At 72.3% G+C, this 57,671-nt stretch carries 31 protein-coding genes (2 of these 31 cut by a window edge); 4 read left to right on the top strand and 27 right to left on the bottom strand.

All coding sequences use genetic code 11. The features are described from left to right. Window positions 1–244, top strand: partial view of an L-threonylcarbamoyladenylate synthase gene (locus tag ACFUPX_RS01125; protein ID WP_383313759.1) — the final stretch only. It extends 377 nt beyond the left edge of the window; only the last 244 of its 621 coding nucleotides appear in the window; its start codon lies beyond the left edge, outside the window; its stop codon occupies window positions 242–244. 9 nt (window positions 245–253) lie between these two features. Here the strand turns inward: ACFUPX_RS01125 and ACFUPX_RS01120 are convergent, their stop codons facing one another. The 7 genes from ACFUPX_RS01120 to ACFUPX_RS01090 form a co-directional block, all read right to left on the bottom strand. Continuing rightward, window positions 254–913 carry an alpha-ketoglutarate-dependent dioxygenase AlkB family protein gene (locus tag ACFUPX_RS01120; protein WP_383313757.1) on the bottom strand — a complete coding sequence of 220 codons (660 nt, stop codon included), beginning with the start codon at window positions 911–913 and terminating at the stop codon, window positions 254–256. Then, on the bottom strand, window positions 910–1,470 hold the full coding sequence (locus ACFUPX_RS01115) for a hypothetical protein (RefSeq protein WP_383313755.1): 561 nt from the start codon (window positions 1,468–1,470) through the stop codon (window positions 910–912). The genes ACFUPX_RS01120 and ACFUPX_RS01115 overlap by 4 nt, the downstream gene beginning before the upstream one ends. Further along, entirely contained in the window at window positions 1,467–1,787 is a 321-nt protein-coding gene (locus ACFUPX_RS01110; RefSeq protein WP_383313753.1) for an Ada metal-binding domain-containing protein, read from the bottom strand. Before ACFUPX_RS01110 ends, ACFUPX_RS01115 begins: the two co-directional genes overlap by 4 nt. Beyond that, on the bottom strand, window positions 1,784–2,521 hold the full coding sequence (locus ACFUPX_RS01105; protein ID WP_383313751.1) for a 2OG-Fe(II) oxygenase: 738 nt from the start codon (window positions 2,519–2,521) through the stop codon (window positions 1,784–1,786). Before ACFUPX_RS01105 ends, ACFUPX_RS01110 begins: the two co-directional genes overlap by 4 nt. A 43-nt stretch (window positions 2,522–2,564) precedes the next feature. Further along, window positions 2,565–3,068, bottom strand: coding sequence for a methylated-DNA--[protein]-cysteine S-methyltransferase (locus ACFUPX_RS01100; protein WP_383313749.1), 504 nt, complete (start codon window positions 3,066–3,068; stop codon window positions 2,565–2,567). A 45-nt stretch (window positions 3,069–3,113) separates the two neighbouring features. Beyond that, entirely contained in the window at window positions 3,114–4,061 is a 948-nt protein-coding gene (locus ACFUPX_RS01095) for a DMT family transporter (RefSeq protein ID WP_383313747.1), read from the bottom strand. A 165-nt stretch (window positions 4,062–4,226) separates the two neighbouring features. Next, a complete protein-coding gene (locus tag ACFUPX_RS01090; RefSeq protein WP_383313746.1) occupies window positions 4,227–5,129 on the bottom strand; it encodes a DMT family transporter in 903 nt (300 codons plus the stop codon). A gap of 86 nt (window positions 5,130–5,215) precedes the next feature. Here ACFUPX_RS01090 and ACFUPX_RS01085 point away from each other — a divergent pair, with 86 nt between their 5' ends. Then, a complete protein-coding gene (locus ACFUPX_RS01085; RefSeq protein ID WP_383313744.1) occupies window positions 5,216–6,070 on the top strand; it encodes a LysR family transcriptional regulator in 855 nt (284 codons plus the stop codon). Here ACFUPX_RS01085 and ACFUPX_RS01080 read toward each other — a convergent pair. The 7 genes from ACFUPX_RS01080 to ACFUPX_RS01050 all read right to left on the bottom strand — a co-directional run bounded on the left by ACFUPX_RS01080 (window position 6,058) and on the right by ACFUPX_RS01050 (window position 13,128). Continuing rightward, window positions 6,058–6,615 carry a PPOX class F420-dependent oxidoreductase gene (locus ACFUPX_RS01080; protein ID WP_383313742.1) on the bottom strand — a complete coding sequence of 186 codons (558 nt, stop codon included), beginning with the start codon at window positions 6,613–6,615 and terminating at the stop codon, window positions 6,058–6,060. The genes ACFUPX_RS01085 and ACFUPX_RS01080 overlap by 13 nt on opposite strands. Before the next feature lie 153 nt (window positions 6,616–6,768). Further along, window positions 6,769–7,941 (bottom strand): ABC transporter permease, encoded by a 1,173-nt coding sequence (locus tag ACFUPX_RS01075; protein WP_383313926.1) that lies wholly within the window; start codon window positions 7,939–7,941, stop codon window positions 6,769–6,771. 92 nt (window positions 7,942–8,033) lie between these two features. Next, window positions 8,034–8,759, bottom strand: coding sequence for an ABC transporter ATP-binding protein (locus ACFUPX_RS01070; protein WP_383313740.1), 726 nt, complete (start codon window positions 8,757–8,759; stop codon window positions 8,034–8,036). After that, window positions 8,756–10,120: a peptidoglycan-binding protein gene (locus ACFUPX_RS01065; RefSeq protein ID WP_383313738.1), complete on the bottom strand. Its 1,365-nt coding sequence runs from the start codon at window positions 10,118–10,120 to the stop codon at window positions 8,756–8,758. Before ACFUPX_RS01065 ends, ACFUPX_RS01070 begins: the two co-directional genes overlap by 4 nt. Further along, window positions 10,120–10,689, bottom strand: coding sequence for a hypothetical protein (locus ACFUPX_RS01060; RefSeq protein ID WP_383313736.1), 570 nt, complete (start codon window positions 10,687–10,689; stop codon window positions 10,120–10,122). Before ACFUPX_RS01060 ends, ACFUPX_RS01065 begins: the two co-directional genes overlap by 1 nt. 124 nt (window positions 10,690–10,813) lie before the next feature. Then, window positions 10,814–11,758: a prephenate dehydrogenase gene (locus ACFUPX_RS01055; protein WP_383313734.1), complete on the bottom strand. Its 945-nt coding sequence runs from the start codon at window positions 11,756–11,758 to the stop codon at window positions 10,814–10,816. Further along, window positions 11,755–13,128, bottom strand: a complete 1,374-nt coding sequence (locus ACFUPX_RS01050) for a PLP-dependent aminotransferase family protein (protein WP_383313732.1) — start codon at window positions 13,126–13,128, stop codon at window positions 11,755–11,757. The genes ACFUPX_RS01055 and ACFUPX_RS01050 overlap by 4 nt, the downstream gene beginning before the upstream one ends. Before the next feature lie 210 nt (window positions 13,129–13,338). On the opposite strand from ACFUPX_RS01050, the gene hppD reads away from it, so the two are divergent. Continuing rightward, window positions 13,339–14,469, top strand: coding sequence for a 4-hydroxyphenylpyruvate dioxygenase (gene hppD, locus ACFUPX_RS01045; RefSeq protein WP_383313730.1), 1,131 nt, complete (start codon window positions 13,339–13,341; stop codon window positions 14,467–14,469). After that, complete coding sequence (locus ACFUPX_RS01040; protein ID WP_383313728.1) at window positions 14,456–15,577, top strand: alpha-hydroxy acid oxidase; 1,122 nt, start codon at window positions 14,456–14,458, stop codon at window positions 15,575–15,577. Before hppD ends, ACFUPX_RS01040 begins: the two co-directional genes overlap by 14 nt. Window positions 15,578–15,605: 28 nt before the next feature. Here ACFUPX_RS01040 and ACFUPX_RS01035 read toward each other — a convergent pair whose 3' ends face one another. The 13 genes from ACFUPX_RS01035 to aroF all read right to left on the bottom strand — a co-directional run. Then, window positions 15,606–15,818 carry a ferredoxin gene (locus ACFUPX_RS01035; protein WP_383313726.1) on the bottom strand — a complete coding sequence of 71 codons (213 nt, stop codon included), beginning with the start codon at window positions 15,816–15,818 and terminating at the stop codon, window positions 15,606–15,608. 23 nt (window positions 15,819–15,841) lie between these two features. Next, entirely contained in the window at window positions 15,842–17,086 is a 1,245-nt protein-coding gene (locus ACFUPX_RS01030) for a cytochrome P450 (RefSeq protein WP_383313724.1), read from the bottom strand. Between the two features lie 18 nt (window positions 17,087–17,104). Next, entirely contained in the window at window positions 17,105–18,277 is a 1,173-nt protein-coding gene (locus tag ACFUPX_RS01025; protein ID WP_383313722.1) for a cytochrome P450, read from the bottom strand. Between the two features lie 15 nt (window positions 18,278–18,292). Next, window positions 18,293–19,804, bottom strand: coding sequence for a tryptophan 7-halogenase (locus ACFUPX_RS01020; RefSeq protein WP_383313720.1), 1,512 nt, complete (start codon window positions 19,802–19,804; stop codon window positions 18,293–18,295). Between the two features lie 124 nt (window positions 19,805–19,928). Continuing rightward, the gene (locus ACFUPX_RS01015; RefSeq protein WP_383313718.1) at window positions 19,929–21,215 is read right to left on the bottom strand and encodes a cation:proton antiporter; all 1,287 of its coding nucleotides are present in this window, start codon (window positions 21,213–21,215) and stop codon (window positions 19,929–19,931) included. Beyond that, window positions 21,216–21,443 carry an MbtH family protein gene (locus tag ACFUPX_RS01010; RefSeq protein WP_383313716.1) on the bottom strand — a complete coding sequence of 76 codons (228 nt, stop codon included), beginning with the start codon at window positions 21,441–21,443 and terminating at the stop codon, window positions 21,216–21,218. Between the two features lie 3 nt (window positions 21,444–21,446). Next, window positions 21,447–28,022, bottom strand: coding sequence for an amino acid adenylation domain-containing protein (locus ACFUPX_RS01005; protein ID WP_383313715.1), 6,576 nt, complete (start codon window positions 28,020–28,022; stop codon window positions 21,447–21,449). Between the two features lie 35 nt (window positions 28,023–28,057). After that, window positions 28,058–42,145: an amino acid adenylation domain-containing protein gene (locus tag ACFUPX_RS01000; RefSeq protein ID WP_383313713.1), complete on the bottom strand. Its 14,088-nt coding sequence runs from the start codon at window positions 42,143–42,145 to the stop codon at window positions 28,058–28,060. 32 nt (window positions 42,146–42,177) lie between these two features. Beyond that, window positions 42,178–46,800, bottom strand: a complete 4,623-nt coding sequence (locus ACFUPX_RS00995) for an amino acid adenylation domain-containing protein (RefSeq protein ID WP_383313711.1) — start codon at window positions 46,798–46,800, stop codon at window positions 42,178–42,180. Further along, on the bottom strand, window positions 46,797–53,780 hold the full coding sequence (locus tag ACFUPX_RS00990) for an amino acid adenylation domain-containing protein (RefSeq protein ID WP_383313709.1): 6,984 nt from the start codon (window positions 53,778–53,780) through the stop codon (window positions 46,797–46,799). Before ACFUPX_RS00990 ends, ACFUPX_RS00995 begins: the two co-directional genes overlap by 4 nt. Before the next feature lie 47 nt (window positions 53,781–53,827). Then, entirely contained in the window at window positions 53,828–55,774 is a 1,947-nt protein-coding gene (locus tag ACFUPX_RS00985) for an ABC transporter ATP-binding protein (RefSeq protein WP_383313707.1), read from the bottom strand. 430 nt (window positions 55,775–56,204) lie between these two features. Then, entirely contained in the window at window positions 56,205–57,092 is an 888-nt protein-coding gene (locus ACFUPX_RS00980) for a ParB N-terminal domain-containing protein (RefSeq protein WP_383313705.1), read from the bottom strand. A 483-nt stretch (window positions 57,093–57,575) separates the two neighbouring features. Further along, window positions 57,576–57,671, bottom strand: the 3' portion of a protein-coding gene (gene aroF / locus ACFUPX_RS00975) for a 3-deoxy-7-phosphoheptulonate synthase (protein ID WP_383313703.1). It continues 960 nt past the right edge of the window; 96 of the gene's 1,056 nt are visible here — the last part of the coding sequence; its start codon lies beyond the right edge, outside the window; the stop codon is at window positions 57,576–57,578.

Raw genomic sequence — 57,671 nt, 5'->3', positions numbered from 1 at the left:
TGTCGTGACGCAGGCCCTGCTCACCGAGCTCGGTGAGCCGCTGCTCTCCAGCACGCTGCTCCTGCCCGACGAGGAGGAGCCGCTGACGCAGGGCTGGGAGATCAAGGAACGGCTCGACCACGTGGTGGACGCCGTCGTCGACTCGGGTGACTGCGGCACCAGCCCCACCACCGTCATCGACTTCTCCAGCGGCGAGGCCGAGATCGTGCGCCGGGGGGCGGGCGACACCTCGCGGTTCGAGTAGTGGCGGGGGTCAGCCGGTCAGGCCGGTGACCCGCATCGTGATGTTCAGGCGGCCCGAGGCCAGGCCGGTGGCGGGATCGGCGGTGCCCTCGTGGACCTTGGGCACGCCGTGGAAGATGTGGCGCGACGCGCCGCCGAAGACGAACAGGTCGCCGGAGGCCAGTTCGATGTCGGTGTAGGGCTTGGTGCGGGTCTCGGTGTTGCCCACGCGAAAGACGCAGGTGTCGCCGATGGACAGCGAGACCACCGGGGCCGACGAGCGCTCGTCCTTGTCCTGGTGCATGCCCATCCTGGCCTGCCCGTCATAGAAGTTGATCAGCGCCGTGTCGGGCGTGTAGTCGGCCGCGTCCGCCGCGTCGCCGTACGCGGCCGTCAGCGCCCGGCGGCCCAGCGCGATCATCCACTCCGGGAACGCGGCGACCCGCCGGCCGTTCACGTCACCGGCGGTGCGCGTGTACCGGTACGGCTGCCAGTGCCACCCGACGCACACCGTCTGTACGGACATGACCCCGCCGCGCGGCAGCCGCGTGTGCCGGATCGGCACCGGCCCGGTGGCCCAGCCCCGGCACGCCGTGACGAGTTCGCGCTGCTGCTCCTGGGTGAGCCACTGCGGCACGTGCACCGCGCCGGGGGCGATCTCCGTGGTGGGGCGGGGGATCAGGGCGCTCACGACGTCACCTCGGCGGGCGGGTAGGTCGTGACCCAGCGGTGGCGCACGTCCCAGGTGCCGCCGTCGGCGGTGGCGCCGCGCAGGCCGTGGAGCACGTCGTCCCCGGCCAGTGCGGGGACGCGGGAGTCGCCCAGGGAGGCGAAGGAGTAGGTGCGGGCCGGGTCCCAGTCGGTGGAGTGGCGCAGGCGGCGGGCCAGCTGGGCGAGGCCGAGCGGCGCCGCCGCCATGATCCAGGCGTCCGGCAGCTCCGCTGTCAGGCGGCGCGCGGGGCGCAGCCAGGACGCGGCCGTCCCGGGCCAGCTCACGGTGGTGAGGACCGTGCCGCCGCGGGCCGTCCACGCGGTGGCGAAGGCTTCGGCGGCGGCCCGTGATGCCGTGTCGCGGCTGTGGCCGATGGTGACGCTCTCGATCCGCGCCTTGGGGAGCGTCAACAGGCCGATGAGGGCGGCGAGTTCGTCTTCGGTGTGCGGGGCGGGCGCGGGCAGGTCCGCGTGGGCGGCGGGATCGGCGCCGATCAGGGGCGAGCGGGAGGACTCCCGCTCCTTCAGGATGCTCATGGTGTGCCGGTGCTTTCTGGGTCTGCTTTCCATCGAGCGTACTCAGCGGGCAGGCAGACCGCACAGGGGCGGTATCCGGCCGCGATGGCGGTGGCCTCGTCGGGGAAGAACACCCGGTGGGTGACGTAGGGGCCGCGGGCGACGGCCCGTAGCGCGGAGGGGCAGTCGAGGCGGCCGTAGAGGCGTCCTCGGCGGTGGCCGCCCAGGGTGCCCGGCGTACTGCTGGGGTACGGCTTTCCGTCCGGGCCGCACAGCGTGTACGTACGCCGCTCCTGCCGTCCGGGCGGGGCGGGGCTCCCGGGCGGGGCGGGGTTCACGCCGCGTCGTGGAAGACCAGGCCCAGTGTGTGCCGACGCCCGGAGCGGACGGTGCTCACGCCGTGCCGCATCGGCGCGTTCGACCAGCCGCGCTTGGAGGCCACGGGCCGGTCGCGGGTCGTGAAGATCAGCCCGTGTCCTTGCGGCAGGGTCGTGGAGGAGCCGCGCGACTGGGCGCGGGGGCGCTGCTCGGTCATGATGAACTCGCCGCCGGTGAAGTCGGCTCCGGGGGCGTCGAGGCCGACGACGACCTGGAGCGGGAAGAGCATGTCCCCGAAGACGTCGCGGTGCAGGGCGTTCCAGTCCCCGGGCCCGTAACGGAGCAGGATCTGCGCGGACTTGGCCTGCCCGGCCGCGTGGCACATCTCCACCCACTCCCCCAGGCTGTCGGGCCAGGGGGCGGGCTTCCCCAGCTTCTGGGCCCAGTCGCGGGCGACAGGCAGCAGCCGGGGGTAGAGCGCCTCGCGCAACTCCCGTACGACATCGGGTAGTTCGTGGGTGAAGTAGCGGTACTGGCCGGAGCCGAAGCGGTAGCGGGCCATGTCGACGGTGGAGCGGAAGCGGTCGGTCTGGTCGTACAGGGCGGTGATGTCGCGGCAGGCTTCGGGGGTCAGGAGCTGACCGGTGAGGGCGTTGCCGTGCTCGTCCAGCTCGGCGGTCAGTGTCTTCCAGTCCCCGGCGGCCACGCGTTCTCCGGCACGGGTGACCGTCGGGCGGCGAGTGGTGTCGATCATGATGCGGGGCCCTTCGTGGTGGCACGAGTCGCGGTGGTGCGGGTCAGATCAGGGCGGGCTGCAGGGCGCCCTCGTGGGTGAGGAGCTGGACCTTGCGCCGGACGCCGCCCGCGTACCCGCGCATGGATCCGTCCGCGCCGATCACGCGGTGGCACGGGCGCACCAGGAGCAGCGGGTTCGCGCCGATCGCGGCGCCCAGGGCCTGCACCCGGCCACGTCCGATGCCGAGCCGTTCGGCGAGCTCGCCGTAGGTGGTCGACGTGCCGTACGGGATGTCCTCCAGGGCGTGCCAGACGCGCTGCTGGAAGTCGGTGCCGCTCGGGGTGAACTCGATGTCGAACGTGGTGAGTTCACCGGCGAAGTAGGCGGCCAGTTGCCGTGTGACGTCCGAGAAGCGCTCGGGGTCGTGGGCCCAACCGCTGTGCACGGTCGGGGCGTTGCGCTGGCCGGGCATGGACAGGGACGTGAGCGAGACGCCTTGCTGTGTCGGCTCGCCCACCAGCAGCAGTTCGCCGAGCGGGCCGGTGACGGTGGTGTGCACAGTCATGGCGGTGGCCTCCCTTTTTCCTTCGGCTTCGGTTTCCTTCCGCCTTCAAGACTGGGGTGTCGCCATCCCCCGCGCTGGCGGGATTCGGACGTCGCGCTGAGCCTTGGGCTTCCGCTTCTGCCGACGTGTCATGCCGACCCCGACGAGTACGACCGCCATGCCCGCGGCCACCCGGAAGCTGAAGGCCTCGTCGAGCACGAGGGCGCCCAGGGCCACGGAGACCACCGGCAGCAGATAGCCGACGGTCGCCGCGTTGGTCGCGCCCTCGTCCGCGATGATCCGGTAGGTGAGGTGGAAGGTGACGCCGGTGGCGAAGATCCCCAGGATGACGACGGCGATCAGGGCCGTGCCGTCCACGTGGATCGTCTCCAGGCCGCCGACCGGCAGGGCCAGCGCCGTCAGGCCCGTCGCGGCCATGAGCTGGGCCGCGGAGAGGGACAGGGTGGGCATGCCCTTACCGACGAGGTGGTGCCCCATGTACGCGAAGCCCACGGCATAACTCGCCGCCGCGCCCACGATCGCGAGGGCGCCCCAGCTCGTCAGCCCCGACTGCTGCCACGGGGCGAAGATCAGCGACGTACCCGCGAAGCCGAGAAGGAGTCCCGCGAGGCGGACGGGGCGCAGTCCCCGTTCGGTGCCGATGGCGAGGCCGATCAGGACCGACCAGAGCGGGGTCGTCGCGTTCAGCGCGCCCGCAACCCCGGAGTCGACGGTCTGCTGACCGACGCTGAAGAGACCGAAGGGCAGGGCGTTGCAGAAGAAGGCGGCGACGAAGATGTGCTTCCACGTCCCGAGGCCCCGGGGAAGCCGGCCCCGCCCGCCGAAGAGCAGGACCGTCAGGGTGGCCGCCCCGAGCGTGCAGCGCAGGAGTGTGACCTGCACCGGAGACAGGCCTTCCAGGGCCAGTTCGATCCAGAGGAAGGTCGATCCCCAGAGCAGGGCGAGTACGCCCACCCTCGCCGCTGCCCACGTTCCCCCGGGGATGCCGTTCACTGTTGTGCTCCTCGCCATGGTCGCTCCGGTGGCTCTGGTCGCTCCGACCGCCCTGAACCGTCGTCAGTGAACGATGCCGTCGCCGACCTGGAAGGACAAGCAAAGAGTTCTGAACCTTCATTAAGCTCAGCTACATTCGGAGACCCGGCAGGCGGACCAACAGGGCTACCTGAGGACGCTGACCCCGTTCGCGGACACGATCGCCGCGACGGCCAGCCACTCCACCCAGTCCAGGGACTGCCCCAGGACGACCATGCCCACGAGCGCCGCGAGGACCGGGTTGACGCTCATGAAGATGCCGAAGAAGCGGGCGTCGACCCGGCGCAGGGCGAGCAGATCGGCGAGGAACGGTATCGCCGACGAGAGGATGCCCGCGGTGGCCGCGCAGGCCAGGGCGGTGGCCGTCGGCGGGTGGTGGGCGAGTACCGCGATGCCGATGGGCAGGTAGAGGAGCCCGGAGACTCCCGCGGCGGCGGCCGACCCCTCGACGCCGGGGACGCGGGCGCCGACCGTGCGGTTGAGCAGGATGTACGAGGCCCAGCAGACCGCGGCGAGCAGGCCGAGCGCGATGCCGGTGTAGTCCGTACTGGGCTGCGGGCGGGCCAGGGCGACGACCGCCGCCCCCGCCACGACCGCGCAGCCGAGGTCCACCGCACGGCGGGACGCGGCCAGCGCGACCGACAGCGGGCCCAGGAACTCCAGGGTCACCGCGAGGCCGAGGCCGACACGGTCGATCGCGGTGTAGAGGGAGAGGTTCATGGTGGCGAAGACCGCCGCCAGACACAGCAGCGGCCACCACTGGCGCCAGGTGAAGGCGCGCACCTTGGGCCTGCCCACCGCGAGGAGCACGGCTCCCGCGACCCACTGCCGCACGGCGACGACACCGGCGGGACCGATGACGCCGAACGCCAAGGCCCCTGTGGCGGCGCCGACCTGGTTGGACAGGCCGCTGCCGAACATCATGGCCATGCCCGGCAGACGACCTCGCGCGCCCTGTGCCCGGTCGCCGGGGCCCCCGGCAGCGACCGGGACTTCGGTGGGCACGGCTTGGCTCGGAGACGTTCGCATGTACCGCAGGATGCGTCACCCGCGAGCATACGAAAAATGCATGCGTGTGCTCATCCATACGCTCTGGTTATCCATAGACTGCGGCCATGGATCTGGAACTGCGGCATCTGCGCTGCCTGGTCGCCATCGTCGACACCGGCGGCTTCACCGATGCCGCCGCCGAGTTGGGCGTCTCCCAAGCGGCCGTCTCGCGCACCCTCGGCGGCCTCGAGGAGGTGCTCGGAGTGCGTCTTCTGCACCGCACGAGCCGGAGCATCACGCCCACGACGGCGGGGGTGCAGGTGCTCGCGCGGGCCCGGCATCTGCTCGCGGAGGCCGACGACCTGATCCGCGAGGCGACCACCGGACACACCCGGCTGCGCATCGGCCACGCCTGGTCGGCGATGGGGCGCCACACGGCGGAGTTCCAGCGCCGCTGGGCCGCCGGTCACCCCGGTGTCGAGCTGTATCTGATCCGGACGAACTCCGCGACCGGCGGCCTGGCCGAGGGCCTGTGCGACCTCGCCGTCGTCCGCACCCACTTCGACGGGTCCCGCTTCGCCAGCGCCGTCGTCGGTCACGAGCGCCGCTTCTGCGCCCTGGCGAGCGACGACCCCTGGGCCAGGCGGCGCTCGATCCCCCTGGCCGACATAAGGGACCGGACGCTGCTCATCGACCGGCGCACCGGCACCACCACCGCCGAGCTGTGGCCCGAAGAGGCCCGCCCCCCGGTGGAGCACACCCAGGACATCGACGACTGGCTGGCCATCATCGCGTCGGGCCGCTGTGTCGGCCTCACCCCGGAGAGCACCGCCAACCAGTACCGCCGCGACGGCGTCGTGTTCCGCCCGCTGCGTGACGCGGAGCCCATCCCCGTCCATCTCATCTGGCGCCGCCACGACCCGCACCCGATGACGCATGCCGCCGTGGCGCTCCTGACGGACCTCTACTACCGGAACTGAGGCGGCGGCTCTCCCGTGCCCAGCTGCAGTCCGGGCCGCCCCGCCGTCGCACCCACCGGCGGGCCGCCGGGTCCCTTGGGTCCCCCGCCGGCCAGGATCCGCTTCCCGGCGGCTCCGTACAGGTGCTTGATGTGCAGCCGTATCACCAGGCGCCGCTCCTTCACCATCGCCGCGCGGAACCCCTCCCAGTCGGGGTGCTCGCCCTGGAATCCCTGGAAGACCAGGGCCAGTTCGTCGGCGACCGCGTCATGGGGGTCGGCCACGACGGGCGTGAGTTCGACGTCACCCTCGGCGATCATGTACGAGAACCCGGCGCCGTCGGTGACGAGGAAGCTCGCGCGCGGATCGCGCCGCAGATTGCGGGTCTTGGCGCGGCTGTCGGTGACCATGAGGCGGATGACGCGGTCCGCGGGATCGAAGGCGTAGCCGACGTTGGAGAGCTGCGGGCGGCCGTCGCGTTTGAGGGTGACGAGCGTGCCGATGCGCTGCTCCTGGAGCAGGTCGAGCAGCGCGCTTTCGTCGACTTTCCCTAAGTGCTCAGTCATGTGGTGAGAATACGAGAGGCGGTGGCCGTCCAGACAGCGGAGCCGAGGGGCGCCGCACAGAGCGATGCCCTCGTCGCCCGCGGGGGATTTGGGCTGACGAAGGCACCGCGTCCGCTGGGGGCGAGCTCCTCGCCGGTCGCCCCCTCTCATGGGTCACGTCGTGGCCAGCGCCTCCGTGGGAGGCAGCCGCGCCGCGCGGACCGCGGGATAGAAGCCGGCGAGGCCGCCGATGACCAGGGTCGCGCCGACACCGCCCGCCATCGCCCAGACCGGCACCACCGAGGGCCAGCCCTGGTAGGCGGAGTAGCCGGAGGTGACGGCGATGCCGAGCAGGACGCCGCCCAGGCCGCCGAGCGCGGAGAGCAGCAGTGCCTCGCAGAGGAACTGCGTACGGATCTGGCCCCGGGTGGCGCCCAGCGAGCGGCGCAGGCCGATCTCGGAGCGGCGTTCGAGGACCGAGATGACCATGGTGTTGGCGACGCCGACGCCGCCGACGAGCAGGGCGACCGCGCCAAGTCCCAGGAGCAGACCGCTGAGGGTGTCGTCGGTCGCCTCCTTGGCCTCCAGGACGTCGGAGGGGCGGGAGACGTTGGCCTCGCTGGGGTTCTCCGGGTTGGCGGTGGCGCCGAGCACGGACTGGACGTCGCTCACGGCCGACTCCTCGGCGCGGGTGTAGACCGTCGTCGGGTAGCCGTCGAAGTCCAGCTCCTTCTCGGCGACGGGCCAGCCGACCAGGGCTGCCGAGTCCAGGTCGGGGACCAGCTCGTTGGCCGCGAGGATCCCCACGACGGTGAACCACTGCCCGCCGAGCCACACCTTCGTGTCGGGCCCGGCCCGGAAGACGCCCAGCTGTTCGGCGGCCTTGGGGCCGAGGACGACGGCCGGGTAGCGCTGGTTCGCGGCGTTCAGCCAGCGTCCGTCGACGATCTGGGCACCCGCCGTCTTCGGGAGGTCCGTACGGGCCGCGTAGACGTTCAGGCCGCCGGTCTCCTCCTTCTTGATGTGGTCGTTGCGGTAGACCTTCGCGCTCGTCTTGCCGATGGCGGAGACCGACTCGACGTCCTTGATGTTGCCGATCATGTCGACGGAGGAGTCGGGCAGATGGGCCGCGTCACCGGCGAAGGACTGGCCCGGGGAGACGGTGAGGAGGTTGGTGCCGAGCGCGGACAGCCGCCGGTTGAGGTCCTCGCTGCTGGAGGTGGAGATACCCACCACGCCGACCATCGCCGCGATGCCGATGGCGATGCCGAGCGCCGAGAGGAAGACCCGCATGGGCCGCGAGCGCAGCCCCGATCCGCCGACCCGCAGCACGTCGGCAGGGCCCATCCGGGCCGGCTTGGGGCGCGGCGGCCGGGCGGGACGGGGCGGCTCGTGGGCCGTGCCCCGCTCCCCCGCCGTACTCAACTCCTTGGTCGGGCTCATCGCGTGACCCCCTCGGCGAGCAGGTCGACCGCGTCGGCCGCATCGCTCGCGTCCTCTTCGATGCGGCCGTCCTTGATGCGGACCTCGCGCGGCAGGGAGCCCGCGATGTCCCGGTCATGGGTGATGACCACGACCGTGGTCCCCGCCCGGTGCAGTTCGTGCAGGAGCTCGATCACCACCGCCCCGGAACGCGAGTCGAGGGCGCCGGTCGGCTCATCGGCGAGGAGCAGCGGCGGGTCGCCGAGGACCGCGCGGGCGATGGCGACGCGCTGCTTCTCGCCGCCGGAGAGCTGATGCGGCTCGTGGTAGAGCCGGTGGCCGAGTCCGACCCGGCGCAGGGCGCGCTCGGCGAGTCCGCGCCGCTCCCCCCGCGGTCTGCCGCTGTAGAGCAACCCGTTGGCGACGCTGTCGAGCGCCGGGACGCCGGGGGCGAGATGGAACTGCTGGAAGACGAAGCCGATCGTGCCGGCCCGCAGCGCCGACAGTTCCCGGTCGCTGAGCCGGTCGACGTCGTGCCCGGCTATGTGCACGGTGCCGGTGGTGGGGCGGTCGAGGGTGCCCATGATGTTGAGCATCGTGGACTTGCCCGAGCCGGAAGGGCCGACGACGGCGAGCAGCTCCCCGCGCCCGATGACGAGATCGGCGCCCTTGAGCGCCTCGACCTCTCCGTACGTCTTGGAGACCCCGGCCAGTTCGACCACCGGGTGGGCGGCAGTGGTCACTTGGGGACCCCCACGACCGTGCCGTCGGTGAGGCCGGCTCCGGACACCTCCACCAAGCTGTCGGAGAACATGCCGACCTTGACCGTCCGCGACGTCACCTCTCCGTCCGCGCCGACGACCTCCACGGCGTAGCCGCCTCCGCGCTGCGCCACCAGGGCGTTGACCGGGACGACGAGCACGTCCTTACGGGTCTCCGCCTTGAGGGAGATCTCCACGGCGGCCGCCTGGTAGCGCCCGAGGCCTTTCTGGTCCGCGACCTTCAGCTCCACGGGCAGGGTGGGCTTGTCGTCGCCGCCCGACTGGCCGCCCGAGCCCTCGGAGCCCGCGTCCTGAGAGGGCGTGGAGGGGGTGCCGACGTCGGTCACCTCTGCCTGCACCGTGGTGTCGTCGGGCAGGGTGACCGTTGCCTTGGTGCCCTTCTCCACCATGTCCTCGTACTGCACGTCGAGGTCGACGGTGACGGTGCGTTCGGTGCCGGTCCAGGTCAGGACGGGGCCGTTCGACGGGGCTCCGGCCGTGGCCTTCACGTCGGCCACGCGCCTGGCGCCGGGGGCGACCACGGCGTCCGAGGGCTCTACCGTCCCGGTCTCGGATCGGCCCAGGTCGTCCTGCCAGTTCCGCACGGCCTCGGCGGTGCCCGCGTCGTACGTGTCGTCGACGGTGAAGCCGGTGTAGCCGAGGGCGGCGAGGTTCTTCTCCAGGATCTCGACGTCCTTGCCCTCGGTGCCCGACTTCAGGGGGCGGTAGAAGGGGGTGGAGCCGTAGAGCAGCGGGACCTTCTGCTCCGCCACCTTGTAGGCGGTGCCGCCGCGCTTGATCGTGTCGCCGTCGCCGGGCACCCAGGTGATGATCCCCGCGCCCGCCTTGCCGGCGGCCGGGGCCTGGACGGCCGTCGCGTCGCCGTAGCCGAGGTTCCCGTCCACGGTCTCCGTGCGCGTCAGCGTGGTCCGCTCCACCTTGGCGGTCTTCGGGGGCGCCGATGGGGCGTCGCCCGCCGATCCGGAGCCGTCGTCCCCGAAGACGCCGGTGGTGGCGGCTCCGGCGGCGGCGACCACGGCGATCGCGGCGACGACGATCAGCGACATCCGCAGCGGGCGGCGCCTGCGGCGGCTCTCCGGAGCGGGTGGGGTCGCTTCGCCGCCGCCACCGTCGCCGTCACCCGCGGGGGCGGTCTCATCGAGGGCGCTCTCCTCGTTCTCGGGGGTGACGGCGCCGGGAGTCCGCTGGGACACCTCTGCGGGCGTGTGCAGCTCCAGGGCTCCGGAGACGTCACCGGAGCCACGGGCCGATTCCTCGGTCTCATCGAACTCCCCCTGCTCCGCGTCCCGTTCCCTCTCTCGTGTCTCGTCGGGCGCGGTCATCAGGCGCCGCCGCCCGAGCCGGTGAGACCGCCGCCGGGCCACTTGTCCTGGCAGGCGATCCTGGCCTTCTGGAACTCGTCACTGCCGGGGTCGATGCCGCTCGCCCCGAAGTCGAGCGCCATGTTGCCGCCGTTGATCTCCGGGTCGGGCAGCTTGGGCAGGCCGTTCTCGCGCATGCACTTGGCCCAGGCCGCGACCTTGGCGGAGTCCAGCGGTTCGCCGCCGCCTCCGCCCCCGCCGAGCTGGCCGCCCTGGGGCATCTTGTCGCGGCAGGCCTCCGTCGCCGCCTGGAACTCCTGGGAGTTGGGGTCGACGTCGCCGCCCGGGGTGAGCGCGATGCCGCCGCCCGCGTCCTTCTGCGGGTCGGGGAAGCCGGTCACGCCGTTCTCGCGCATGCACTTGGAGAAGGCGAGGGCCTGGTCGAAGGGGCTCGTCGGTGAGGCGTCCGCCTTCTTCGGGTCGTCCGACGCGGCCGACGAGTCACCGGAGCAGCCGGTGAGGAGTACGCCGGCGACGAGCGCCGACGCCGCGAGCAGTGTCTGTGCGGTTCGCTTGTGTGTGGTGGACATGGGGCCAAGTTCTACGCGGGCACCGGTCACACGGCGGATACAAGCGGCGCCGTCCCTACAGACTCGCCGGGCCGTCGGACGGCGACCTGGACGGCACCCCAACTCACCTGGGATTACGTGGACTTCACTGAGGACGGCAGGGCACGGCCTGTCCAGGAAGCCGTCCGGACAGGCGGGGTCCGTCCGGGCGGGGCACGTTCGGGCGGGGCTCGTCCAGCTCCCCCACACCCGCCACGCCCCGGTCGAGGAGGTCCACGAGGGTGTGCCTGCTCTTGCCGGACAGTTCCCTGCCCCGCTCGGGGTCGGCGAGGTCGTACAGGGCGGCCACGATGCTGGCCAGGTCCTCCTGGAGCCGGGTGAGGATGTCGGCGACCGCCGCCGCGTTCGACTCGACGATGTCGCTCCACAGCCGGGAGTCGCCGCGGGCGATCCGGGTGGTGTCGCGCAGCCCCTGCCCCGCCAGCTGAGCGGCCTCCGCGGGCCCCTCCCCCAGGCGGGCCGCCATCAGGCTGGCCACCAGGTGCGGGGCGTGGGAGGTCAGCGCCACCGCGTCGTCGTGGGCGCGGGCCCGCATCACGCGCGGCACCGCTCCGCACAGGTCGATCAGGTCCAGGGCGCGGCCGAAAGCGGCCCTGGAGGTGAGGCGGGTCGGGGTGAGGACCCAGGGCCGGCCCTGGAACAGCTCCGCGCGTGCGGCCAGCGGGCCCGAACGCTCGCGTCCTGCCAGCGGGTGGCCGCCGATGTAGCGGGACGGTTCGGGGGCGGTGTCCAGGATCTCCCGCTCGGCGTGCGCCTTCACGCTCGCCACGTCGGTGTAGCTCAACGCGAGGCCCCGTGACTGGAGTTCGGCGAGGACCGGGGCGATCTGGCTGGGCGGCACCGCGAGCACGGCCAGGTCCACGGGGGACGGCGCAGGCTCCGGCCGTCCGGCTCCGAGCACCGCGGCGGCGCGCACGGCGGACTCGTCACGGTCGGAGAGATAGACGGTCACGCCGCGCAGGCGGGCCGCCATGGCCACGGAGGTGCCGATGAGGCCGGTGCCGACGACGGCCAGGGTGCGCAGCGTCACGCGACCTCACCCGGGAGCGGCTCCACGGCACCCTCCTGCGCCCCGGGCACGTCGAGCTCCCCGAGCCGCTCATCGATCAGCGCGGCCAGGCGGTCCAGGCCCTGCTCGATCCGCTCGCACGTCAACGTGCTGATCGACAGGCGGAGTTGCCGGAAGCCGGCCGAGGCACCGTAGAAGTGGCGCATGGGCGTGAAGAGCACGCCGTGGTGGCGCGCCGCGTGCTCCAGGAGGGCGTCGTCGACGGTGAACGGCACGGTGAGCACGAGGAAGAACCCGCCGGTCGGCGCGTTCCAGGTGACTCCCGCGCGATCGCCGAGGCGCTGTTCCAGGCCGCCGATCACCTGGCGCAGATTGCGCCGGTAGACCTCCGTCTCCTGGCGGTTGGCGGCGACCAGGCTGCAGTCGTGGGCGAGGAGTTTGCCGCCGATCACCGCCTGGGCGATCGGCGAGGTGTTCACGGTGAGCATGCTCTTCAGCTTCGACAGCTCGTCGGCCAGCAGGACGTCACCGCCGCTGTGGCCGCTCACCCGCTGGTCGGCGACCACGTAGCCCACGCGGGCACCCGGCATCCCGGTCTTGGCGAACGAGCCCAGATAGACGACGCGTCGGTGGTGGTCGAGCGCCTTCAGCGTGGGCGGACGGTCCGCGGCGCTGCTCAGGAGGCCGTACGCGTTGTCCTCCAGGAGCAGCAGGTCCTCGGCTGCGGCGATGTCCAGGAGGCGGTGCCGGTCGGCGAGCGGCAGACTGACGCCCACCGGGTTGGCGAAGTCGGGTGTCACGTAACAGGCGCGGACCCGGCGTCCCTCCGCGCGCGCCGCCCGCAGCTGGACCAGCAGATCGTCGAGGTCGATGCCGTGCGCCGAGGTGCGCACCGGGAGTACGGGCATGTCGGCGAGCAACGCGGCTCCCGTCAGGCCGACGTAGGTCGGGCTGGGGGCGAGCACGGCATCGCGGTCGTCGGTGCGCAGGGCGCGCAGGAGCAGGAACATCGCCTCCTGGCAGCCGACCGTGACGACCACGGACGAGGGGTCGGCGTCGATGCCCTCGTCCACGGCGAGGCTGCGCGCGACGAGGTCGCCGATGATCCCTTTCGTCGCGCCGTACTGGAAGAGCGTGCGGGCCGTCTGCGCCTCGCTCAGGCCGAGTCGGGTGCGCAGGTGGTCGCAGAAGACCTGGAGGTATTCGTGGATCTGGGTCACGTCGTAGAAGCCCTCGTAGGGCCGGCCGGCCGCGAACGAGATCGCGTCCGGATAGGTGTCGGCGACCTGGTTGAGGAGGTTCATGGACTCCATCGACACATCGGCGAGCGACGCGTGCAGTGTGGCCGCGTCCAACTCGGCGACGGCGATTTCCGTTTGCAGGATTTCCATCGCTTCAGCGTCTACCCACAACAGATCCACAGCAATGGCTTGACAGGTGCGGGAAGCGCGAAGGCGGTCGTACCATCGGGGCCGCAAAGAGAATTCTGCCTCGCGGCCCGGTGGCAATGGCCCGGATTAACGCAGCACCTTTCGCGGTCCGGCATTCCGCGATCCGGGGCGAGGGCATGAATCCGCATTCTTCTTCCCACGAGGACTCCAATGACGGATTTACCCGCAACGGCCCGGAACAACGACAGCACGGACCTCGCGCATCTCCCGGAACTCCCGGATCTCGCGATCGACTACGTCGAGATGTACGTCGACGGCCTGGAGGCGGCGGTGTTCGCCTGGGTCGACGAGTACGCCTTCACGGTGGTCGGCACCGGCGGCTCCGCCGATCACCGCAGCATCGCCCTGCGCCAGGGGCGGATGACCCTGGTGCTCACCGAGGCGACCGCCGAGCGGCACCCCGCCACCACGTACGTCACCACCCACGGCAACGGCGTCGCCGACATCGCCCTGCGCACCGCCGACGTGTCGGCGGCCTTCACGGCGGCGGTGGCGGGCGGCGCGCGTGCCGTGCGCAAGCCGACGCGGCACGCGGAAGGCCCCGCGGTCACGGCGGCCGTCTCGGGATTCGGCGACGTGGTGCACACGCTGGTCGAGCGGGCCCCGGGGGAAGGGCCCGGACTGCCGCCCGGATTCGTTCCCGCGCTCGGCTCGCGCGAGGCGCGCACCAGTGAGGTGGGGCTCCTCGACATCGACCACATCGCGGTGTGCCTGAACGCCGGTGATCTCGAATCGACGGCACGCTTCTATCAACAGGCCCTCGGTTTCCGGGAGGTCTTCCAGGAGCACATCGTCGTCGGGGCCCAGGCGATGGACTCCAAGGTCGTGCAGAGCGCGGCGGGGGGAGCGGTGACGCTGACGCTCATAGAGCCCGATCCGCTGGCGCAGCCCGGTCAGATCGACGAATTCCTCAAGAGCCACCACGGCGCCGGTGTGCAGCATCTGGCTTTCTCCAGCAGGGACGCCGTCCGCTCGGTGCGCACGCTGTCCGCGCGCGGTGTCGCATTCCTCCAGACCCCGTCGACGTACTACGACCTGCTCTCCGAACGGATCGGGCTCAAGTCCCACACCCTGAACGAACTGCGCGCGACGAATCTCCTCGTCGACGAGGACCACGACGGCCAGCTGTTCCAGATCTTCACCGCGTCGACGCACCCGCGGGGCACGATCTTCTTCGAGGTCATCGAGCGCCAGGGCGCGCAGACCTTCGGCAGTTCCAACATCAAGGCGCTGTACGAAGCCGTGGAGCTGGAACGGACCGGGCAGCGTGCGGCGCGCTGACCCCGTGGCCGCGCGCGATCTGAGCGACGTCGAGGGAGCCGCGGCCGCGGCCCTGCCGCCCGAGGTGTGGGACTTCGTCTCGGGCGGCAGCGGCCGTGAGCGGTCCCTCGCCGCGAACCGGGAGGCGTTCGACCGCATCTTCGTCGCCTCCCGGGTGCTGCGGGACGTCTCGGGGTGCACCACGGACGCGACGCTCCTGAAGCGTCCGGTGCGGATGCCGGTGGCGCTCGCCCCGGTCGCGTACCACCGTCTGGTGCACCCTGAGGGCGAGTTGGCCACGGCGCGGGCGGCGAAGACGGCGGGCGTGCCGTTCACGGTGGCCACGCTGAGCAGTGTCCCCGTCGAGGAGATCACGGCGGTCGGCGGCGCGGTGTGGTTCCAGCTCTACTGGCTCCGCGAGCGCCGGCGCTCCCTGGACCTGGCGCGCCGGGCCGAGGACGCGGGCTGCGAGGCGTTGATGCTCACCGTCGACGTGCCCTGGATGGGCCGTCGGCTGCGGGACGTGCGCAACGGCTTCGTGCTGCCGGACCATGTGCGGGCCGTGCATCTGGACGGCGGTGCGGCCTCGGCGGCGCACCGCTCGTCCCACAACGGCTCGGCGGTGGCCGCCCACACGGCCGCGGCGTTCTCGCCCGCGGTGACCTGGTCGTGCTTGGAGGAGCTGCGGGCAGTCACCCGTATCCCGCTGGTGGTGAAGGGCGTCCTCGCTGCCGAGGACGCGGTGCGGGCGGCCGATCTGGGCGCGGACGCCGTGGTCGTGTCGAACCACGGCGGCCGTCAGCTGGACGGCGCACTGCCCGGCATCGACGCCCTCCCCGAGGTGGCCGCGGCGGTCGGCGACCGCTGCGAGGTCATGGTGGACGGCGGCGTGCGCAGCGGCACGGACGTACTCAAGGCGCTGGCGTCGGGGGCCGACGGGGTCCTGGTCGGCCGGCCACCGATGTGGGGCCTGGCCACCGCCGGAGAGGCCGGCGTCCGCAGGGTCCTGGACCTGCTGGCCGCCGAGCTCCACGACGCGCTGGGCCTCGCGGGCTGCGCGGACGTCGGGGCGGCCGGGGAGCTGCGGACGGTGCGCCTGCCCGGGGTGGCCGGGCGTGGGCAGGAGTAGGTGGCCTGTGGGGGCGCGCTCGCGGGCCTCAGTGGTCGGCGGTGTCGCGGTCGTGCAGCGTGATCGCGCCGGACGGGCATCGTGCCGCCGCCGCGCGGACGGCGGGGGTCAGTTCAGGGGGTGGGGTCGGTGCGTTCAGCAGGACCTTGCCGTCCTCGTCCGACTGGTCGAAGACCTCGGGGACCTGGGCCATGCAGAGCCCGGAGCCCGCGCATCGGTGGCGGTCGACCCGTACGTCCATCTGTTTCTCCTCGGCCTTCTCTTTCACCAGGTGACCGGCAGCCGGTCCACACCGTGGGCGAGCGCGTGCACGCGGAACGGCACCTCCTGCTCCGGCACGGCGAGGCGCAGTCCGGGGAAGCGCCGCAGCAGCGCCGGGTAGGCGATCCGCAGTTCCATCCGGGCCAGCGCCGCGCCCAGGCAGTGGTGGATGCCGTGGCCGAAGGCGACGTGGGCGCCCGGCTCGCGCGTGATGTCGAAGCGGTCGGGATCGGCGAGCAGCGCGGGGTCGCGGTTGGCCATCGGCAGGGAGCACAGCACGTGCTCGCCCGCCCGGATGAGCCGCTCGCCGACGGTGACGTCCTCCAGGGCGGTGCGGGGTGTCGGCGCGTGCGGCACCGACAGGTGACGCAGTAACTCCTCGACCGCGCCGTCCACCGCTCCGGGGTCGTCGCGCACGGCGGCGAGCTGGTCGGGGTGGGCGAGCAGCAACAGGGTTCCCAGGCCCAGCATGCCCGAGATGTTGTCGAGCCCCGCGAGCACCAACAGCAGGCAGACGCCCCGCAGTTCCTTGTCCGTGACGTCGTCGCCGTGGTCGCGGATCAACATGCCGAGGAAGCCCTCGTCGGGATCCGTGCGCTGCCGGGCCACCATCGCGGCGACGTACCGCGAGAGCAGCTCACCCGCCGCCGCCCGCCGCTGCCGTCCCCGGCCGGGCGCGAGGAAGGCGTGGCAGCGGCGCAGGAAGTCGGCGCGGTCGTCGCGCGGTACGCCGATCAGCTCGCAGAGCGCCGCGCCGGGAACGGGCGAGGCGAACGCGGTGACCAGGTCGGCGGGGGCTCCCGTGCGTTCCATCGCGTCGAGGTGCTCGGTGACGATGCCGGTGACGCCCGGCTCGATCCTGCGCATCCGGCGCAGGGTGAACTCGGGCGTGAGGATCTGCCGGAGCCGGGTGTGCTCGGGCGGGTCGTAGTCCATGAGCTGCCCGATCAGTTCGTCGGGCCGCGGGGCCTCGCCACGGCCTGCCGACGAGGGCGGTCCGAAGCGGCGCCGGGTGGAGAACCGCCGGTGGTCGCCGAGCACTTGGCGCACCTCGGCGTGGCCCGTGACGAGCCAGACCGGCACCCCGTCGGTCCCCGGCCCGACCTCGATCCGGGTGACGGGCCGCCCCGCCGCGAGCCGGCGCAGCTCCTCGGCCGGGCCGAAGCGGTCACGGCGGGTGTGGACGAGGCCCGGCCCGGTCGTCTTGGCCGTACCGCTCGCCTTGGTGGTATCCGTCGTTGGTGTCATCGCTTCCCTACCACGTCGCTACCAGGTGACCGGCAGTGTCTCCACGCCGTACGGCGCCTGCGTCCTGAAGCGGACCTCCTCGGGTGGCACGGCGGAGCGAAGCCCGGGAAAGCGGCGGAGCACCGCCAGGTAGGCGCTCCTGAGCTCCATCCGCACCAGCGACGCCCCGATGCAGTAGTGGATGCCGTGGCCGAGCCCCACATGGGCGGTGGCCTCACGCGTGATGTCGAGGACGTCCGGCGGCGCGCCGGACGGCCGGACGCGGTTGGCGGCGAAGAGCGAACAGGCCACCTGGTCACCGGCCTTGATCACCTTGCCCGCGAGGGGAACGTCCTCGCGGGCGGTCCGCGGTGACGCCGTCGGAATGATCGAGAGGTAGCGGATGAACTCCTCCACCGCCTGGTCGATCAGGTGCGGGCACTGCTTCAACAGGGCCATCTGATCGGGGTGTTCGAGCAGGGCGAGGATGCCGAGACCCAGCATGCTGGCCATGTTCTCGACGCCGGAACCCATGACGAACGCGGTGAGACCGACGAGTTCGTCGTCGTCGATGTCGTCGCCGTGCTCGCGCACCAGCCTGCCGAGCAGATCGTCGCCGGGCGCGCGCCGGTTACGGGCGACGAGCTGGTCGACGTACGCGAGATAGGCCGCGCCCGCGGTCATCTGCAACTGCCGGCCACGGAAAGCGGGCCTGCTGACCTTGAGCAGCCGCGCCAGCTCCGCCCGGTCGTCGCGCTCCACCCCGAACAGCTCGCACATGACGAGCCCCGGGACGGGCCAGGCGACGTGCCGCATGAAGTCGGCGGGCTGCCCGGCCTTCTCCAGGGAGTCCAGGCAGTCCGTCACGATGGATTCGACGGCGGGCTCGAGTCCGCGCATCCGGCGGACCGTGAACTCCGGGGTGAGCAGCAGCCGCAGCCGGGAGTGGTCGGGCGGGTCGTACTGGATGAGGTTGCCCGCCTGGACCGGCCTGCTGCCGCCCGCGGGCGGGGCTGTACTGAACCGCTCCGCGTCGCCGAGGACGGCGCGCACCTCGTCGTGGCCCGTCACGAGCCAGCCCGTCGACGAGCCGGGTCCCTCGCCGAGTTCGACCTCGGACAGCGGTGCCCGCTCGCTGAGTTCGCTGAGCTCGGGCAGCGGATCGAGACGGTCCCTGCGGTTGTGCATGGAGAGGTCTGACGGCCGCGCCATGCGCGGACCTCCTTTCTACTCGGCCGGGTGGGCGGCGGACACGGGCGGCTGCCAGAACATGCCGTCCTGCGAGGGCACCAGACCGCCGCCGAACAGCGGGGACTCGGCTTCGGCCGCCTCCCCGAGCAGGGCCCGCATCTGGACCTGACCGCCCTCCTGCATGACTTCGCGCACCACCGAGGACTTGAACAGCGGCACCATGCTTCCGTCCTCGCTGCCGGCCAGTTCGTCGACCGCGGCGGCGAACTCCGCGGAGCCCGAAGAGAAGCGCTTGGCGAGGATCTCTGCGTCCGTCAGGACGCGCTCGCCGGAGGAGACACCGCCGATGAGCTCGACGAACGACTGGAGTTCGGGCCGCTCGGTCCTGGTGACCTTCTTGGCCTGCCAGAAGTAGGAGTCCTCGTCGTGGTGCATCTCGTAGAAGGACAGGAGGAATTCGTAGAAGACGCCGTACTCGCGCCGGTAGCGGGCCTCGAACTCCTTCAACGCCGGTTCCTCGTCGACGCGTCCGGCAAGGACGCTGTTGATGGAGCGGGCCGCGAGCAGCGCGCTGTAGGTCGCCAGGTGGACGCCCGATGAGAACACCGGGTCGACGAAGCACGCCGCGTCGCCGATGAGGACGAGGCCGGGGCGGGAGAAGGTCGTCTGGTGGTACGAGTAGTCCTTGCGGACGCGCATCTCGCCGTACTGCCCGGTGGTGACCCGCTTGGCGTCCGCGAGGTACTCGCCGATCAGGGGGCACTCGTCGACGAGTGCCATGAGCGCCTTCTCCCGGTCGCCCTGGATCTTCTCGGCCATCTCGCGCCGCACCACGGCGCCGACGCTCGTCAGGGTGTCGCTCAGCGGGATGTACCAGAACCAGCCGCTCGGGAACGCGACCGAGAGGATGTTGCCGGAGTTGGGTTCCGGCAGCCGCTTGCCGCCCTCGAAGTAGCCGAACAGGGCGAGGCTGCGGAAGAACTCCGAGTACTCGCGCTTGCCCCCGACCCGCTGGTGCAGGCGGCTCTTGTTGCCCGACGCGTCCACGACGAACGTGGCGAGCGCCTCGCGTTCGTTGCCGTCGGCGTCGGTGTACGTGACGCCCCGGACGCGTTCGTCGTCGGCGACGACGTCGAGGACGGCGCACCCTTCGCGCACCTCGGCGCCCACCTTGCGCGCGTGCTTGAGCAGGATGTCGTCGAACTTGGACCGCTCCACCTGGTACGCGAACGACGTCGGCCCGCTCATGCGCGGGGAGACGGAGAAGGAGAAGGTCCAGGGGTCCGGGTTGGCCCCCCAGCGGAACGTCCCGCCGCGCTTGCGCGGGAAGCCCGCCTTGGCCAGTTCGTCCGCGACACCGGTCAGCCTGCACACGCCGTGCACGGTGGACGGCAGCAGCGACTCCCCGATCTGGTGACGCGGGAAGAACTCCTTCTCCAGGACCAGCACCCGCTGCCCCTGCATGGCCACCAGCGCGGCCAGTGTCGATCCGGCGGGCCCGCCGCCGACCACCACCACGTCGAATTCCTCGGAATCCGGCAAGGTCATCCCTCCTCCCTTTTCTCCCGGACGGGAAACCGAATAGCGCTGTATCCGTCCAGGGAGCCCCGTTGCTGAGCCCCATTACTGGGTCCCATTGCTGAATTGAGTCTGAAATCGCCCCGCTCGGGCGTCAAGGTTGTCCATCCGTCAGCGCGGGAACGGCCTTCGCTTTCGAAGTGCGCGGAGTTTCCCGCTTGCGCCTGCGCCCTGTCAGGGACAACAAGGGCCCCGTCATGAAGGTGGTGACCAATGCCATGAGTACGAGAACGGTGAAGAGCGCGGGGCCGATGATCCCGGCGTCCAACGCCACGTTGAGGACGATGAGTTCCGTGAGACCGCGGGTGTTCACCAGCACGGCGACGGTCGCCGACCGGTGCGTGTCCATGCCGCTGATCCGCGACGCCGCGTACGCCGGTCCCAGCTTGCCCAAAATCGCGATGGCGAGGATCAACAGGAGCAGGAGGCCGCCGTCGCCGTCCAGCGAGCCGATGTTGAAGGAGAGTCCCGTCGTCACGAAGAACAGCGGGAGCAGCAGATCCGATGTCTGCTCCATGGGCCGCAGCACGTCCGCGTCCGGCACGCCGTCCCTGCGGGGCATCGTGAGGCCCGCGAGCAGCCCGCCGAACACGGGGTGCAGGCCGAGCTCGGCGGTGACCCAGGCGCTGCCGAGGGCGAGGCCGAGCGCGATGGTGAGCTGGTTGGCCAGCACCACCCTGGAGCGCCGGAGCCACCGTGCGAGCAGCGGACGCACCAGCAGGAACATGGCGGCCACGAACAGGGAGATCAGGAGCAGCGTCAGCGGCCACGACCGCCCGGTGGCGTGCCCGGTGCCGGCGAGGGCGGCGGCGAGGACGAGCCACGCCACCACGTCCATGAGCCCGGCGGCCGTGGTGGCCACGGTGCCCTCGGGGCTGCCCGCGAGCCCCCGCTCACGGACGATGGCCGCTAGGACGGGCAGCGCGGTCACGGAGACGGCCACGGCCATGAACAGCCAGAACGTCCTGCCGTCCGCGTGCCCCGGCTGGACCGCGTCGAACGCCCCGTGGAACACCCCCACCGCGCCCACACCCAGCCCCGCGGGGACCAGGAACGCGCACAGCGCCACGGTGGCCGCCGCTCTGCCTCCCTGGCGCAGCTGGCGCCAGTCCATCTCGTACCCGACGACGAACATGAAGATCACGATGGCGATCTGCGAGAGCACCGTCAGGAACGGCAGCACCTCCGGCGGGAAGAGCCGTGAGGTCGGGTCTCCGGGCAGTCGGCCCAGGAGCGTCGGGCCGAGGGCGATCCCGGCGACGATCTGGCCGATGACCACGGGCTGACCGCAGCGGCGGGCCAGGGCTCCGAGGAGGCGGGAGACGATGACGATGACGGCCACATCGCCGATCGCCACCGTCACCAGTGATTCCGTGTCCACCTAGGGCACCGCCGTCTCGTTCCTGCTCATGTCCGCGATGAGGCTCTTCGGACGCATGTCCGTCCAGTTCTCCTCGATGTACGCGAGGCATTCCTGCCGGGTGCCTTCGCCGTGCGCGGTGGTCCAGCCTTCGGGGATCTCCGCGAACGCGGGCCACAGGGAGTGCTGTCCCTCGTCGTTGACGAGGACCAGGAAGGTGCCGTCTTCGTTGTCGAACGGGTTGGTCATGGTTCAGTCCCTTTCAGTTGCTGTCCGCTGGTCAGGTTGATCCGGTTGAGCCGGTTTGGTGTGGCTGCCGAGTTTGCGTGCGAGGACGGGCGCGATGCGGGTCAGGGCTTCGGTCTGGAGCATGTCGTAATGGCCGACGGGCACTTCGTGCGCTTCGACCTCGCCCCCGACGTAGGGCTCCCAGCGCGCGGCGGCTTCCGCCACAGGCCGTTCCGCGGTGCGGTCGGCGGCGGCCACGAAGAGCAGCAGGTCGCCGCCGAAGGGGCGGGGCGTGTGGTCCGGTGCGAAGCCCGACATGTTGCGGACGACCGTCTCCAGGTTCGCCAGGGCCTGCTCGCTCATGCCGGATGAGCGGTAGAGGGCGGCCACGTCGGCGCCCGGCCCCTGCTGCCCCTGTGCCCCCTGCTGACCTTGCGTTCCTTGCGGTCCTTGCGGTCCTTGCTGTAGTACGCCGTAGCCGTCCGTCTCTTGTCCCTCTTCTCCCTTCTCGCCGCGGAACCGCGACTTGGGGGCGCCGCTGCCGGGATAGGCGTCGAGCAGCGCCAGGAGCGAGACCTCTTCGCCGAGTTCCTCCAGGCGGGCGGCGACGGCTTGGGCGATGGTTCCGCCGACGGACCAGCCAAGGAGGTGATAGGGGCCGACGGGCTGCACCGTCCGGATCTCGTCCGCGTAGTCGGCGGCCATCTCCTCCACGCTGCGCGGGAGTTGCTCGGCCCGCGCGATCCCGCGCGCCTGCACGCCGTACACCGGCTGATCCGGCGGGAGGTGCGGCAACAGGGCCGCGTAGGTCCAGCTCAGGCCCATGCCGGTGTGTACGCAGAAGAGCGGAGGGCGGCTGCCTTCCGGCCGCAGGGGCAGCAGGACGCCCAGGTCACCGCGGTTCCTGCCAAGCCGCCGTCCCGCGACGGTGTCCTGCTTCCGGCGCCGGCCCTCGGGCTGTACGGCGATGCGGCCCTCGTGTGTCCGCTTCGCCCGTTCGCCGGTACGGAACATGCGCTCGCCCGCAGGGCCGAAGGGGCAGGCGACGAACCGCTCGCCCGTGCGCCCCGGGCCGTCCGCGTAGCCGCGGGCCAGCGTGGGGCCGGCCACGTAGAGGTCGCCAGGGACGCCCGGCGGCACCGGGCGCAGGCGTTCGTCGAGCACGAAGGCGCGGGTGTTCAGGACCGGGCCGCCGGTTCGGGGTTCCCACGCGCCGATCGCGTCGGAGCCCGTCCGCTGTTCCAGCCAGGGTCCGCCCGTCTCCGGCGAGCCGTAGCCGCTCACCAGCACGGCGGAGAGGTGCCGGTCCCGCTGTCCGTGCACCGGTTCCATGGCCTGCGGCTCACCCGCGAGGTCCATGACCAGGGCCTGGGGGCCGGGCTCGTGCAGCTCCGGGGTGGTGACCACCAGCGTCGCGGGCTCTCCCGCCACGGGGTCCTGCCCTGGTGTGCCGAGCCACACGCTCCCTCCCGCACAGAGCGCCGCGAGCAGTGGCGTCAGGAGTGCGGCGAGCGGAGCCCTGGCATCAAGGAGCGGCGCCGCGCCCAGCGCCGGGGAGGCCTGCATGCGGTAGGTCGTGTGGGAGGTGAGCGTGCGGTGCTCGACGACGGCGCCCGCGATGACGAGCGCCGGGTGCCCCAGAAGGGCGGGGTGCGCATAACTGGCCGCCATCGGAGCCCTGTTGGGCTCGTCCGACATGAGGTCGTCGAGCACCACCACCGGGATTCCGGCGCCGTCGGGTACCTCCGCGACGGACGCCTCGGAGCCGACCAGGATGACGCGGGACGCGAGGTCGACGCCTTCCAGAGGGCGTGCGGGATCTTCGGCGAAGGAACAGGCCGCACCGGATTTCAGCGCTCCGAGCAGCGCGACGACCAAGGCGTTGCCGGTCGGCTGCGCCACGACGACGACGCTCTCCGGGCCCGCCCCTCGCTCGGTCAGCCGCCGGGCGAGCCGTTCCGCCGCCGCGTCCAACGCCTCGTACGTCATGGAGCCGTCGAGATCCGTGACGGCGAACGCTTCCGGCGTACGGGCCACTTGCTCGGCCAGCAGTTCCACCACGGTGCGCGTGGGGGCTTCCGCCTCCGTGTGGTTTGCGGTCTCCACCAGCCGGTGGGCCTCGTCGGCGTCGAGCAGCACGTCGACCGCGCTCAGGCGCCGCTCCGGATCGGCCGTCACCTGCTCCAGGACGCGGACGAACCGCCGCGCGAGGGTCTCCGCGCTCCGGTGGTCGAACAGCTCGCTCGCGTAACGGAGTTGGCCGTCGATGCCACCGAGGTCGCCGTCGGGTTCGTAGCGTTCGGTGAGGCTGAACGCCAGGTCCAGTTCGGTGGCTTCGGCGCCGGGGTCCAGGCGGGTGGTGCGCAGGCCGGGCAGCTCCCAGGGGTCCCACGGCTCGTCGACGCTGTCGTCGACCTCCAGGAGCACCTGGAAGACCGGGTGGCGTGCGAGCGACGGGGGCACCTCCAGTGCGTCCACGAGGCGTTCGAACGGAACGTCCCGGTGTTCGCGCGCCTCCTGGTTCACCGTGAGCACCCTGCCGAGCAGCTCGCGGAAGGTGGGGTCGCCGGACGCGTCCGTACGCAGCGCGAGCGCCCCGGCGAACGGGCCCACCAGTGTTTCGAGGCCGGACTCGTCCCGGCGCGGGATCCGCGTGCCGATGGTGACGTCGGTGCCCGCGCCGAGCCTGGCGAGCAGGATCACCAGGGCCGCCTGCACCACCATGAACGGCGTCGTCCCGTCGTCCTCGGCCAGATCGGCGAGGCGGCCGTGCGCCTCCGCGTCGAGACGCAGGGGGACCACCCCGGCCCGGTGCGAGGCGACGGAAGGCCGCTGCCGGTCCGTCGGCAGCTCGATCTCGGCGTCGATGCCCGCCAAGGTGTCCTGCCAGTAGGCGAGTTGATCGTTGACCAGGCTCTCGGGTTCCTGCTCGCCCCGGAGCAGGGCCTGCTCCCAGAGCGCGTAGTCGGCGAACTGGAGCGGCAGCGGCGCCCGTTCGGGGACGCGGCCCTCGCGGCGTGCGCCGTACGCGGTCGCCAGGTCACGGACCAGGACGTCCAGCGATGCCTCGTCGGCGGCGATCCGGTGCACCACCAGGAGCAGCACGTGCTCGGTGTCCGAGAGGCGGAAGAGTGCCTGCGTCCACGGTGTCTCACGGCCGAGCTCGAACGCGTGCCTCGTGCGGTCGGCCAGCAGGCCCGGCAGCTCCGCCTCGGTCGTCCGCACCACGGTGGGCTCGGGGCGGGACGCGCCGACGTCCAGGACGTGCTGGCGCATGTCGCCGCCGCGCGCTCCCTCGAAGGTGGTGCGCAGGATCTCGTGCCGTGCGGCGACATCGCCGAGTGCGGCCCGCAGCGCCTCCTGGTCGAGTTCGCCGCTGAGCCGCAGCGCCACCGGGATGCGGTCGGTGCCCGCCTCGTCGTCCAGCCGTGACAGCAGCCAGGTGCGGAACTGCCCTGCCGTTACAGGGACTTCGTCGCGGTGCTCGGCCGGTTGCAGTACGGGCCGCGCCTTCGTGGCGAGCAGCCGGGCCACTCCGACCGGCGTCGGCGACCCGAAGAACTGCCGGATGCCGAGCTCGGCGTCGAACTCCTCGCGGATCCGTCCCGCCAGGCGCATCGCGAGCCCGGAGTCGCCTCCGAGGTCGAAGAAACTGTCGTCGGGGCCCACCCGCTCCAGGTCGAGCACCTCGGCGAAGAGCCGGCACAGCGTCTCCTCGGCCGCGGTCTGGGGCTTGCGCCCGGAGACACGCTCGGCGAAATCGGGGGCGGGCAGGGCCTTGCGGTCGACCTTGCCGTTGCGGGTCACGGGCAGGGCGCCCAGGGCCAGTACGACGGCCGGGACCATGTAGTCGGGCAGCGTCCTGGCCACGTCCGCGCGGACGAGCTGGGGGTCGATGGCCTGCGCACCCTCGGGGACCACGTAGCCGACCAGGCGGCGCTCGCCGGGGCCGTCCTCGCGGGCGACGACCACGGCCTGGGCCACGGCGGGATGGGCGGCCAGGGCGGCCTCCACCTCACCGAGCTCGACGCGGAAGCCGCGCACCTTGACCTGGGCGTCCGCGCGGCCGACGAACAGGAGCTCACCGTCCTCGGTGCGGCGCACCAGATCGCCGGTGCGGTACATCCGCCCGCCCGGCACGTACGGGCACGCCACGAATCGGTCGGCGGTCGGACCGGAACTGTTCCAGTAGCCCTGCGCCAACCCCGCGCCCGCTACGTACAGTTCGCCGGTCACACCCGGCGGAACCGGCTGGAGGAACGCGTCCAGGACGAAGGCCTGGCGGTGGGGCAGCGGGCGCCCGATCGGGAGTACCGGCGACATCTCGGCGCCCGGCTCCAGTACGTGCCAGGTCGCGCAGAGCGTGGTCTCCGTCGGCCCGTACATGTGGCGGACGGCCACGTCGGGGCAGGCCTCGCGCACGCGGGCCACCGAGGCGGCCGGTACGACGTCCCCGCCGGTCAACACCTCACGTAACCCCGTGAAGCAGTCCGGCGACTCCTCGGCGACGACGCGGAACGAACCGGCGGTCAGGTGCACCGCCGTGACGCCGCCCTTCACCTGCTCACGCACCTGCTGGGCGTCCACCACACCGGGTTCGGCGATGACCACGCGGCCACCGGCGGCCAGCGGGACCCACAGCTCGAACAGCGACGCGTCGAAGGCGTGCGGGGCGTGCATCAGGACCGCGTCCGCCGGGCCCACGTCCCAACTCCGCTCCCCCACCAGGGCCGCGACGCTTTCGTGCGGCACGGCCACGCCCTTGGGCTCGCCGGTCGAGCCCGACGTGTACATCACGTAGGCCACGTCGTGCGCCGCCACCGGGACGATCGGTTTGTCGGTTCCGCATGCCTTGAGCGCCGCGCGTGTCCGCGGGTCGTCAAGGGTCACCAGGCGCGCGGCACTCCGCTCGGGCACGGCGTCGCGGGTCGTGGACCTGCACACCACCCGCGCCGGAGCCGCGTTCTCCAGTACGAACGCGACACGCTCCCGCGGCCAGCCCGCGTCCACCGGCACATAGGCGGCGCCCGCCCGCCAGATCCCCAGAAGCAGCGCCACCAGGTCCGCCGAGCGCTCCATCAGCACCGCGACACGGTCACCCCGCCGCACCCCCAGGCGCGACAAGTGCTGGGCCCAGCGGCCGGATTCCGCCCACAACTCCCCGTACGTAAACGCTCGTTCGCCGTGGACGGCCACCGCGCCCGGCGCCGCCACCACCCGGCCCGCGATCAGCTCGGGCACCACCTTGCCGGGCGTCGGGGCAGCAGCCGCCCGGCCCGCCCGAGCCATCGCCCCTACGCGCCCCACCACCACATCCGGGTCGGCGACCACCCGTTCCAGCACCCCCACGAGCGCGTCCAGCGCCGATGCGGCCACCCCTCGCTCGAACAGGTCCGGCCGGTACTCGAGCTTCAGGTGCATGCGTTCGCCGGGGCCGACCACCAGGGTCAGCGGATAGTGCGCGGCCTCGCGGGTGAACCCCGCCGGCCTGAGCGACAGGCTCTCGTGGTCCTGCGTCGCGGAGTCGGCCGGGGGCTGGGGGAAGCTCTCGTACACCAGGAGCGTGTCGAAGCCCGCCCCCGGGCCCGCGGCCTTCTGGATCTGCGGGAGGCCGAGGTGCTGATGGGCCATCAGGGCGGACTGGCGCTCCTGCAGCGCGCGGAACAAGTCCAACACCCTCTGATCGCCGTCCAGTTGTACCCGTACCGGCAACGTGTTGATGAGCAGTCCCACCATCGATTCCACGCCCGGCAGCTCGGGGGGCCGTCCCGCCACGGTCGCGCCGAACACTACGTCCGTGCGTCCGGCGAGCCGCGCGAGGACCAGCGCCCACGCTCCCTGCACCACGGTGTTCACGGTCAGGCCCTTGGCCCGCGCCAGCTCCACCACACCGCGCGTGACCTCCGCCGGAAGGTCTTCGCTCACGTTCTCGGGGAAGACCGGGAGCCGGTCCGGTACGGCCGGCGCCACCAGCGTCGGCTCCTCCGTGCCCGCGAGTTCCGTCTGCCAGGCGGTCTCCGCGGCTGCCCTGTCCTGACGGCCCAGCCACTTCAGGTACGCGCTGTAGGAGGTCGTGCGCCCCAGCCGGGACGCGTCGCCCCCCGCCGCGTAGATCGCGGAGAGTTCGCCGATGAGGATCGGGGCCGACCAGCCGTCCATGAGGATGTGGTGGAAGGTGATGACCAGGCGGTGCCGGTGCTCGCCTAGGCGGATCAGGAGGAGGCGCAGCAGGGGTGGCGCCGCCAGGTCGAAGGCCTCCGCCCGCTCGCTCTCCGCCAGGCGTTCCAGCGCGGCGGGCACCTCGGACCCGGCAAGGCCCGACACGTCCTGCGTACGCCAGGGCAGCACCACGTCCCGCGCGATGACCTGCACCATCTGCGCCCCGCTCACCTGCCGGAAGCAGGCGCGCAGCGCGGCGTGCCGGGTCAGGAGCGCCTCCCAGGACGCCCGTAGCCGGTCCACGACCACGGGGCCTTCGACGTCGAGCGCGGACTGCACGGTGTACACGTCCGGGCCCTGGTCGTCGAAGGCGGCGTGGAAGAGCAGTCCTTCCTGTAGCGGCGACAGCGGCCACACGTCCTCGACCGGTGATCGGGTCATCTCTTCTCTCCTCGGAGCCTCGGAGTCGCAGGGCTTCAGGGCCGCTTGAGCGGGCTGAGCGGATTGGTCGAGTTCATCTGGTTGGTTGTGTTCGCCGGGTTCGTCGTGTTGGCCGGGTTGACCGGCGGGTCGAATCCCGCTTCGAGCTCCTCGATCTGGCTCTGCGCGAGGCCGAGGAGGGGGAAGTCGGAAGGTGTGTGTCCGCCGGCCGTGGGGTCGGTGGTGTGGGCGGCGAGGCCGCCGAGCATGTCCAGCCAGAGCCGTCCGATGCGTTCGGCCGCGGCGCCGTCGACGGCCTGGCCCGCCCAGCTGAGCGAGAGGGTCAGCTCGGGCCCGTCAGCAGTGTCCACGATGGCCGCGCCCGCTTCCAGGGCGTGCATGGACGGCATGCCGGGGTCGGCCGAGCCGCCGATCGCCGTGTCTCCCGCCATCTGCCAGGCGGCGACCGTGCCGCTCTCGGCCGGGTCGCCCGCGGCGAACCGGCCCAGGTAGTTGAAGCCGATCTGCGGGCGCGCGAGGGCGGCGAGGGCCTGGCTCGTGTCGGGGTTCAGGTGGCGCAGCAACCCGTGTCCGAGGCCGTCGCCCGGGACCGCCCGCGCCTGTTCCTTGACCGCCTTCAGGAGCGCCCCGGCCGCCGGACCGCCGTCCGCCACCTCGGCCAGGTCCACGTCGGCGACGGCAAGGCGCAGGGGGTGGGTGCTGGTGAACCAGCCGATCGTGCGGGAGAGTTCGGCGCCTTCGACCGCTTCACGGCCGTGGCCCTCGACGTCGAGCAGTACGTGTTCACTCTCGCCGCTCGGTACGTGCCCACCCTCGCCGCGCCAGTGCGTGACGGCGCCCGCGAGGGTCGCGAGGAGCACCTCGTGGACTCCGCAGTGGAACAGCGCGGGCGTCCGGCCCGCCAGCGTGGCCGCCGCTTCCCGTGGGACCTGCCAGGAGGCGCGGGACGTCGTCTCGGCGGTGTCCGCCGCCGGGTCGAGCGCCCGCTCGCCGATGAGGGGTTCCGTGCCGTCGAGCAGGGCCGTCCACGCGTCGAGCTCCGCCACCCGCTCGGGCCCCGTCGCCTGTGCGGACAGGAGGTTCGCCCAGCGCCTGAACGATGTGCCCACGGGGTCGAGCACCGGCTCCTGCCCCGCCGCCGCTGCCTCACAGGCGAGGGCCAGGTCGGGCACGAGGATCCGCCAGGACATTGCGTCCACGGCCAGGTGGTGGACCATCAGGACGAGGCGGCCGACCCGGTCCGGGCCCGCGTCCACCCACACGACCTGGAACATCGCGCCCGACGTCGGGTCAAGCCGCCCCACGGCCTCCCTCGCCGCGCGTTCAGCGGTCTCGTCCAGCGCCTCGGCAGCCGCGCCATGGGCAGGCACTCGGGTGACCAGGTCCGCGGGGGCCACGGTTCCGCGTTCGCCTACGACCAGGCGTGGTCCGGCGCCGTCGTCTTCCGCGGTGACCACGCGTGCGCGCAGCATGTCGTGGGTGTCGAGCACGGCGGCCAGACCGGTGAGCAGTACGTCGCGTTCGAGGCCGGCCGGTGCGCCGACGACGGCCCACTGCGCGAACCTCGGGCGGCGTGCGGGCTCCCCGAGCTCCTGCATGACCGGGGTCCAGGGCACTTCGCCGACGCCGATGTCCTCGACGGCGTCGCGGCCTGCGCCGTCGGCGGCCTCCGCCACCGTCGCCAGGCGCTCGGGGGTCTTCTCCTCGAAGACCTGCCGGGGCGTCACCACGAGTTGGGCGCGGCGGGCGCGGGAGGCCAGCTGCATCGAGGAGATCGAGTCGCCGCCCAGCTCGAAGAAGCTGTCCGTGACGCCGACCCGTTCGAGGCCGAGCACTTCGGCGAACAGGGCGCAGAGCAGCGCCTCGGTCTCCGTGCGCGGCTCGCGCCCCGACACCTTCCCCGCGAAGTCGGGGGCGGGCAGCGCACGCCGGTCCACCTTCCCGTTCGCGGTGAGGGGCAGCCGGTCCAGCGGGACGAACGCCGAAGGGATCATGGAGGTGGGCAGCCGCTGGGCCACGAAGTCGCGCAGGGCGGTGAGGAGTTGTTCGGTGCGCCAGGCCTCCGAGGGATCGGCGACGACGTACGCGACCAGCTGGTGTTCGCCGGGCCGCCGGTCGTCGCGCGCCACGACCACCGTCTGGGCGACCCCGGGATGCGCGCCGATGACCGCTTCGACCTCGCCCGGTTCGATCCGGTGGCCGCGCACCTTCACCTGCGCGTCCGCGCGGCCGATGAAGACGAGCTCACCGTCCCCGGTCCAGCGCACCAGGTCCCCGGTCCGGTACATCCGCGCGCCCGGCACGTACGGGCACGCCACGAACCGCTCGGCGGTCAGCGCGGGCCGCGCCCAGTATCCGCGGGCCACTCCCGCGCCCGCGACGTACAGCTCGCCCGGCGTTCCCGGCGGGACGGGCTGGAGGAAGCGGTCGAGGACGAATACCTGGACGTTGGCCATCGGGCGCCCGATCGGCACCGCGTCCCGGCCTGCTTCGGTCCCTTCTGCCTGTCCGGCCGCCGACAGGGGCGCGCTCATGGCCGCGCACACCGTCAGCTCGGTGGGTCCGTACGCGTTCACCATCCGGCGCCCCTCGGACCACCGGTCCACGAGCGCCGGAGGGCACGCCTCTCCGGCCACCACCAACGTGCGCAGCCCGGCGGGCAGTTCCTCCTCCACGGAGAGCACGCTCGGCGGCACCGTGACATGGGTGGCGCCCCAGTCGCGGACCGTCTGCCCGAGCGGCACCCGCGGCGGCAGTGCGTCCGCTCCCGGCAGCACGAGTGCGCCTCCCGAGAGCAGCGCCATGCACAGTTCGGAGACCGCGGCGTCGAAGCTCAGCGAGGCGAACTGGAGCACCCGGGCGTCCGGCCCCACCGCGAACCTCTCGATCTGCGCCCGCGCCAGGTTGCCGAGCCCCGCATGCGGCACGACCACGCCCTTCGGTGTCCCGGTCGACCCCGAGGTGTAGATCACGTACGCGGCGTTGTCCGCGCCGAGCGGGCCGGTCCGTTCCTCTTGGCGGATGGGACCTGGCGCCCTCTCCGCCACCGCCGCGACGACGCCTGGGTCGTCGAGGACGATCAGTCGGCCCCCGAAGTCCTCCGGTACCAGGGCCCGCGTCTCCCGTGTGCAGAGCATCACCGCCGGGTCCGCGTCCGCGAGCACGAACGCCACCCGCTCCGGCGGGTATCCCGGGTCCACCGGCACGAAGACGCCCCCCGCCATGGACACCGCGAGGACGGAGATCACCGTCGCCACGGATCCCGGCGCGAGGACGGCCACCCGCCGCTCGGGCCCGACCCCGGCCGCGATCAGACCGCGCGCCCAGCGTCCGGCCTCGGCCTCCAATGCGGCGTACGACAAGGACCGCTCGCCCGATACCAGCGCGACGGCATCCCGCGACCGCTCCACCTGCCCCCGCAGCAGCTCGGGCAGCGTCTCGGCGGTCACCGGCTTCTGCGTACGGTTCCACTCGCCCACGACGAGCTCGCGGCGCGCCCCGCCCAGTACGCCCACCCGCGCAACGGGCGCCGACGGATCGGCGGCCATTCCTTCGAGCACGCAGCCGAGTGACGTCACCATCTCCTGCGCCCAGGCACGGTCGAACACACCGGGCCGGTAGATGAACTCGCCGTGCAGGCGCTCGCCCGGCACCGCGATCAGCGTCAGCGGGTAGTGGCCCGTGTCCTCGGGTGTGCCGCCGGGGAGAATCGACAGGGTGTCGGGGGACGGCTCCCGGAGGGGCGGGCGCGGGTAGTTCTCGTAGACGACGAGCGTGTCGAAGGCGGCTCCGGGGCCCGCGGCCTTGCGGATCTCGGAGAGGCCGATGTGCTGGTGGGACATGAGCGCGACCTGCCGCTCCTGAAGGCCGGTCAGCATCGCGGCGACCGACTGCTCCCCCAGCAGATCGACCCGTACGGGCAGCGTGTTGATGAACAGGCCGACCATCGACTCCACGCGCGGCAGCTCGGCGGGACGGCCCGCCGCCGTCGCGCCGAAGACCACGTCCGTGCGCCCGACGATCCGGGCGAGGAGCAGGGCCCAGGCGCCCTGCACGACCGTGTTCACCGTCAGGCCGTGGCCGCGCGCCAAGTCGACGACACGGCGGGTGAGTTCCTCGCCGAACTCGAAGGGCACGCGCTCCGGCACGGCGGACGCGGCGGAGGGGTCGTCGGGCGTGGCCAGCGTCGGCTCGTCCGAGCCCGTGAACTCCGAGCGCCATGCCTCGCGCGCGGCCTCCTTGTCCTGGCGTTCCAGCCATGCCAGGTACTCGCGGTAGGAGGTCGCGGCGGGCAGGGTCCGCCCGTCGCCGCCCGCCGCGTAGATCGTGGACATCTCGGCGATGAGGACGGGCAGCGACCAGCCGTCCGTGACGATGTGGTGGTTGATGACCACCTGGGCATGCCGGTTCTCGCCGAGCCGGACCAGCAGCAGGCGCAGCAGCGGCGCCTGCGTCACGTCCAGTCGGCGGGCACGCTCGCCCTCGACGATCCGGTCGAGTTCGGCGCGCGCCTCGGCCGCGTCGAGGGGCGACAGGTCGACCTCGCGCCAGGGCAGTTGCACCTCGCGCGCGATGACCTGCACCGCCTGGCCCGAAGCGCGCCGGTGGAAGCTCGCCCGCAGGATCGGGTGCCGGGTGATGATCGCCTCCCAGGAGGCCCGCAGCCGGTCCACGTCCAGTGGCCCGTCCAGGTCGAGTACGCGCAGCCCTTCGTAGAGGTCAGGTCCCTGCTCGTCGAATCCAGCATGGAACAGCAGCCCTTCCTGCAACGGCGAGAGGGGCCATACGTCGGCCAGATCCGGCACGGCTGCCTCGAGTTCGTCGACTTCGTGCTGCGTGAGGTCGTCCAGGAGTGAGAAGTCGGAGGGGGTGTGCCCGCCGACCGTGGAGCCGGTGGCGGAGTCGGCGGATTCGGAGTCGGTGTGGGTGTCGGGGGCGGTGGTGTGGGCGGCCAGGCCGGCGAGCAGGTCGAGCCAGATCCGGGCGAGGTCTTCCGCCTCGGGTTCGTCGAGGACTCCGGTGGGCCAGGTCAGCGTGACGGTCAGCTCCGGGCCTTCGGGGGTGTCCTGTATCGCAGCGCCTGCTTCGATGGCGTGCAGGGCGGGCATGTCCGGGTCCACCGAGCCGCCGATCGCCTCGCCACCGGCCGGCGCCCAGGGGGCGACCTGGCCTGCTTCCGCCTCTCCCTCCACCTCGGGGGCTGCCGCTGCCGTCGCGAAACGGCCCAGGTAGTTGAAGCCGATCTGCGGGGTCGGCAGGGCCGCCAGGGCCGGTGCGGTGTCGGGGTTGAGGTGGCGCAGGAGACCGAAGCCGAGCCCGTCGCCCGGTATCGCGCGCGCCTGCTCCTTGACCTGCTTCAGCAGCGCTCCGGCCGCGGGGCCGCCGGTGCGCGCCTCGTCCAGGTCGATTCCTGCGGCGTCCAGGCGCACCGGGTTCGTCGTGGTGAACCATCCGACGGTGCGGGCGAGTTCTGCTCCCGAGAGGGGCTCCCTGCCGTGTCCTTCCACGTCGAGCAGCACGTGCCGCCCGCCCTCGCCACGGCGCCAGTGCGTGACCGCTCCCGTGAACGTCGACAGGAGCACCTCGTGCACCCCGCAGTGGAACAGCGCGGGCGTCCGCCCCGCCAGCGTGGCCGCGAGGTGTGTCGGCACGGTCCAGGAGCGGCGGCGCATGCCGGCCGCGGTGTCCAGAGCCGGGTCCAACGCGCGGTTGCCCAGCGGTGGTTCGGCCTCGCCGAGCAGTGCGGTCCAGTCCGCGAGCTCGGCGGTCCGGCTCTCGCCGGTGGCCTGCGCGACCAGGATGTCCGTCCACTGCTTGAACGACGTGCCCACCGGGTCGAGCTCCGGCTCACGTCCGGCCGCCGACGCCTCGCACGCGGTCCGCAGATCCGGGACGAGGATGCGCCACGACAACCCGTCGACCACCAAGTGGTGCAGTACGAGGACCAGTCGGCCGGTCCGCTCCGGCCCGGCGTCCACCCAGACGGCCTGGAGCACCGCACCCGCCGAGGGATCCAGGCGCTCGGTGGCCTCGCGGGCCGCCCGGTCCGCGCGAGCGTCCAGCGAATCGTCGTCCGGCGCGTCCGCCGCGTCGACCCGCGTGACCAGAGCGGCGGCGTCGACCGAACCGCGCTGCCCCACGGACAGCACGAGCCCGTCCCCACCGGCCGTGGCGCGCACACGCAGCATGTCGTGCGCGTCGAGTACGGCGGCGACACCGCCCACAAGGACGTCCTTGCCGAGACCTGCCGGGGCGCCGACGCTCATCCACTGCGCGAACCTGCCGCGCAGACCTCGCTCGCCGAGCGCCCGCATCACGGGTGTCGGGTGGACGTCACCGATGCCCGATTCCGCCGCGCCCGTCTCCACGCCCACGTACTGGGCCACGGCCGCGAGACCCGCGGGCGTCTCGTGCTCGAAGACGTCCTGCGCCTTGAGGAGCAGGTTGGCGCGGCGGGCACGGGCGACCAGCTGCATCGACATGATCGAGTCGCCGCCCAGCTCGAAGAAGCTGTCGTCGGGCCCGACCCGTTCCAGACCCAGCAACTCGGCCGTCAGCGCGCACAGGACCGCCTCGGTCTCCGTGCGCGGCGCCCGCTCGGTGACCTTCCCCGCGAAGTCGGGGGCGGGCAGGGCGTCGCGGTCGACCTTGCCGTTGCGGGTCACCGGGAGGGTTTCCAGGGTGAGGACGGAGGCGGGGACCATGTAGTCGGGCAGGGTCCTGGCCACGTGGGCGCGGATGAGTTCGGGGTCCGGCGACGGACCGTCCGGGACCACGTAGCCGACGAGGCGGCGCTCCGCCTGGCCGTCATCGCGGGCGACGACGACCGCCTGGGCCACGGCGGGATGGGCGGCCAGGGCGGCCTCCACCTCGCCGAGCTCCACGCGGAAGCCGCGGATCTTGACCTGGGCATCCGCACGGCCGACGAAGAGCAGCTCCCCGCCCTCCGTCCAGCGCACCAGGTCGCCGGTGCGGTACATCCGCTCACCCGGCACGAACGGGCAGGCCACGAATCGCTCCGCGGTCGGACTCGGGCGGCTCCAGTAACCCTGCGCCAACCCCGCGCCCGCCACATACAGTTCACCGGTCACGCCCGGCGCCACCGGATGCAGGAACGCGTCAAGGACGAAGGTCCGCCGGCCGCTCATAGGACGGCCGATCGGCAGTACGGAACCCATCGCGTCGCCCGGAGCCAGCACGTGCCAGGTCGCGCACAGGGTCACCTCGGTCGGCCCGTACATGTGGCGCACGGCGACGTCCGGGCAGGCCTCCCGCAGCCGGGCCACCGACCCGGCCGGGACGACGTCCCCGCCGGTCAGGACCTCACGTAACCCGGTGAAGCAGTCGGGTGTCTCCTCCGTCAGCGCCCGGAACTGCCCGGCCGTGGCATGGACGGACGTCACCCCACCTCGCACGTGCTCGCGCAGCTGCTGGGCGTCGACGACACCGGAACCGGCCATCACCACACGGCCACCGGCGGCCAGCGGAACCCACAGCTCGAACAGCGATACGTCGAAGGCATGCGGGGCATGCATCAGCACCGCGTCCGCCGGGCCCACGTCCCAACTCCGCTCCCCCACCAACGCCGCGACGCTTTCGTGCGGCACGGCCACACCCTTGGGCACGCCCGTCGAGCCCGACGTGTACATCACGTACGCCACGTCATGCGCCGCCACGGGAGCACCAGGCTCTCCGTACTCAACTGCGGCCAGCGCCTCGGTGACCTGCGGGTCATCCGCCACCACCAGCCGCCCACCGAAGCCCTCCGGCACCACAGACCGGCTCCCCGACGCACACACCACCACCGCCGGACCCGCATCCCCCAACACGAACGCCACCCGCTCCACCGGCCAACCAACATCCACCGGCACATACGCAGCACCAGCCCGCCAAACCCCCACAAGCAGCGCAGGCAAGTCCGACGACCGCTCCATCACCACCGCGACACGATCCCCTCGCGCCACTCCCACGCCCGACAAGTACTGGGCCCAGCGGCCCGATCGGTCCCACAACTCCCCGTACGAAACGGCCCGTTCAGCCTCGATGGCCACCGCGTCCGGCGAAGTTCCTACCCGTCCGGCGATCAGTGCAGGCACGGTCCCGCCAGAGGCCCGTACCCCTGTGGCGTTCCAGTCCTCCACGACCGACGCACAGTCCCCGGCATCCAGCGCGTCCACCCGGGCCACCGGCACCGACGGGTCCGCCACCAGTTGTTCGAGGACCCGTATGACCTGACGCGCGGTCCTGAGGGAGCTCTCCCGTTCGATCAGATCGGGCCGGTAGGTCACGAGGATCCGCAGCCGCTCTGCGGGGATGACTCCCACGGCCAGCGGGTAGTGCGTCCCGGCCAGCGTGCTCAGCTGGGTGATCGAGACCTCGTCGCCCGCCGGGCCGCCGTCGGCGGGTCCGGGCAGGGTGGCCGCGTTGCGCGGGTAGTTCTCGAACATCAGCATCGTGTCGAAGACCGCGCCGGGTCCCGCGAGTTGCTGGATCTCCGACAGGCCCAGGTGCTGGTGGGCGATGAGCGCCGACTGGTGTTCCTGTAGCTCGGCGAGCGTCTGCAGGACCGTCTTGGCGGGGTCGAGCCGCACGCGTACGGGCAGGGTGTTGATGAAGAGGCCGATCATCGACTCGGCGTCGGGAAGCTCCGGGGGACGCCCGGCCACAGTGCCGCCGAACACGACGTCCGTGCGCCCGGCGAGGCGGGCGAGGACGAGTGCCCAGGCGCCCTGCACCACGGTGTTCACCGTCAGCCCGTGGGCGCGGGCCAGCTCGGTCAGCGCCAGTGTCTTCTCCCGGGAGAGCTCCGCCGAGCTGACGGCCGGCACCACCGGTGGCCGGCCCGGATCCGCCGGTGCCACCAGCGTCGGTTCGTCGGCGCCGGTCAGTTCCGTTCGCCAGGCGGTCCGTGCGGCCTCCTTGTCCTGCTGCTCCAGCCAGGCCAGGTAGTCGCGGTAGGAGGCGGTCGGCTTCATGAGCACCGCGTCTCCGCTCGCCGTATCGCCGCTCGCTACGTCGCCGCTCGCCGCGTACAGCGCGGACACCTCGTTGAGGATGACCGGCATGGACCAGCCGTCCACCAGGATGTGGTGGCTGGTGACGGCGAGTCGGTGGCGGTTCTCGCCGAAGCGGATGAGCAGCAGACGCAGCAGCGGCGCCCGCGTCAGGTCGAAGCGCTCCGCCATCTCGCACTCGGCCAGACGCTCGGCCTCGGCCTGCGCTTCCGTGTCCGCCAGTCCTGATACGTCGGCCTCGCGCCAGGGGAGTTCAGCCCGCCGGGCGACGACCTGTACCGCCTCGCCGGAATCGGGCCGGTGGAAGCTTGCCCGCAGTGCCGCGTGCCGGTCGAGGAGCGCCTCCCACGCGGCCCGCAGCCTGGCCGCGTCCAGCGGCCCGTCCAGCGCCATCAGCCGCTGGCTCTGATAGACGTCGGGCCCTTCCTCGTCGAACGTGGCGTGGAACAGCATCCCTTCCTGCAACGGTGACAGCGGCCATACGTCCACCAACTCCGGCTCGGGCGCCTCCAGTTCTGCGATGTTCCGCTGCGTGAGGTCCAGGAGGGGGAAGTCGGACGGTGTGTGTCCACCGGCGGCGGGGTCGGCGGTGTGAGCGGCCAGACCGCCGAGAGTCCGGTCCCAGGCACGGCCGATCTCTGCCGCTTCGGCGTCGTCGAGGACGCCGGTGGGCCAGCTCAACGTGAGGGTCAGCTGCGGCCCTTGTGGCGTGTCCTGTACGGCGGCGCTCGCTTCCAGGGTGTGCAGGGCGGGCGTCTCCGGGTCGATGGAGCCGCCGATCGCCTCGCTGCCGGACAGCTGCCAGGGGGTCACGGTGTCCTTCGCCGCGTCGGCGGTGAACCGGCCCAGGTAGTTGAAGCCGACCTGCGGGCGCGGCAGGGCCGCCAGGGCCGGTGCCGTGTCGGGGTTGAGATGACGCAGGAGACCGAAGCCGAGCCCGTCGCCCGGTACCGCCCGCACCTGCTCCTTCACCGCCTTCAGCAGCGCACCGACCTCCGGACCACCGGCCACCACCTCACCCACGTCCACGCCACCGAGATCCAGACGCACCGGATGGACGCTCGTGAACCAGCCGACCGTGCGCGACAGTTCCGCACCTGACACCGGCTGACGCCCATGACCCTCCACGTCCACCAGGACCCCGGGGGCGGCTTCACCACACCTGTGGGCGACCGCGCCCGCCAGGGATGCCAGGAGCACCTCGTGCACACCGCAGTGGAAGACCGTCGGCGTCCTGCCCACCAAGGTGGCGGCGTCCTCCGCCGTCACGGTCCAGGACCGGCGGCGCATGGTCGCGGCGGTGTCCTTCTCGGGCACCAACTCACGGCGCCCGATGGGTTGTTCCGTACGGCCGAGCAGTTCGGTCCACCGCGTGAGTTCCGCCGTGCGGCGCTCGCCGCCCGCCTCTTCGGTCAGGGCGTCGGCCCATCCCTTGAACGGTGTTCCCACCGGGTCGAGCCGCGGCTCCCGGCCTGCCGCCAGCGCCTCGCAGGCGGTTCGCAGATCCGGGAGCAGGATCCGCCACGAGACTCCGTCGACCACCAAGTGGTGCACCACTAGGACCAGTCGCCCGTCGCGCCCCGGCCCGGCATCCACCCACACGGCCCGGACCATCACACCCGCGGCGGGATCGAGCCTGTCCACGCCCTCGCGTGCCGCCGTCGCCGCGATGTCATCGAGCGAGCCGGCCGACGCGTCCTGCGCGTCGACACGGGCGACGAGATCCTCGGCCTCCACCGAACCCCGGGGCCCCACCGACAGCTTGGGTCCGTCATCACCGCCGGTCACCACGCGTGCCCGCAGCATGTCGTGCGCATCGAGAAGCGCACGCACACCGCCCACCAGCACGTCCCGGCCGAGCCCTGCCGGAGCGCCGACCGTCATCCACTGCGCGAACCCGCCGCGCAGAGCCCGCTCGCCCAGCTCCCGCATCACCGGCGTCCAGGGCACGTCGCCCACGCCCGCGTCACGGTCCGTGCCCGCGCCGCGCGTCCCCTCGGCCGTCTGCGCGACGCGTGCGAGGCGCTCCGGGGTCTTCTCGTCGAAGACCTGCCGAGGCGTCAGCACCAGGCCTGCGCGGCGGGCTCGCGCGACCAGTTGCATCGACATGATCGAGTCGCCGCCGAGCTCGAAGAAGCTGTCCTCGACGCCGACCCGCTCCAGGCCTAGCACCTCGGCGAACAGGCCGCAGAGAACCGACTCGGCCTGCGTGCGCGGCGCCCGCCCGGTGGCCCGGGACGCGAAGTCGGGGGCGGGCAGGGCCTTGTGGTCGACCTTGCCGTTGCGGGTGACGGGCAGTTCGTCCAGGGGGAGGACGGCGGCCGGCACCATGTAGTCGGGCAGCGTCCTGGCCACGTGCGCGCGGACGAGGTCAGGGTCGATGCCCTCCGGGGTCCCGGGTACGACATAGCCGATCAGGCGGCGCTCACCCGGGCCGTCCTCACGGGCGACCACGACAGCCTGCGCCACCGCCGGGTGCGCGGCGAGCGCCGCCTCCACCTCGCCGAGCTCCACCCGGAAGCCGCGCACCTTGACCTGCGCGTCGGCGCGGCCGACGAAGAGCAGTTCACCCGTGTCGGACCAGCGCACCAGGTCTCCGGTGCGGTACATCCGCCCGCCCGGCACGAACGGGCAGGCCACGAAGCGTTCCGCGGTCAGCTGCTCCCGGTCCCAGTACCCCTGCGCCAGTCCCTCGCCCGCCACGTACAGCTCACCGGTCACGCCCGACGGCACCGGCTGGAGGAACGCGTCCAGGACGAACACCCGCCGGTTGCCCAGGGGGCGTCCGATGGGCAGCACCGAACCGACCGCGTCGCCGGGCCCCCAGACCCGCCAGGTCGCGCACAGGGTCACCTCGGTCGGCCCGTACAGATGCCGTACGACCACGTCGGGGCAGGCCTCGCGCACCCGTGCCACCGCCGCGACCGGCACCACGTCGCCGCCCGTGAGGACCTCGCGCAGCCCGGCGAAGCACTCGGGTGACTCCCCTGCCAGGACACGGAACGAACCGGCGGTCAGATGCACCGCGCTCACCCCGCGTGCCGCGTGCTCCCGTACCTGCTCGGCGTCGACCGCGCCAGGCCCGGCGACGACCACCCGGCCACCGGCGGCCAGCGGGACCCACACCTCGAAGAGGGAGACGTCGAAGGCGTGCGGGGCGTGCATGAGCACCGCGTCGTCCGGTCCGATGGACCAGCCGCGCTCCCCCACCAGCGCCACGACACTGCCGTGCGAGACCGCGACGCCCTTGGGGACTCCCGTGGATCCCGAGGTGTACATCACGTACGCCACGTCGTCCGCGCCGACGGGCACGGGCACGGGCGATTCGTCGTCGGCGCGCGGGGCGAGCGCGGCCCCGCGCACGTGCGGGTCGTCGACCACGACCGGCTCGGCGCCCTCCGGCACGACGGCCCGGGTCTTCTCCGTGCACAGCACGACGACCGGAGCCGAGTCGTCGAGGACGAACCCCACCCGCTCCAGCGGAGAGCCCGCGTCGACCGGCACGTAGGCGGCGCCCGCCCGCCACACTCCGAGGAGGAGCGGCAGCAGGTCCGGCGACCGCTCCGTCACGACGGCGACGCGGTCGCCGCGCCGCACCCCCAGGTCCGCCAGGTAGCTGGCCCAGCGGCCGGACTCCGTCCACAACTCGGCGTACGAAAGGGTCCGTTCGCCTTCTACCGCCACCGCGTCCGGTGCCAACTCCGCGCGTCCGGCAATCAGTTCCGGCATCAGGCCGCCCGGCTCCTCGCCCGATGTGCCGCCCCATCCCTCCACGACAAGTCCGCGCTCGGGCGCCGCGAGCACCCCGACCCGCCCCACGAGAACCGACGGATCCGCCACCAGCTGGTCGAGCACCCGCACGAGCCACGCGAACACCGACTCGGCGGTCTCACGGTCGAACAGGTCGGGCCGGTAGTCGAGCTTGCAGAGCATCCGGTCGCCGTCGGGCGCCACCACCAGCGTGAACGGGTAGTGGGCGGTCTCCTGGCCGGCGGCGACCCGCACGGTGAAGGAGTCCGGCGCCGGGGGTCCGGCGGGCGGGCTCGGATAGTTCTCGTACACGAGGAGCGTGTCGAAGACCGCGCCGCCGGAGTCGGCGAGCCCCTGCACCTCGGGGAGACCCAGATGCTGATGTGCCATCAGGGACGACTGGCGTTCCTGGAGTTCGGCCATCATGCGCGCGACCGACTGACCGGCGTCGAGCCGTACCCGCACAGGAAGCGTGTTGATGAACAGGCCGACCATCGACTCGACGCCCGGCAGTTCCATCGGCCGTCCGGCCACGGTGGCGCCGAACACGACGTCCGTGCGCCCGGCGAGCCGCGCGAGGACCAGCGCCCACGCGCCCTGCACCACCGTGTTGACGGTAAGACCCTGGCCACGGGCGAACCGCACCAGGCCTTCGGTGAGCTCCCCGGGAAGCTCGTTGACCAGGCTCTCCGGAGGCTGGGGCGACCGGCCCGAATCCGCGGGCGCCACCAGTGTCGGCTCGTCCGCCCCGGCCAGTTCCGCCTGCCAGGCGGCCCGTGCCGCGTCCCTGTCCTGGCGGCCGAGCCAGGCCAGGTACTCGCGGTAGGACGTCACCGGCGGCAGCCCGGAGGTGTCGCCGCCCGCCGCGTACGTCGCCGAGAGTTCGTCGAGCAGCACCGGCATGGACCAGCCGTCCATCAGGACGTGGTGGCTCGTGACCACCAGGCGGTGGTGGTCCGCACCGATCCGGATCAGCAGGAGCCGCAGCAGCGGAGCCGCCGCGAGGTCGAAGCGCTCGGCCCGCTCCCGGCCCGCCAGGCGCTCCGCCTCGGCCCGCGCCTCCGTGGCCGCCAGAGCGGAGAGATCGGCCGCACGCCACGGCAGCTCCACGTCCCGCGCGATGACCTGCACCGCCTCACCCGTCTTGCGCCTGCGGAAGCTCGCCCGCAGCGCGGCGTGCCGGGCGAGGAGCGCCTGCCAGGAGGTGCGCAGGCGGTTCGCGTCGAGTGGGCCGGTCAGTTCGAGCAGCCGCTGCCCCTGGTAGACGTCGGGACCCTCGCTGTCGAAGGCGGCGTGGAAGAGCAGCCCTTCCTGCAGTGGCGACAGGGGCCACACGTCCTCGACCAGGGATCGGGTCATCGCTTCTCTCCTCAGGGACTGAGACATGACGGCTACGGGATCTCGTCGGCGAAACCGGCTTCGAGCTCGTCGACCTCGTCCTGTGCGAGGTCCAGGAGCGGGAAGTCGGAGGACGTGTGTCCGCCGGCGGCGGGATCGGTGGTGTGGGCGGCCAGACCGCCGAGCAGGTCGAGCCAGAGCAGGCCGAGGCGTTCCGTGGCCGACTCGTCGAGGAGCGCGGCGGCCCAGCTCAGGGTGAGGGTCAGCTTGGGTCCCGCGGCCGATTCGACGATGACCGCGCCCGCCTCGATCGTGTGGGTGGCGGGCATGGCCGGGTCGAGGGAGCCGCCGATCGTGGCGTTCGACGCGTCGGCGGTGAACCGGCCCAGGTAGTTGAAGCCGATCTGCGGGCGCGGCAGGGCCGCCAGGGCCGGTGCCGTGTCGGGGTTGAGGTGGCGCAGGAGACCGAAGCCGAGCCCGTCGCCCGGTACCGCCCGCACCTGCTCCTTCACCGTCTTCAGCAGCGCACCGGCCGCCGGACCACCGGCCGCCACCTCACCCACGTCCACACCGTCGAGATCCAGACGCACCGGGTGCACGTTGGTGAACCAGCCGACCGTGCGCGACAGGTCCACGCCGTCGACCGGCGCCCGGCCGTGTCCCTCGACGTCCAGCAGGACCCCGGGGGCGGTCTCCTGCCGCCAGTGGGCGATGGCTGCCGCCAGGCCGGACAGGAGCACCTCGTGCACACCGCAGTGGAAGACCGTCGGCGTCCGGCTCGTCAGCGTTTCGGCCTGCTGGGTCGGCACGGCCCACGAGCGGCGGCGCAGGGTGGCCGCGGTGTCTAGGGACGGGTCCAACTCCCGTTTCCCGAGCGGGGGTTCAGCCTGCCCCAACAGGGCGGACCACTGCGGCAGTTCAGCTACCCGCGCATCCCCCGCGGCCTGCTGGACCAGCAGGCGCGACCAGTGCCGGAAGGAGGTGCCCACCGGGTCGAGCCGCGGCTCCTGGCCGGCCGCCACCGCCTCGCACGCGGCCTTCAGGTCCGGGACCAGGATCCGCCACGAGACCCCGTCGACCGCCAGGTGATGCACCACGAAGGCCAGCCGTCCGACCCGGCCGGGACCGGCGTCCACCCACGCCACCTGAAGCATCACGCCCGCCGAGGGGTCGAGACGTTCCGCTGCCTCCTGGGCCGCCTCGTCCGCGATGTCGTCGAGGGTGCCGGCGACGGCGTACGTCGCGTTCACGCGGGTGATCAGCGCCCCGGCGTCCACCGAGCCCTGCTCGCGGACCAGCAGCCGCGGCCCCTCGTCGCCCCCGGCCACCACGGCGCGCAGTACGTCATGGGTGTCGACGACCGCGCTCAACGCGGCTGTCAGGACGGGCCGTTCGAGGCCGGACGGAGCGCCGACGATCATCCACTGGGCGAACTTCGGGCTCGCGGCACGCTCGCCGAGCTCCCGCATCACGGGCGTCCAGGGCACCTCGCCCACGCCCACGTCCGGCGGCGCCGACGCCTCGCCCGCTGGTCGGCCGACGGCGGCGAGACCGGCGGGCGTCTCGTGCTCGAAGACGTCCTGCGCCTTGAAGAGCAGGTTCGCGCGGCGGGCGCGTGCCGCCAGCTGCATCGACATGATCGAGTCGCCGCCGAGCTCGAAGAAACTGTCCTCGACGCCGACCCGCTCCAGGCCGAGCACCTCGGCGAACAGGCCGCACAGCGTCTCCTCCGCCTCGGTCCGGGGCGCACGGCCTGACACACGTTCCGCGAAGTCGGGCGCGGGCAGCGCCGCCCGGTCGACCTTGCCGTTGCGGGTCACGGGCAGGGCGTCCAGGACGAGTACGACGCCGGGGACCATGTAGTCGGGCAGCACTCGGGCGGCCTCGTCGCGTACGAGTCGGGGGTCGATGGCCTGCGCGCCCTCGGGGACCACGTAGCCGACCAGGCGGCGCTCGCCGGGGCCGTCGTCGCGGGCGACGACGACCGCCTGGGCCACGGAGGGATGGGCGGCCAGGGCGGCCTCCACCTCGCCGAGCTCCACGCGGAAGCCGCGGATCTTGACCTGGGCATCCGCGCGGCCGACGAACAGGAGCTCGCCGGATTCGGTGCGGCGCACCAGGTCGCCGGTGCGGTACATCCGCCCGCCGGGTGCGTACGGGCACGCCACGAAGCGGTCGGCGGTCGGACCGGGGCTGTTCCAGTAGCCCTGCGCCAACCCGGCCCCCGCTACGTACAGTTCACCGGTCACGCCGGGCGGCGAAGGCTGGAGGAAGGCGTCCAGGACGAAGGCCTGCCGGTGGGGCAGGGGCCGCCCGATCGGGAGCACGGAGTCCGTCTCGGCGCCCGGCTCCAGTACGTGCCAGGTCGCGCAGAGCGTCGTCTCCGTCGGGCCGTACATGTGGCGCACGGTCATCTCGGGGCATGCCCGCCGGACCCTGGCCACCGAAGCGGCCGGGACCACGTCTCCGCCGGTCAGGACTTCGCGCAGTCCCACGAGGGACTCCGGGGACTCTTCGGCGATGACGCGGAACGATCCGGCGGTCAGATGCACCGCCGTCACACCGGCCTTCACGTGCTCGCGCAGCTGCTGGGCATCGACGACACCGGAACCTGCCATCACCACACGCCCACCAGCAGCCAGCGGAACCCACAGCTCGAACAGCGATACGTCGAAAGCGTGCGGGGCATGCATCAGCACCGCGTCCTCCTGGCCCACCGACCAGCCACGCTCCCCCACCAACGCCGCGACGCTTTCGTGCGGCACGGCCACACCCTTGGGCACGCCCGTCGAGCCCGACGTGTACATCACGTACGCCACGTCATGCGCCGCCACGGACGCAACAGGCTCCCCGTACTCAACTGCGGCCAGCGCCTGCGTGACCTGCGGGTCATCCGCCACCACCAGCCGCCCACCGAAGCCCTCCGGCACCACAGCCCGACTCCCCGACGCACACACCACCACCGCCGGACCCGCATCCCCCAACACGAACGCCACCCGCTCCACCGGCCAACCAACATCCACCGGCACATAAGCAGCACCAGCCCGCCAAACCCCCACAAGCAGCGCAGGCAAATCCGGCGACCGCTCCATCACCACCGCGACACGATCGCCCCTCCGTACGCCGAGTGAGGTCAGGTGCGCCGCCCAGCGGCCCGCCCGGCCCCACAACTCCCCGTACGAGAGGCTCCGTTCGCCCTGGACGACGGCCGGGGCGTCCGGTGTCTCCGCCACCCGTCGAGCGATCAGCCCCGGCACCGACTCAACCTCGGGAGACGCCCCGAGGGCCGTGGGCGCGAGCAGCGTGCCCGCCACACCGACGCGCCCCACCGGCGCCGACGGATCCGCCACCATCCGTTCAAGGACCCCGGTCAGCAGCCCGGCCAGCGGCTCGCCGACCGCTTCGTCGACCAGGTCGGGTCGGTAGGTGACGTCCACCCGGAGACGTTCGCCGGGGGCGATGCCGATCGACAGCGGGTAGTGGGTCGCCTGGCGGGACTCCACCGTGGTGATGGAGAGCGCGTCGGGTGCGGTCACCTCTCCGGGCGGCCGAGGGTAGTTCTCGTACACCAGGAGTGTGTCGAAACCCGCTCCCGGGCCTGCGAGTTGCTGGATCTCCGAGAGGCCCAGGTGCTGGTGGGCGAGGAGTGCGGACTGGCGGTCCTGGAGCTCCCGGAGCATGTCGAGCAGCGGCTGCGAACCGTCGAGGCGGACCCGCACCGGCAGGGTGTTGATGAAAAGGCCGATCATGGAATCGGCGCCCGGCAGCTCCGGAGGGCGTCCCGCCACCGTCGCCCCGAACACCACGTCCGTACGCCCTGCGAGACGCGCGAGCAGCAGCGCCCAGGCGCCCTGCACGACGGTGTTCACCGTCAGGCCGTGGGCGCGGGCCAGCGCGGTGAGCGCCCCGGTTGTCTCCCGGGAGAGGTGGCAGGAGCGTTTCTTCGGGGGTGTGTCGCCGTGTGCCGGGGTCGTGGGGGCTACGGCCTGCGTCGGTTCATCCGCTCCGGCCAGCTCCGCCTTCCAGGCGGAGCGTGCGGCTTCCTTGTCCTGGCGGGAGAGCCAGGCCAGGTAGTCCCGGTAGGACGTCGCGGGCGCGAGTCCCGACGCGTCGCCGCCCGCCGCGTGGATCGCGGTGAGCTCGTTGAGCAGGAGCGGGGCCGACCAGCCGTCCATGAGGATGTGGTGGCTCGTCATCACCAGGCGGTGACTGCGTTCGCCGACGCGGATCAGGAGCAGGCGCATCAGGGGCGCCACCGCCGGGTCGATCCTGTCCGCGCGTTCGCGCGTGGCCAGGCGCTCCGTCTCGGCCGCCGCTTCGGCCTCGGTGAGGTGCGAGACGTCGGCCTCGCTCCACGGCAGGACGACCTCGCGGGTGATGAGCTGCACCGCCTCGCCCGTCTTGCGCCGCTGAAAGCTCGCCCGCAGCGCCGCGTGCCGGGTCAGCAGCGCTTCCCAGGAGGCGCGGAAGCGGCCGGCGTCCATGGGTCCTTCCACCGCCAGGATGTTCTGCACGGTGTAGACGTCGGGTCCCTGGCCGTTGAAGTCGGCGTGGAACAGGAGCCCTTCCTGCAGGGGCGAGAGCGGCCAGACCTCCGCGAGCGCGGAACCCTTGGCCTGGGGAGCCGGCCGGTGGGCGGCGGGTGAGTGCCCCGTGGCGGGGGTTGGAGTCTTCACAGCGAACGCCCTCCTTCGAGCTCTGCCGCTATCGCTTCGAACTGCTCGACCTCGTCCTGGGCGAGCTCGATGAGGGGGAAGTCGGACGGGGTGTGGCCGCCCGCCGCCGGGTCCGTGGTGTGGGCGGCCAGGCCCGCGAGGAGGTCGAGCCAGTGGCGGCCGACGCGCTCGGCCACCGCCTCGTCGAGGAGCGCGCCGTGCCAGCTCAGCGAGACGGTCAGCTCGGGTCCTTCGGCTCCGTCGCGGATGGTCGCACCGGCTTCGAGGGTGTGTGTCGCCGGCATAGCGGCCGCCGTGGAGCTTCCGACGGCCTCTTCGCCGGCCATCTGCCAGGGCTCCACGGCGCCTGTTCCGCCGACCGCGGGGAAGCGGCCCATGTAGTTGAAGCCGATCTGCGGGCCGGGCAGCGCGGCGAGCACCGGGCCGGTATCGGGGTTGAGGTGGCGCAGCAAGCCGTATCCGAGTCCGTCGCCGGGCACCGCGCGTGCCTGTTCCTTGACGGTCTTCAGGAGCGAGCCGACGTCCGGAACACCGGCTGCCGTGCCCGTCGCGTCGATACCGGACAGGTCGAGGCGGATGGGATGCACGCTGGTGAACCACCCGACGGTGCGCAGCAGATCGGCGTCCTGGACCGGCTTGCGTCCATGTCCCTCGACGTCGATCAGGACCGTGCGGTGAGTGCCGCGCCTGCCCTGGACGACGGCTCCGGCCAGTGTGGCGAGGAGTACCTCGTGCACACCGCAGTGGAAGAGCGCCGGTGTCGCTCCCGCGAGGGTGGCCGCCTGCCGGGGCGGGACCGTCCAGGACCGCTGGCGCATGCCTGCCGCCGTGTCCCGTGCCGGGTCCAACGGCCGGTGGCCGAGCGGGGGTTCAGGGCGGTCGCCTAGGAGATCCTTCCATGCGTCGAGTTCCGCGAGGCGGTTGCTTCCGGCCGCTTCCTCGACCAGGAGCCTGGACCAGCGCCTGAAGGACGTACCGACCGGGTCGAGCCCCGGCCGCCGCCCGGCTGCCGCCGCCTCGCACGCGGCCCGCAGGTCCGGGACCAGGATCCGCCACGAGACCCCGTCCACCGCCAAGTGGTGGACCACCAGGACCAGTCGGCCGGTCCTCGCCGGTCCCGCGTCGAGCCACACCGCCTGCACCATCACTCCGGAGAAGGGATCGAGGCGCAGGACCGCCTCCCGCGCGGCACGGCCCGCGAGCCCGTCCAGGCCATCAGCCGGGACCTTCGCCGCGTCGACCCGGGTGATGATGCGGGCGGCGTCCACGGATCCGCGCTCGCCCACCATGAGGCGGGGTCCCGTGTCCGCGTCTTTCGCCACGCGCCGGGTCCCTATGCCGCCGTCGTTCGCCACGAGACGGGTCCCTGCGTCGCCGTCGTTCGCCACGAGACGGGTCCCTGCGTCGCCGCCGTTCGCCGAGAGACGGGCCCCCGCATCGCCATCGTTCACCACGAGACGGGCGCCTGCATCGCCGCCGTTCACCGAGAGACGGGCCTCTGCGTCGCCGTCGGCCACGACCAAGCTGCGCCCCGCGTCAGTGCCGGCCACGACCAAGCTGCGCCCTGCGTCTCCATCGGCCACCGCACGGGCGCGCAGCATGTCGTGTGTGTCGAGTACCGCTCCCATTCCTGACGCCAGGGCTTCGCTCCCGAGGCCCGCGGGCGTGCCCATCACCACCCACTGGGTGAACCCGCCGCCGAGGGCCCGCTCGCCCAGGGCCCGCATCACGGGTGTCCGGGTCACCTCCCCCTCGCCCACGTCCGGTCCGGACTCGCGCCCCGCACCGAGCTTGACCACCCGCGCGAGGCTTTCCGGTGACCCGTGCTCGAACACGTCCTGGGCGCTGAAGAGGGCGCCCGTCCGGCGGGCGCGGCTCACGAGCTGCATCGAGCTGATCGAATCGCCGCCGAGCCGGAAGAAGTTGTCGTCGGCGCCGACCCGCTCAAGGCCGAGGACCTCGGCGAACAGAGCGCAGAGGATCTCCTCCGCCTCGCCCTCAGGGGTCCGGCCGGACACGTGGTCGGCGAAGTCGGGCGCGGGCAGCGCGGGGACGTCGACCTTGCCGTTCGGGGTGACGGGCAGGGTGTCGAGGGCGAGGACCGCCGCGGGCACCATGTACTCCGGCAGCGCCTGGGCGGCGTACGCGCGTACCGATGGCCCGTCCAGGAGCTGCGGGGCGAGCCGGTGGTCGGGGCGATCACCGCCGCGGGCGCCGGTTCGGGCCTCTGGTGGAGCCTCGTCACGCGCATCAGTACCGACCACATAGCCGACCAGGCGGTGCTCCCCCCGCCGGTCCTGGCGGAGGATCACCACGGCCCGGTCGACGGCGGGATGCCCCGCAAGGGCCGCCTCGATCTCGCCCAGCTCCACCCTGAATCCGCGCACCTTCACCTGTGCGTCGGCCCGGCCCGCGTAGACGAGGTCACCGGCGCCCGTGCGGCGTACCAGGTCGCCGGTCCTGTACATCCGCTCGCCGCGCGCGAACGGGCTGGCCACGAAGCGCCGCGCCGTCAGTCTCGTCCGCCGCAGATAGCCGCGGGCAAGGCCCGCGCCCGCCACATACAGCTCGCCGACCGTGTCGGCGGGCACCGGCCGCAGGAACGCGTCCAGCACATGGGCGGAGGTGTTGGCGACCGGGCGGCCTATCGACGGCTCGTCGTGTGCGCCGAGCGGGCGGCTCACCGTGGAGGCCACGGTCGCCTCGGTGACCCCGTACTCGCTGTAGATCTCCCGGTTCACCGACCACTGGGCGCGCAGTTCGTCGGAGACGGGTTCTCCGCCGATGACCAGGACGCGCAGCGCGGGCAGTTCCTCCGGCGGCAGTTGCGCCAGGAGCGTCGGTGTCATCGCGACGTGCGTCACCCGCTCCGTGCGCATCAGGCGGACCAGTTCCTCACCGGTCGCGTGGCGCCGGGCGGGCGGCGCGAGGATCAGCCGGCCGCCCGCGCACAGCACCGGCCAGATGTCCGACATGGAGACGTCGAAGCTCGGCGAGACGAGTTGGAGCACCGCGCTGTCCTCGTCGATCCGGTAGCGCGTGACGCGGTCGGCGACGAGGTTGCGCAGGCCCCGGTGGGGGACGACCGCGCCTTTGGGGGTGCCGGTCGACCCGGACGTGTAGATCACGTACGCCGCGTTGGAGGCGGTCAGCGGTGCGCGCCGCTCCGTGTCCACCATCGGGCCGTCCGCGTACGAGGCCATGGTCCGGACGGTCAACGGGTCGTCCAGGAGTAGTAGTTGGCCGGTGAACTCCTCCGGTACCGCCTCACGCGACCGCTGCACGCAGACCAGGACCGGCGGCGCCACGTCGTCCAGGAGCATGCGGAGCCGCGCCGGGGGCAGTCCCGGGTCCACGGGTACGTAGACACCGCCGGCCGTCGCCACCGCGAGGAGGGCGGTCACCAGCTCCGCCGAGCGGTCCGCCATGACGGCCACCCGCGTCTCGGGGCCCACTCCCCTGTCCGTCAAGCAGCGCGCCAGACGTCCGGCTCGGGCGGCCAGTTCGCGGTACGTCAGCGAACGCTCGCCGTCGACCAGCGCCACGGCGGTGGGCGTGGCCGCGGCCTGCCGGGCGAAGAGGTCCGGTGCCGTCGCGTCGGGCGCGTCGGGCGGGGCAGCCGCCTGCGCCGACGTGTGCCGTTCCCGCGCCACGAGCGGGCGCCTGGCCTCGGCCGTGAGAGTGCGCTCAGCCTCGGCCGGGAGAGTGCGCTCGGCCTCGGCCGTGAGGGTGCGCTCGGCCTCGGTCGCGAGCGCGCGTTCCGCCTCGGTCACGAGCGCACGTTCCGCCTGATTCACGAGAGCGCGTTCGGCCTCGGTAAGGGTGTCGAGCCGCCCCACCGGCGACGAAGGATCCGCCACCATCTGCTCGATGACGCGGACCAGCGAGGAGATCACGGCCTGGGCACGGTCGCGTCCCACCACGTCCGGGCGGTGCACGAGGAGCCCGCGCAGCCGGGCGTCCGGGACCACGATGAGCGCCAGCGGGTAGTGGCCCCTGTCCTCGGGCTCCCCGACGGGGCGGATGGCCAGCTCCGCGCCGGCGCCCGCCCCCTCGCGCGACCGGGGCAGGTTCTCGAATACGACGAGCGTGTCGAACACCGCGCCGGACCCCGCCAGTTGACGTATCTCGCGGAGTCCCAGGTGCTGCCGTGACATCAGCCCGACCTGTCGCGCCCGCAGGTCCCCGAGCATCCCGGCGACCGACTGGTCCGCCGCGATGCTCACCCGTACGGGCACGGTGTTGATGAACAGGCCGACCGCCGTCTCGACCCCCGGCAGCTCCGCGGGACGGCCCGCCACCGGGGTGCCGAACACCACGTCCGTGCGCCCCACGAGCCGGGCGAGGACCTGGGCCCAGGCGCCCTGCACGACCGTGTTGACGGTCACCCCTTGCGAGCGCGCCAACTCCGCGACGCCGCGGGTGAGTTCCTCGGTCAGCTCGAACGGCACCGGTTCAGGGACGACCTGCGCCCCGCCCTGCTCGTCGGGCGCCACCAGCGTCGGCTCGTCCGCCCCGGCGAACTCCGCGCGCCAGGCCTCGCGCGCCGCTTCCTTGTCCTGCCGGTCGAGCCAGTCCAGGTACGTCCGGTACGACGTCGTCGCGGGCAGCTGCCGGCCGTCGCCGCCCGCCGCGTACACCTCGGAAAGCTCCGCGAAGACGACGTCGGTGGACCAGCCGTCCACCAGGGAGTGGTGGACGGTGACGATCTGGCGGTGCCTGCCGTCGCCGAGGCGTATCAGCAGCAGTCGCAGCAGCGGCGCCGCCCGCAGGTCGAACTTCTCGGCCCGCTCGGCATGGGCGAGGCGTGCCACCTCGGCGGGCACGCCGTCCGCCGGGAGCTCCGAGAGATCCACCTCGCGCCACGGCAACTCGACGCCGGTCGCGACGACTTGCACCGGCTGACCCGAGTCGCGCTGATGGAAGCTCGCGCGCAGCACGGCGTGCCGGTCGAGCAGCGTCCGCCACGACGTCCGCAGGCGGTCCGCGTCGAGGGGGCCGTCCAGTGCCAGCGTCCGCTGGCTCGCGTACACGTCCGGGCCGTCGTCGTCGAAGGTGGCGTGGAAGAGCAAGCCTTCCTGCAGCGGCGACAGCGGCCATACGTCCACCATGCCGCCGGGCAGCACCGCGGCCCGTAGCCGGTCGGCCTCGCTCTCGCGGAGGTCGCCCATGAGCGAACCGGCCTGACGGCGGCGGCCGGGAGCGGTTGCCCCCGTCCGCTCACCGGGCTCCCCGAGCTCACCGGAGCGCTCCCCGGAACCGGACCGGGCGAACGCCGCAAGGGCCGTCGGTGTCGCGTGCTCGAAGACGTCCTCCGCCCTGAAGAACAGGTCCGCGCGCCGGGCGCGGGCGGCCAGTTGCATCGACATGATCGAGTCGCCGCCCAGCTCGAAGAAGCTGTCCTTGGCGCCGACGCGTTCCAGGCCGAGCAGCTCCGCCATCAGGGCGCACAGGACGGCTTCGACCTCGGTACGCGGTGCGTGTCCGGTGACCTTCGCGGCGAAGTCGGGGACGGGCAGGGCGGCGCGGTCGACCTTGCCGTTGCGGGTCACGGGGAGGGCGGCGAGGGCCAGTACCGCCGCGGGGACCATGTACTCGGGCAGTGTCCTTGCGAGGCTGTCGCGGACGGCCCGGGGGTCGAGGCCGTCCGGCTCCTCGGGCACGACGTAGCCGACCAGGCGGCGCTCGCCCCGCCGGTCCTCGCGGGCGACGGCCACCGCCTGGGCCACGGCCGGGTGGGCGGCCAGAGCGGCTTCCACCTCGCCCAACTCGACCCGGAATCCCCGCAGTTTGACCTGGCTGTCCGCGCGGCCGACGAAGAGGAGCGCGCCGTCCTCGCGCTCGCGCACCAGGTCGCCGGTGCGGTACATCCGCTCTCCCGGCGCGTACGGGCAGGCCACGAAGCGCTCCGCGGTCTGGCCGGCCCGGTCCCAGTAGCCGCGCGCCAGGCTCGGCCCCGTCACGTACAGCTCCCCGACCGTGCCGGCGGGCGGCGGCCGGAGCGCCTCGTCCAGGACGAAGGCACCTCGGCGGGGCAGCGGGTGCCCGATCGGGAGTACGGAACCCCCGTCCTCGCCCGGCCGCAGCACGTGCCAGGTCGCGCACAGCGTCACCTCGGTCGGCCCGTACAGATGCCGGACCCGCACGTCCGGGCAGGCCTCGCGCACGCGGGCCACCGAGGCGGGCGGGACCACGTCCCCGCCGGTGAGCACCTCACGTAGGCCGGTGAAGCAGTCCGGCGTCTCCTCGGCCATGACGCGGAACGAACCCGCGGTCACGTGGACGGCCGTCACACCGCCCTCGACGTGCTCGCGCACCTGGCGGCCGTCCACCGCGCCCGGCTCGGCGATCACCACGCGGGCACCGGCGGCGAGCGGCACCCACAGTTCGAACAGCGTGACGTCGAAGGCGTGCGGGGCGTGCATCAGGACCACGTCCGCCGGGCCCACCGCCCAGCCACGCTCCCCCACCAGCGCCGCCACGCCTGCGTGCGGCACCGCGACGCCTTTGGGCACCCCGGTCGAACCCGAGGTGTACATCACGTACGCCACGTCCTGCCCGTCCACCGGCAGGTGGACGCCCCTGCCCTCGTGGGCGGCCAGCGCGGCGCGCACACGCGGGTCGTCCACCTCCCGCACCACGGCGTTCCGCGGCACCGTACCCCGGCTGTCCGCGGTGCACAGCACCAGCGCCGGAGCCGAGTCCCCGATGACGAAGGCGATGCGCTCCGGCGGCGAGCCCGCGTCGACGGGGACGTGGGCCGCGCCCGCCCGCCACACGCCCAGGAGCAGCGCCACCAGGTCCGGCGACCGCTCCATCACCACCGCGACGCGGTCGCCACGGCCCACACCGAGCCCGGCCAGATAGGCCGCCCACTGACCCGACTGCGCCCACAACTCCCCGTACGACAGCGTCCGTTCGCCCTCTACCGCCACCGCGCCGGGCGACGACTCCACCCGTGCGGCGATCAGCTCCGTCACCAACGACGACTCCACCATTCCCCCTTCAGGCAGCTTCGGGCCGGCGCTCAGCGCTCGTCCGGGTCGGCACCGAGGCGCAGGATGTGCTCGCCGCCGACGGCTGGTGGCGGGCCGCTGCCGCCGAGCACGGGGCCGCTCCCGCCCAGGACGGGGCCGCCACCGAGGACAGGGCCGTGCAGCACCCGCTCCTTGTGGGCGTCGGGGCCCGCTCCGTTGGTGCCGGAGCGGTTGAACTGCGTGTGGTAGAGCTCGGCGTAGAGGCCTCCTGCCGCCAGGAGTTCCTCGTGCGTGCCGCTCTCGCGGACCTCTCCCTCGTCGATGACCAGGATCTGGTCCGCCTCGCGGATGGTGGAGAGGCGGTGGGCGATCACCAGGGAGGTCCTGTCCCGCAGGGCGGTGGTCAGTGCCCGCTGGATGGCCGCCTCGGACTCGGAGTCCAGGTGTGCGGTGGCCTCGTCGAGCACCACGATGGAGGGCGCCTTGAGGAGGAGCCTTGCCAGCGCGAGGCGTTGTTTCTCGCCGCCGGACAGCCGGTAGCCGCGGTCGCCGACCACGGTGTCGAGGCCGCTGGGCAGCGAGCGGATCAGGTCACCGATCTGGGCCGCGTCACAGGCCCGGAGCAGATCGCGCTGGGTGGCCTCGGGGCGTGCGTAGGACAGGTTCACGCGGATCGTGTCGTGGTAGAAGTGCGCGTCCTGGCTGACCACGCCGACGACGTCGCGCAGCGAGTCGAGGCTGACGTCTCGCAGGTCGTGGCCGTCGATGCGGACGCTTCCCGATGTCGGGTCGTAGAGGCGGGACACCAGATGGGTGGTGGTGGTCTTGCCGCCGCCCGAAGGACCGACCAGGGCCGTGAGTTTGCCGGAGGGCACCCGGAAGCTCATCCCGTGCAGCACCTCGGCCGTCTCCTTGGCCCGTTCGGCCGCGGACAACGCGTTGGACTCCAGCGAGGCGAGGGACACGTCGCTTGCGCGCGGATAGCGGAAGGACACCTGGTCGAACTCGATCTCCGGCGCCGGGCCGCTGCCCGGAGCGGTCAGGTCGACCGCGTCCGGCTTCTCGTCGATGAGGGGCTTGAGGTCGAGGACCTCGAAGATCCGGTCGAAGCTGACCATCGCCGTCAGAGCGTTGGACTGCAGGCTGGACAGCTGCGTGATGGGCCCGTAGAGCCGGCCCATCAGCGCGGCCAGTGCCACCAGCGTGCCGATGCGGAACACGTCGTCGAGCACCAGGCGGCCGCCGACTCCGTAGACCAGCGCGGTCGCCAGTGACGCGAGCAGCGCCATGAAGATGAAGGAGAGCCTGCTGTACACCGTCCAGATCACACCGACCTGGCGCACCTCGCCCGCTCGCGCCTCGAACGCCGCCGCTTCCTCGCGCGGACGCCCGAAGAGCTTGGCGAGCATCGCACCGCCCACGTTGAAGCGCTCGTTGATGATGCCGCCCAGTTCGCCGTTGGCCTGCATCTGCGCCCTTGAGTAGTGCTGCAGGCGCCGCCCCACGTAGATGCCGGGGGCGATGAACAGGGGCAGCAGGGCGACGGCGATCAGGGTGATGACCCAGGACAGGTAGAACATCTCGGCGAGCACGAGCAGCACGGTCAGCACGCTGGTCGCGGAGACCAGCATCGTGGTGAGGGCCTGTTGGGCCAGCATGACGTCGCCGTTGAGGCGGCTGGCGAGCAGCCCCGTCTGGGTCCTGGTGAAGAACGCCATCGGCTGCCGCTGCACGTGCTTGAAGACCTCGACCCGCAGATCGTGGCTCACGCCCTGCCCGATGCGTCCGGAGAAGTAGCTCTGCACGAGCTGCGCGAGAGCGTCGACGACGGCCAGTCCGGCGACGAGCAGGGCGACGGTCGTGATGACTCCCGCGTCGTCCTTGAGTATTCCGTCGTCGATGATGGTTTTCAGCAGCAGGGGCGTCGACACGATGATGAGGGAATCCACCACGGTGGTGAGGAGCAGAAAGGCGAACGCGGGCTTGTGCCACTTCATGTAGGACATCGCCCGGTGTACTGATCCCGGCCGCAGCGATTGCTTCTGGGCCCCGGATTGCGGCCCTCCGATGGTGGGTCCACCAGGTCCTTGGGTGATCAACACGCGACGGAATCCTCCTGCCTCGGCATTACGAAATGGGGCTCGCTGATATGGCCTGCAATTTGCTCACCCGCAGGACGATACCTTTCTGCATTCCCACCATCCAGGCCCTCAATTGGGCACGGGAATGTCCGCGTCGGGGCAGCACGATGCTCGCCGCGGAACCCGAAAAACCCAAAGAGCACAAAGAAATCGAAGAACTCGCTGGACTTGCGGGAATCTTGGTACTGCCCATGGAGATATCCATGTCCATGGCGGAAGGGATCGGCGTCCAACCGGGCAATCTGCCCACTTGGACGCCCGGCCCTCCCGGCGTCTCCGGGACGCCCTACGCCGTCTCGGCGACCTTGCGCTGGACGCGCACAGCGACCTCCGCCCACATCTCCGCGCACTCGCCCGCCAGGTAGGCCACGATGCGGCCGCAGTGCGGCGGGGTCTTGTCGATGATGTCGTCCCATTCCTCCGCGCTGATCGTGTGGATGTTGAGCAGTCGCAGCAGGATCCGGCCCGTCTCGCTGAAGCGCAGCGCCGGGTCCGCGTTGAGGCGCTTGAGGACCGCGGTGCGGTCCTGGCCGGTGTCACGGTCGGGGACGGCGGTGGGCCCGGTGCCGCCGCTCGGAACGCCGGCGATGCCTTCGCCGCCGCCCCGTTTCCCGCGCTGCGGCAGCGGGTCCTCGCCGCGCATCATCCGGTTGCGTACGTCGCGGACCGTCTCCGGGGAGATGGACGCGACGCGCGCGATCTGACGCAGGGACAGCTGGGGGTTCTCGGCGATGAGTTCGCTCGCCACCCTGCGCCCCTCGGTGCCGTCGACCGGGCGCACCCGGCCGTCGTGGCCGATCCTGCTCGCTTCGCCGGCCCGCTCGGCCGGGGCCCGTCTGCGGATCTCCGCGACGGTCCCCGGCGCGATGCCGCTGACCGAGGCGATCATCCGGTCCGACCACTGCGGATGCGAGGCGATGATGCGTCCGGCGGCACGCTTCCTGTCGGCCGTGGTCAGCGGCAGACCGTGCGTGACGTTGGACTCGACGGCGAGGACGAAGGCGTCGGCCGTGTCCCCGTCGAAGAACTTCACCGCGATCTTGCGCTGCCCCCGCAGTTCGGCGGCCCGCAGTCGGTGCAGTCCGTCGATGACGCGCATGGTCGAGCGGTGCACGGTGATGGGCGGGAGCGGACTCTGCACCACTGCCAGCGCCTCGACGTGTTCCTGATCCATTCCGGAGATTCGCGGTGAGTCGGCCGTCGACAGTGAATTGATCTCCACTTCGACGACCATGAGTTGGTCGATCTGCGCATGCCCAGGTATTGCCAACTGAAATCCCCCTAGCGATCTGATGTCTCCCGTGCGCACTTGACCACCCGCCGGTCAGGATCGGCGCAGGATTCGGGAGAGATCGACCATGAAGTGAAAAGTGGCGCGTGCTCAGAAGATCGGTTCGCCCGATGTCCGGGCGGCGAACGAGGTGCGCGGAAATACATCACCGCCACCGCGGTGATGAGCCCGAGCCGCACATCTCTCGTCGATTCGCAGAACTACACCCGCACTCGGCGCCACTTCCCCTCCGTCGGGATTCCGCCCCGGTCCTGAATTGGGGGCGGAATCCCGCTGGCCGAACCACGCTCACCCTAACAACGCGCTTATCTGCCTGGTACCCCTCACTAGCAGAATTGATCTAGGGCTGGAAACCCCTATTCACCCCTACCGGGTTGCCGCGCCGGCCCCGGCTCGTGCCGTCGGCCGCGTGAGCGTGCGGCCCATCAGCGGCGACAGGACCGTGACGATGTCCGCGAGCTC

This window comes from Streptomyces sp. NPDC057302 (assembly GCF_042667685.1).
Classification (GTDB): Bacteria; Actinomycetota; Actinomycetes; order Streptomycetales; family Streptomycetaceae; genus Streptomyces.
Note: the sequence above shows the minus strand (reverse complement) of the source record. Positions and strands in the feature narration are given on the sequence as shown.

Coding starts and splice junctions, on each gene's coding strand:
- ACFUPX_RS01115 (WP_383313755.1), bottom strand. CDS start 1,470: ATGAGCATCCTGAAGGAGCGGGAGTCCTCCCGCTCGCCCCTGATCGGC.
- ACFUPX_RS01105 (WP_383313751.1), bottom strand. CDS start 2,521: ATGATCGACACCACTCGCCGCCCGACGGTCACCCGTGCCGGAGAACGC.
- ACFUPX_RS01100 (WP_383313749.1), bottom strand. CDS start 3,068: ATGACTGTGCACACCACCGTCACCGGCCCGCTCGGCGAACTGCTGCTG.
- ACFUPX_RS01090 (WP_383313746.1), bottom strand. CDS start 5,129: ATGCGAACGTCTCCGAGCCAAGCCGTGCCCACCGAAGTCCCGGTCGCT.
- ACFUPX_RS01085 (WP_383313744.1), top strand. CDS start 5,216: ATGGATCTGGAACTGCGGCATCTGCGCTGCCTGGTCGCCATCGTCGAC.
- ACFUPX_RS01080 (WP_383313742.1), bottom strand. CDS start 6,615: ATGACTGAGCACTTAGGGAAAGTCGACGAAAGCGCGCTGCTCGACCTG.
- ACFUPX_RS01075 (WP_383313926.1), bottom strand. CDS start 7,941: ATGGGCCCTGCCGACGTGCTGCGGGTCGGCGGATCGGGGCTGCGCTCG.
- ACFUPX_RS01065 (WP_383313738.1), bottom strand. CDS start 10,120: ATGACCGCGCCCGACGAGACACGAGAGAGGGAACGGGACGCGGAGCAG.
- ACFUPX_RS01060 (WP_383313736.1), bottom strand. CDS start 10,689: ATGTCCACCACACACAAGCGAACCGCACAGACACTGCTCGCGGCGTCG.
- ACFUPX_RS01050 (WP_383313732.1), bottom strand. CDS start 13,128: ATGGAAATCCTGCAAACGGAAATCGCCGTCGCCGAGTTGGACGCGGCC.
- hppD (WP_383313730.1), top strand. CDS start 13,339: ATGACGGATTTACCCGCAACGGCCCGGAACAACGACAGCACGGACCTC.
- ACFUPX_RS01035 (WP_383313726.1), bottom strand. CDS start 15,818: ATGGACGTACGGGTCGACCGCCACCGATGCGCGGGCTCCGGGCTCTGC.
- ACFUPX_RS01030 (WP_383313724.1), bottom strand. CDS start 17,086: ATGACACCAACGACGGATACCACCAAGGCGAGCGGTACGGCCAAGACG.
- ACFUPX_RS01025 (WP_383313722.1), bottom strand. CDS start 18,277: ATGGCGCGGCCGTCAGACCTCTCCATGCACAACCGCAGGGACCGTCTC.
- ACFUPX_RS01020 (WP_383313720.1), bottom strand. CDS start 19,804: ATGACCTTGCCGGATTCCGAGGAATTCGACGTGGTGGTGGTCGGCGGC.
- ACFUPX_RS01010 (WP_383313716.1), bottom strand. CDS start 21,443: ATGACCAACCCGTTCGACAACGAAGACGGCACCTTCCTGGTCCTCGTC.
- ACFUPX_RS01005 (WP_383313715.1), bottom strand. CDS start 28,022: ATGACCCGATCACCGGTCGAGGACGTGTGGCCGCTGTCGCCGCTACAG.
- ACFUPX_RS01000 (WP_383313713.1), bottom strand. CDS start 42,145: ATGACCCGATCCCTGGTCGAGGACGTGTGGCCCCTGTCGCCACTGCAG.
- ACFUPX_RS00985 (WP_383313707.1), bottom strand. CDS start 55,774: ATGAAGTGGCACAAGCCCGCGTTCGCCTTTCTGCTCCTCACCACCGTG.
- ACFUPX_RS00980 (WP_383313705.1), bottom strand. CDS start 57,092: ATGGATCAGGAACACGTCGAGGCGCTGGCAGTGGTGCAGAGTCCGCTC.